Origin of the sequence: Rhodococcus sp. 27YEA6 (assembly GCF_044908235.1) — a bacterium.
GTDB lineage: Bacteria > Actinomycetota > Actinomycetes > Mycobacteriales > Mycobacteriaceae > Rhodococcus_F > Rhodococcus_F qingshengii.
Genome location: NZ_JBIYCY010000001.1, coordinates 511,267 through 568,937, shown reverse-complemented (window position 1 = coordinate 568,937; position 57,671 = coordinate 511,267). Strand labels below are relative to the sequence as shown.

Below are 57,671 nucleotides of genomic sequence, written 5' to 3'. Positions count from 1 at the left end.
GCGATGGATGGCCTGAGCAACTGCCACCGTTCCGTCGGCCGCGATGACCGCCTGCGGGCTCTCGATCTGCAACTCGAACCGAAGCGAACCGAGCTCGAGTCCGTGCGCCTTCTCCAGCTCTTCGCAGAGCAACACCGTCGCCGTGACCTGCTCCACCGCGCGCAGTTTGGGAACGGTGAAGACAAATCCGTCCGGCACTCTGCCGGCCGCGTCGAGCACAAGCTCGAGCGTCCTGATCGAGCGCCGACGCTCACCGGCCGGCAACCCCTTGAACCTGATTCCACTCCAGTTCGGCCCGGCAGGATCAGCGCTGAGCGCGGCAAGCGTCTGTCCGGCCGACGTCGCTGCATCGTCTTCTTCTTCGTCGCTGCGGCGTCCGTACCCGTCCTCGAAATCGATCCGAAAGTCTTGGACCGGCTTGCGGCCGAGTTGAACTCGCACATCAGCGAGCGCATTCTCCGTGTCGAGATCGGCGAACACATGAGCATGGGAATCGAGAAGCGCGATCGCCTGCTCACCCCAGAGTCGAGGGGTGTCGACGGTTGCATCCGCGGCACTGACGTAAATCGTGTGCACGGGTTGGATCTCGTCACGGTTTCCCGGGTACTGCGCCGCGAGCCGCTCGTCCACCGGATCCAGAAGTCCGTCCAGACGATCGTGGACGGCGGCGGAGAGTCGGGATTCTGTCATCGGACGATCTTCTCAGAACGTCCGCGAGCCCGCAGGTTCTCACGCCGCCGATCCAATCCGAGTCAGCGGCCCCCGACGAACGGAACGTTGACGAAGCTCGGCCGGTCTGCAGCCAACTCGATGTGCTGCGGTTTGAGTTGGCTGTCGGCGAGCATCGGGCCGAGCGCCAGGTATCGCGGCACGCTGGCAGCGTAGACGTCGACGCGGAGCCGGTGCCCCGGTTGCAGCACTGCGTCCGTCGGGAGCATGTTGATGTCGACGGTGGTGACCTCACCGGGAACCACCGGCTGACGCGTGTCGATCGTCAGATAGTGGTGCGGTTCACTGTAGTCACCGTTGGCCGAGCGAGTGCTCTTCGAATCGTCGACTGCCCGCAGCGACGCAGTCAGAGCGCCGTTCGTGATCGGTGTCGATGTTCCGTCCGGTGCTACGTCGTTGACCGTCGCTGCCCAGAATCCGTCCGTCGCGTCCAGGACGGTCTCGAGGTGGACGTTGATCGGGCCCGAGAGTGAGGTCGGCTCCGTCACTGCCTCACCGGTGAACGTCAGGCCCTCCGCTTCCTGGAATCGGGAATCCTTGGAACACGTCGCACCGAGCACCACGGAGATCCCGGCAGTTCCCTGAGTTCCGTCACCGGAGCAGAAGCCTCGCAGTCCTGGTGCGACTGTCAATCGCGCTGCGGCACTGGGCGGGTCATTCGTCAGCGAACCGTCATACGATGCGTGGGCGGCAGTACCGCTGGGCGCAGAGTTCAGATACATACGTTCGTAGCTCGCACCGGCTCGCGGGAACTGATCGTCCGTGATCCATCCGCCGCCTTGCTGGAACATCGTCACCGGACCGTAACGATCGATTCCGTTGTCGATGCCCTTGAGCCACTTGTCGAACCACGCACGTTCGAGCACGTCGAGGCGCGGCGGCGCACCGTCCTTGCCGAATCCTCCACCGGGAGTGACGTGATAGCCGTTCCCCATGATCAACTGCTTCTGCCCGGGCGGCAGATCGATTCCGTTGTAGATCCGCGGCTCACTGTTGGCGAAGATGTCGTGCCAACCGCCGTAGACCATCGTCGGAACGGCGATGTTGCCGACGTCAGCGGCTCGGTCCTGATAGAACTGCCCGTCTTGCGCGACTTGCAGAGTCGACGGCGACACGTCCTCGATTCTCTGAGCCGTCATCGCTTGCACCAGTTCGGGAATCAGCGTTCCCGGATCCTCGAGGCGGCTCGCCAACCACAGGGGATCGAAGTTTCCTTGCAGGATGTCCTGAACGTTCGGGATGAGTTTGAGCCCGTTGACCGCGGTCAACCACAACGGCATGAACCCGACTCCGAGGCCGCCACCGGTTCCGACGATGTCGCGCAGCAGATCGTTGCCAGGTTCGACCGGGAAGATCGCCTTCAGTGCAGGTGGATTGTTGCTCGCCGCCTGCACCGAGTTGATCGCGGAGTACGAGATGCCCGCCATCCCTACTTTCCCGTCGGACCACCCCTGCTTGCTCATCCAGTCGATGACCTCGACCGAATCCTGTTGCTCGCGCTTACCGAGCACGTCCCAATTACCTTGGGAGAAGCCGGTTCCACGTGCGTCGACCACTACCTGCGTGTATCCGTTCTGGACCAGATCACGGTTGACGCCGAGAACCCTGGCGCCTCCGCCGGCGATGACGCCCGTCAACTCCGACACGCCGTCGAACGGCGCCGCGAGGTCGAGCGAGTTCGCAACGTCCATCAGCGTCTCACCGACCTGCGGGATCGACAGAGCTGAATCCACCAGTGTGTCCAGCAGTTTCGTGTACGGCGTGATGTTGAGGACCGATGGCGTCTTCGATTCCACGGCCCGCCCGGATGCATCCGCCGGTCGGTACACATTCGCTTGCAGAACTGTGCCGTCACTCATCGTGATGGGCACGTCCCACTCGATCGAGACCCCCGGATACTGCGGCGTCGCCTCCATTGCCGCGAGCCAGGCCTGCCCGTCCGACCCTCCCGTCGGATCCGCAGAAGCGACGGCGCTCGGCACCGCCAATCCCACGACGCACAGCCCCACCGCAATCGTTGTCGACCTTCGACGTAGAAGTCGTGTCCTCACGAAAACTCCAATTTTCTGTTGTGATGACCCAGCCCTGCCCCCACGACAGTGACCGGTGTCACGAACTTACCGGATAGTAACTTCCGTCCCATATGTCGTCAATAGGTCTGAATGCCGACCGGACGGCTAGCTTTGAAGATGTGTCACGATCACCGCTTCCCGTCCGCGACGGCCTGAACCCGAGTCGCATCCGTCAGCCAGACGACGGCATGTGGACGACGACGCTCGACTACCTGCTCGAACGGTTCCCCCAGGACGCCGTCCGATTGCGGGAGAAGGTCGCAGCCGGGGAGGTCGTCGACGAGAAGGGTGTCGGAATCTCCGAGACGAGCGCTTTTGCTCCCCGGCGGTTCGTCTACCTGTACCGCGACCCTCCCGTCGAAACGCGGGTGCCGTTCGAGATCGACATCCTCTATCGGGACGAGAACATCTTGGTCGTGGACAAACCGCATTTCCTGGCGAGCACCCCGCGCGGGCGATACATCGCCGAATCGGCGTTGGTCCGCTTGCGTCGGGACCTCGAACTACCGGAGCTGAGTCCAGCTCATCGCCTCGACCGCGTCACGGCGGGACTGCTGCTGTTCACCGTGCATCAGGCGGCCCGGCGCGACTACCAGACCATGTTCGCCGAGCGCCGCGTCGCCAAGGAGTACGAGGCCATCGCGCGTCACGACGCTCAGGTGAGCACCCCCGTGGTCGTGCGTAGTCGCATCGTGAAAGAACGCGGCGTGCTCAAGGCCGCGGAGATCGAGGGCGAACCCAACAGCGAGTCGCGGATCGAACTGATCGAAACGCGAGACGGCTTCGCGCGGTACCGGTTGACTCCCCATACCGGCAAGACCCATCAACTTCGGCTGCACATGAACTCGCTCGGGCTCCCGATCCACGGCGACAACTTCTATCCCGACTTCTACGACGTTGCCGCAGAAGATTATTCGAACCCGCTGCGCCTGCTGTCGAAGGTTCTCGAGTTCGAGGATCCGAAGACCGGCCGGCTGCAACGGTTCGAAAGTCGGCGGACCCTGTCCTGGCCGGACGAATCAGGCCGTGGCGACTCGCCGTAGGGACCCCGGACCCTTCCACTGCGCCTCCGATACCGGGAGGATGGAAGCGCAGACCGCACCGCAAGAGGAGACCAGATGAGCAAGACCGCCGTCGTACCCGAAGCCGTACGGGAGATCGAGCGCAAGTACGAGGCGCCGGCCGAGCAGGAAGTTCCCGCCTTGGGCGGACTTCCCGGTGTTGTCGGCGAACCGGTCCACGACTCGATACAGCTCTCTGCCACCTACTTCGACACCGCGGACTACCGGTTGCTGGCCGAGAAGATCACGCTGCGCAAGCGTGAGGGTGGCGACGACGCGGGGTGGCACATGAAACTTCCCGCAGGCCAGGACACTCGAACCGAAATCCAACTTCCCCCGGACGAGAGCACCGATGTGCCCTCGCCGCTGTCGAGTCTGATCCGGGCGATCATTCGCGGTCACGATCTGGTGCCGGTCGCCCTGATCATCACCGATCGGGAGCGCACCAGGCTCAACGGCGAAAACGGTGTGCTGCTTGCCGAAGTGGTCTCCGACACCGTCATCGCCTGCAAGGCAGACGGTTCCGGAGAGTCGACGTGGCAGGAAGTCGAGGTCGAACAAGGCGCAGGCGGGCAAGAGCTGGCCGATGCAATCGAGTCGGTTCTACTGGACGCCGGGCTGGAGCGCTCTGCGAGTCCGTCCAAACTCAAACGAGCACTGGGCACGTCGGTCACACCGTACGCCGGTCACGAGGTCACCTCGGGCAAGGCGTCGAATCCGCGGATTCTGTTGCGTAATTACCTCATCGAACAATTGCGCGCACTGGTCGCCGCGGATCTCGGCACGCGTCGGGCCGACGACGAAGCCGTTCACGACTTCCGGGTTGCGGCACGTCGCATCCGCAGCGCTCTGCAGTCGTACGCCGGCCACTCCCCCAAGACCGACGATCTCATCACGGATCTGCGGTGGATCGGTGGAAAGTTCGGTGACGCCCGCGACGTCGAGGTCCAGTGGGAGCGTCTTGTGGAACGCCTCGGCGAAATCGACGAGATGCCCGAGCGAGAAGCTGTGCGAGCTCGAATCGACGAGTTCTTCTCTGCACGTGGTGAAACCGCCCAGGAAATAGCCCTCGAGGCGCTCGATTCCGAGCGATACACCACGCTGCTCGATCGCCTCGACGAGTACGTCGGCGACCTCGAATTCGACACCGCCACCCACCGCGTCGGAAAGAAGGCATCGGCACGAGAGTTGGCCCATACCCTGCGGCACCTGGCACACAAGGTCGGTAAGCGGGTCGATCACGTCTTCGATGCCGATAGCCGCACCGAGCGTGACGAGCGAATGCACCGCGCCCGCAAGGGAGCCAAGCGGATGAAGTACGCGATCGAGGTCATGGAACCCGTGTCGAAGAGCCGAGCGAAGCGTGCACTGAAGCATTTCAGCCACTTCCAGGATGTTCTCGGCGAGCACCAGGATTCCGTTGTCGCCCAACATCATCTACTTGCAATGGCAGCCGAGCAGGAGCATACCTCGCTCACCAGTTTCGGATTGGGCATGGCCTACCGACGAGAACTGGAAATAGCCGACGGGCAATCGACCCTGCTACGCAAGACGTGGAAGGAAGCCGTGAAGTCAGCATCGTCACTCTGGTGACGTCGCTGTAACCAGTCGACCGATCTCGATCATTTCAGAGGGAGTAGACATGAACACACTTGCAGGACACCAGGATGTCGTCGCCGGTATCGACGGATCCGAGGCCTCGACGGCGGCGGCCCGGTGGGCGGCCTCCGTCGCGAACGCGGTGAACTCACGACTGATTCTGGCGCACGCCCTGCCGCAAGAGGGCCCGATCTACAGTCCCGCTGCAGTGATGTTGCAGTCACAGTTCCTCAGCCAGATCCGCGAAGACGGCGAAGCGATCGTCGATGCCGCCGCCGCGGTGATTTCGGCCGAATTCCCCGAACTGACCATCGAATCCGAGATCGCGCCAGGGCCGGCGTCGACGCATATCCTCGAATCCTCGGGTACCGCACGCCTGATCGTGATGGGGTCGACCGGATCGGGTGCACTGCGCTCACGGCTGCTCGGATCGACCGCACTGAAGGTGGCCAATCATGCAACCTGTCCGGTCACCGTGTGGCGTGGTTCGGCGGAGAATCCCGGTCCGGATCAGCGTCCCGTCATCGTCGGAGTGGACGGAAGCGCGTTGAGCAAGAAGGCCGTCGAGTACGCGTTTCGTTATGCCGATCAGTTCGACGCGCCGCTCATCGCGGTCCACACCTGGCAGGGCTCGTCCACCTTCCGCGAAGGCGGAGCGGGAATCCTGATCGACTGGGAGGCTGTCGAGCAGGAGGAATCGGCGCTACTGGCGGAAAATCTAGCCGGTATGGCCGACCAGTACCCGGACGTGCCGGTCACCCGCATCAGTGAACCCGGTGCCGCTGCTCCCGTCATGCTCAAATATGCCGACGACGCACAGTTGATAGTTGTCGGAAGTCACGGCCGCAGTGCGATGGCCGGCGCCGTGATGGGCTCCACCAGCCAGAATCTGCTGCACCATGCGCCAGGGCCGGTCATGATCTGTCGCGCCTGAATTGCTGTGCGCCTTTATTAACCCCCCGCGGTTAATAAAGGCGCACAGCAGGGGTCAGGCGAGACCCGTGCCCACCAACTGACCTACTCCGTACGTCACGGCCATCGCCAGCGCGCCACCGATCACCACGCGTAGCACCGCTCTGGTCTTGCGAGCTCCGCCGAGCGTCGCGCTGATCGTCCCGGTCAGCGCAAGTGCGATCAGCACCGCGAAAAATGCGATAGGGACGCGGATGCCTGTCGGCGGCACCAGAATTGCGACCAACGGGATCGCCGCGCCGATCGTGAACGAGATTGCCGACGAAATCGCTGCATGCCAAGGATTGGTGAGATCGTCTGGATCGATGCCCAATTCGACTTCTACGTGCGCCGCGAAGGCGTCGTGCTCGGTTAATTCTTCGGCGACGCGGCGGGCCGTCTCCGGACTCAATCCCTTGTTCTCGTAGATCTCGGTCAGTTCCTGAAGTTCAGCCTCCGGGGTCTCGAGGAGTTCCTTCTTCTCCTTCTGCAGGAGTGCGCGTTCGGTGTCTCGCTGAGCGCTGACCGAGACGTACTCACCCAGCGCCATGGACACAGCGCCGGCAACCAGACCAGCAAAACCCGCTGTGAAGATTGCTGAGCGCTCGGTTGTGGCTGCCGCAACACCGACCACGAGGCCTGCGGTCGAGACGATTCCGTCGTTTGCACCCAGAACACCTGCACGCAGCCAGTTCAGGCGATTGTTCAAACTCGGTGCATGAGGTTCCGATTCCCCACCGGGCGCCCCGTCGGTCAACTGCACACTGTCTCCGGACATGGCAACAGATTAGGACGATCAGTCCGGTTGCGATAGCAATCTGAGCCTGTCCTTCGCGCACTGATATATTCCGATTGGCACCCCAACCAAGCATTTGTTAGGTTTGGAATCGGCAGACACCTGGAGGCATTGTGAGCGCAGTACGCACCGCTTTTGTCAGCGGCGGAACCGGTGGAATCGGGTCGGCGATCGCCCTGACCCTCGCCGAACGCGGACACGACGTCGCCTTCACCTACCGAAACAACAAGGGCGCTGCCGAGCAACTGAGCGAGCAGATTCGAGCGCATGGTGTGCGCGCCCACTCGTACTCGCTCGACTTGACCGACGAGTTGTCGATCAGCGCCGCCGTCAACGATGCGGTCAGTGATCTGGGCGCATTGACGACCCTCGTCCACGCTGCGGGACCGCACGTCCCGATGACGCACCTCTCACGTGTGACGCCGGCGTTCTTCACCGAACAACTCAACCAGGAGGCCGCGGCGTTCTTCACCCTCGTCCACACCGCCCTGCCTGCGCTGCGTGCATCCTCGGGTTCGGTGGTGGCGGTGACAACCGCGGCAACGGATCGCTTTCCCGTGCGCGACGGACTCTCCGCTGGCACCAAAGGGGCTGTCGAACAACTTGTTCGCGGATTCGCCGCAGAGGAAGGACGCTACGGCGTCCGGTTCAACGCTGTAGGACCAGGCATGTTGACGGACGGAATGGCGGAGCGCCTGATCAGCTCCGCCGAACTCGACCAAGGCGCGCTCGACGTGACGATGAGCCGAATCCCGTTGAAGCGCTTCGGATCAGCTGCCGACATCGCCGAAGCAGTATGTTTCCTCGCAAGCGACGCGGCCGGATTCATCAGCGGTCAGAAGCTCAACGTCGACGGTGGCTACACCGTCTGAGCGCTATCCGCCCAACTTGCGAAAGACCAGTCGCACGGCAAGTTCCAGGTGCGCCATCACCTCGTCCGTCGTCATCCGGCCCGCAACCCACGAGACGAGACTCGACATCCAGACGTCGTCGATCACCTTCACCGCGTCCAACTGCTGCTGCGAGACTTCCTCGACACCGATCGCCTTCGCGAACATCTCGGTCACGACCCCACCGAGCGCGTTGAGTTCCGGGGTCGCCGACGCGTCCGCGAACATGTACGCCCGAACCAACGCTTCGTAACGGAGGTGATCGGTCTCGAGGACCTCCGTATTCTTGCGCAGCACAAACAGAATCCGGTCCGACGGAGTCTCGCCCGGGATTACAAAGTCTTGGAATCTGTCACGCAAACCCTCGAACATCCACAACAATGCGACGACAAGCATGTGGTTCTTGGACGGGAAATACCGGTAAACAGTGCCGATCGCGACGCCGGCGCGATCGGCCACCGATCGCATCTGCACCGCGTCGTAGCCGCCTTCGGAGGCGGATTCCATTGCGGCGTCGACAATCCGGCGAAAACGCGCTCGCTGCGACGGCGTCGTACGACGTCCGGTCACCGAGCTACGTTCGACCACCGACTGGTCTGCCTTGTCGCCACCTGCCATGTCCACAACCCTTATTAGACGTCGTTTTGCCGACTCCCAATGTAGCCGCCCAACGCAATTGTCGGGTGCATGACTGCCCGCTTCCGAACTGCCCGCCAGTGGAACTGGCCCAGATCAGGAAGCGCGCCGCGGCCGATCGGATCGGCCGCGTCTACGTGGATCTTCCGACCAGTCGCGAGAGGGTGCGCGTCGGCCCGGAGCTGGAGCCCGGCGTCTGTCGGGTTGTGGTGCCCGTCGTTCCGGTCGGCGTTGCCCAGTTGGAGCAGGCTGGGCGCGGCGAGCTGGCGGCCTCCGTCGATCGGTCTGTGGCTTCTTGGCAATGCCGAACCGAGGCTTGCCGAAGACCAGAGGAATCCAGCCGCGACCGCTGCTCTCGGCCGAGGCGACAGCCTCGGGCTCACGGAAGGCTGCGTGCGCGATGAGCCCGAACATCAGCAGGGTGGTGATCATCGACGTTCCGCCCGCCGAGATGAGCGGTAGTTGCAGACCGGTCACCGGAATCAGGCCGACGACGTAGGCGATGTTGATGAACGCCTGCACGACGATCAACGTCGTTGCCGTCGCTGTCATGACTTTGAGGAACGGATCAGTGGACCGTTTCGCGATCCGCAGCCCGACGATCAGAACCGCGGCAAAGAGAGCGACGACGATCAGCGCGCCGACCAGACCCAACTCTTCACCGATCACGGCGAAAATGAAGTCGTTGTGCGCCTGCGGGAGATAGCTCCATTTGGCGTCGGACTGCCCCAGACCGCGACCGAAGATGCCGCCGTTAGCCAATGCGTACTTGGCCTGAGTGCTCTGGAAGTTCAAGCCTTGCGGGTCGAGATCAGGATTGAGGAAAGCCTTGATGCGATCCGAGCGGTAACCAGCAGTAAGCCCGAGCACGAGAAATGCGACTGCGGAACCGAGCGTGAGGCTGATGAACGTCTTCATCCGGAACAGCCCGAACCACAGCACCGACATGAAGATGATGCCGATGGTGATGGTGGTTCCGAGGTCCTTCTCCAACACCACCAGAACCAGAACCAGCAGCGTCGTACCGCCGATCACCGGCAGCGCGCGGTTGACGTCCATCCGCGCCTTCATGAACGACGCAACCGTCGCTGCGGACCAGATCGCCAGAGCAAGTTTGGCCAGCTCCGACGGCTGGAAGGAAATGCCCGCGATCACAAACCAGCTGCGAGCACCCATTTGTTCCGAGCCGATACCTGGAATCAGCACCAGGACAAGCAGAACAAGACACAGGATCAGCAGCCACGGGGACGCTCTACGCATCGTTTCGGTCGGCAACCGCACGACCCCCACGAACATCACCAAACCGATCGCTGCGAACATGCACTGCGGCCAGAAGCGGGCGTAGGACGTCCCGGACAGAACATAGGATTCGACGCCCGAAGACGACAGCACCATCAGCAGTCCGAACGCGACGATCAGCACGACCAGACCGACGATCATATGGAAATCGAACAGTGGCCGATTCGTCCACATCGCCGTTCGAGCGCGGAAGGGTGTCGATGTGCGGTCACGTTTGTCCGACGCTCCACGGGGTGAGTTAACTGGCTCTCCACTCCCGCGACCGTTGGGCTTGTCTTCACTGCGACCGGTCACCACACAAGTATCGTCCCACGACTCCTAACCCATGGGTAACACAAGTCCCATGAGTCACACGGGCTCGGCCTCCCGAGGTCCATGTAGACCCACGAAATACCAGGTCACGTCCTTCGCCGGCGTCGGTCTGCCACCGCTCCCGCCAACGAGAGCGTCAACATGACCACGCAGACGGCAAGCGCGATCCCGAACGCACGTCCGTATCCGTCGGGCGACGATCCGAGCACACCGAGATACAACCCCGATACCGCGGCCAGCGAGATGGTCGCTGACAGGCGCTGAGACAGTTGAAGGAAACCCGCCGCAACACCGTTCGCGCCCGGCGGTGCATATTCGAGAGTCAGCACCCGATTGGGCGCGTCGACCAAACCGCTGGCAACTCCCGACAACACCGCCAGGACCACCAGCACCGGGATCAGATGTTCCCGCGGAATCAGATTGACCGCTGCGATGTAGCCGAGGATGACAAGGATCTCGCCGACGATGGCAAAAACCACCGCACTTCGGCCGGACCTGGCAACCAGCCGCCATCCGAAAGCCGACGTCAATGCCATCGCGAGTGAGCTACCGGTCATGATCAACGCCGCACTCAGCGGGGCGAAGCCCAAACCCTCGATCAGATAGAGGCTGAGCACCGCGTTGACGGCGAGGATGGATCCGAACCAGAAGAGTGCAACCGTCGTACCCAACCGGAAGCCCCTCGAGGCGATCAACGACGGAAGCAGTACCGGCGTCCCGCCGCGCTCGGCGTACCGACGTTCCCAGAACCAGAAGGCAACGGCAGCGCCGAACGCACCGATCAGGAAAGCCGCAGCCACAGTGACACTGGTTCGGGTCACGATGGGCCACAACAGGAGCCCGGTCGTAGTCGCCAGCAGACACAGCCCAACCGGATCGATCGATGCGCCCGATCGGGTAGTTCGATCACGGCGCAGAAAGCGAAACGCCAGAATCAGTGTGATCAGAGCAAACGGCACGTTGAGAACGAGAAGCAACCGCCATCCGAAGTCGGCGTCGGAATACTTCAGCAGAACGCCACCGAGGATCGGTCCGGAAACGCCGGCCAGACCACCCGCGGTGCTGTACGCGCCTAACGCCTTCGCCCGAGCCTTTCCGGACACCCGGTCGGTGATGATGCCGAGCACCTGCGAACTGATGGTGCCTGCGCCGATCCCTTGCCCAAGACGAGCCAACACGATCATCGACGGATCCGACGCACATGCCCCGAGGATTCCCATCACAGCGAAAATGCTCAGCCCCGCCAAGAACAAGCGTCGACGCCCGACGACGTCACCGAGTCGGCCCGCCGGCACAAGGGCCAAGCCGAAAGTCAGCGAATAGCTCGCAAGGATCCACTGCACCTCGGAGGTCGACGCGCCCAGCGACGCCCGGATCGACGGAACCCCGATTCCGAGCACCGCCGAATCGAGAAGAGTGGTGAAGCCCGCGGCTACGCAGACGATGATCTCCCAGCGGACGGCCGAATCGAGCTTGGTGGATTCGGCCGCCGCTGTGACCGTGTGGGACAGGACCCGTTACCCCGCAGCTTCAGACGCGGCCCGACGCGTGAGCGGCGGTCGCAACCCCAAGTGCTCTCGCAGCGTCGACGTGGAGTACTCGGTGCGGTACGCCCCACGCTCCTGCAGTTCCGGGATCAACCAGTCCACGATCTCGTCGAGGCCGGTCGGCACCAGGTACGGCGAGATGTTGAAGCCGTCCGAAGCTCCGTTGCGCACCCAATGGACCAACTGATCTGCGACCTGCCCCGGAGTGCCCGCAAAACCCGAACGCTGCGAGGTCTCGATGGCGACCTGACGTAGGGACAGATTCTTTGCCTCGGCGAGAGCCCGCCATTCACGTGCGATCGCAATGGGGTCGTTGCCGTCTCGTGCGGAACCGCGCGTCTCGGACACCGGGCGGGCAACCGGATCTTCCTCCGGTAATGGACCGTCCGGGTCTCGGTCGGAAAGGTCCTTCCCCCACACCAATCCGACGAGGGACAGTGCGGTTTGGCCGGTGAACTGACCTTCGAGGACCCACCGCGCCTTCTCTTCGACCTCGGACTCGTTCTCCGCCAACACGATCTGCGTGCTGGGCAGGATCTTGACGTCGTCCTCCGGTCGCCCGACGCTACGCAACCGAGCCCGAATGTCGTCGGCGAAGTCGAGTGCGCCGTCGAAATGCGTCCCGTGTCGCGAGAAGATGACGTCGGCGTGCGTCGCCGCGAAATCGCGTCCACTCGGGGAATCACCCGCTTGGAAGATGACCGGATGCCCCTGGCGGCTTCGGGGAAGCGTCGGCGTCACGGAGATGTCGAACTGTGAAGTCTGCCTGCGCACGTCGCCGACGGCACCCGGAGTAGACCAGTTCTCGGACGTGCGAGAATCCGAGATCGCGTCGTCGGCCCACGAATCCCACAGTGCCCGCGCGGTTTCGATGAACTGCCCGGCACGCTCGTAGCGCAGGGAGTGGTCGAGGAAACCACCGCGACGGAAGTTCTCTCCCGTCCACGCGTTGTCGGTGGTCACCGCATTCCAGCCGGCCCGTCCGTCGGAAAGTAGGTCGAGGCCGGAGAGTCGACGCGCAAGGTCGGCCGGTTCGTTGTACGTGGTGTTCTGTGTCGCGACCAACCCGATCTTGTCGGTGATACCGGCGAGGGCGGCCAACTGCGCAATGGCGTCGGGGCGGCCGGCGATATCCAGATCGAGAATCTTGCCGTTCTGCTCGCGAAGCCGCAGGCCTTCACCGAGGAAGAAGGCGTCGAACAGACCTCGCTCGGCGGTGAGTACCAACCGCCTAAACGTCTCGAAGTCGATCTGGGATCCGCTCGCGGAATCGGACCAGATGGTGGTGTGGTTGACCCCCTGGAAGAAGACACCGAAGTGAACGTGAGCGTCGGGTCGAGGTACGGCGGAGCGTGATGCAGTCATAGCCGAAATGTCCTTAGCGCGAAGTCAAGTCAGGAGGAGTGGACGAATCGATTTGCGGGCCGCTGCAGGCCGAGGTTGCCCCTCAGAGTCGATCCCGGAACCGGGCGTCGCGTCAACCCGGCCTTGGACAGCGTCGGAAGCACGAATTTGGCCAGCACCGGAAGGTCCTCGTCGATCACGAGAGCATGGAAATGAACACCGTCGAGGTGTCCGGCCAATTCCTTCAGAACCACGGCCGCTTCCCCCGGATCTGCAGCCAGGAGCAGTCGGCCGGTGACGACGGCATTCCCGTACGAGTTCAGCTCGGTCCTCCGCTGCGCCGCAGACAGATTCGGCGTATCGAATGCCACATCGAGCTCGGCGACCACCAATGACGCGCCCTCATCGCGCGCCTTGGCAGCCGACTGTGCAATGGTCTCCACCGAATCACCGGAAACGAGAACAACATCCGGCTGGCGTGGATCGATTTCGCCGTAGCGGCCGAACACCACCAACTGGCCTTGAGGCGGCCGCGGAACGATTGCGGGCCCCTTCACCGAGAACGTGTCGCCCTCGAAATTGACGTAATGCAGACGATCACGCTCGAGGAAACGCCCACTGAGATAGTCACGAACGACGGCGTCGTCCTCCCACGAGTCCCAGAGATCGGTCACAACGGTGACCGAATCCCGCTGCTCTTGCTGACGCGCCGACTCCGTTGTTACCGGAGCCCTCCCCCACGCCCTCGCCGCGGCATCGTCTTCGACCGGAACAGCAAGCCAGCCGCCACGCCCACGCGAGGAGTAGTCCAACGTCGCCAATTGCGAGGACGTATGAAACGGTTCGGCGTACGTGGTCCCGACGACGGGGACCAGCCCGATCGTGCTGGTTGTCGCCGCCACGTACGACGCCCTCGAGACGGCATCGATGCGGCCGACGACGTCACCACTCGGGGGGAGGATGGAATCGTCGAACGTCGCGAACGTGAAGCCGGCATTCTCGGCAGCCGCGACGCGATCGCGCACGGCTTTGCCCGTGAGCAGCTGGTCCGGGCGGTGTGAGCTTCGGCGCCAGGCAGCGGGGTGAGTGCCCTCGCCGTCCAGTTCGATACCCACGGCAAATACAGTCATGTGTCCTCCATCGGTCCTGGCGGTAGCACCCACACTGCGGTTAGGTAGCGGGTTGCTGCGGCATCATCGAGCCAGGTCTCTCAGCCACTCTGGATGGTGGATGCAATCTATGCGGGCCACGCTGGGCAAGTCAAATCGCGCTTGTCGAATCATATTGACCTACAACATATTTCAATACAATCATCCTGATCGAAAGGGTTGCGCAACGCTAGCCGACGTAGACACGAAAGAGCCCCGCCCGACTCGCGTCGGACGGAGCTCTCGGTGTGCGCTGGAACGCTACTTCGCGCCCATCCATGCCTGATCGAACAGCATGATGCCGGTTGCAGTCGGAACCACACCGTGCACGTTCTTCTGCCAAGCCCAGAACGACGTGAGCCCGCCGATCGGCGCCGACGGAACCGTCTCGTTCCACAGCGTCTGAATTTTGCCGATGATCGCAAGAGTCGACGAATTGTCCTTGGCCTGTTGTAGATCTGCGATCAGCTGATCCATCGCCGGGTTCGCATATCCAGCAGTATTCGCCATCGAGGTGCTGTTGGTCGTGGAGAACAATCCGAGATCGAGAATCGACTCGTACATTCCGATGCCCGCGTGCGCGAGGTCGAAATCGTGCTTGACGTAGACGTTCTGCACGATGTCGCCGGCGTTGTTGGCCAAGATCAAGTTCACCTCGAACCCGACGGCCTGCAACAGTGACTGCACGGCGAGGCCGATCGAGTGGTCCTTCGGCTCACTGAGAACGACGTAGTCGAGGCTGCCGTCGTACCCGTCTGCCTTCGCCTGATTCAGAAGTTCCTTCGACTTTTCGGGGTCGTAGGCAATACCCGGTGTGTCTACATGCCATTGAGACGTCGGACCGAACAACTCCGAGCCCGGCAGTCCCTCACCGTTTTCCACTCGCTGATCGATCAACGTGGTGTCGAGCGCGTAGCCGATAGCCTGACGGACGCGAACATCCGAGCCCGGTCGGCCCTCACGGTTGTTGACAATCTCGGCACTACCGGCATTGAGCACGTCGATGTAGCCGGGGTAGCCAGCGGACTTGGCGGAATTGATCGCCGACGTGAGGCCGCGAATGTAGGCGACATCGAGCTGACCGCTGTTCAATGATTCGAGATTGGCCTGCGGACCGTTGAGCGCAACCATCCGCAACTTGTCCAGCTTGGGGGCGCCGCCGTAGTAGGACGGGTTGGCCTTGAAGATTCGCTCGACGCTCGGTGTGAAGACATCTTCGGTGAAGGGTCCGGCTCCGACGGCGGTGAACTTGTCGCCCTGCTGCGAACTCGGGGCGACGATCATCCCGTGCCCGAGAGCGAGCATCGACGGAAAACGCATCCACGGCGTCTTCAGCTTGAATTCCACTGTCGTCGGACCGCTTGCCTGCGCCGATTCCACCGAAGCCAGCCACAGTTCGGCGCCATTGCCCTTGCCCGCGTTGTACCGATCGATGCTCGCGATCACGGCGTTGGCGTCGAGGGTGGTGCCGTCACTGAACTTCACACCGTCGCGAAGTTTCAGCGTCCAGGTGGCTCCGTCGTCAGCTGTCTCGAGCGATTCAGCCAACTTGGGCTCGAACTCGCCGCTCGCAGTGTCGTAACTCATCAGGACGTCGTACACAGCAGCGAAGGCCTCACCGCCGGAACCGCCGCGCGCGGCCGTCTTCGTCGGGTCGAGTGAGGGAACGAGCACCTGTACGCCGTACGTCATGGTCCCGCCGGCCACCGCAGTTCCCGGATCGGGCTGCTCGTTGACCATGCCGGTCACGACGTCCGCCGACGCGGTCGTCGTATCGGTCCCGCTGTCGTCACCGTTGCTCGCGCAGCCCACCAACAGAACCCCGGTGCCGAACAATGCGACGGCGACCCGGCTGACTTTCCCGATGCGCCAAGATCTCGAGTGCGACACGGAGATTCCACCTCACTTTCAGTAGACGCAGCCACGGATCGGCCGCAATCGGCTAATAGTGATGTCCTCTGTGGAGTGACGCCCAGCACGTTCCCGGTGACCGGAAACATTCACGGAGACAAAGGATGCGCATAACTGAGATGATCGGGCCGAGTGGTTGACGGCGACTGACATCCGAATACGAAAAAGCTCCAACCTTATGTTCGAAGAACATGAGATTGAAGCTTGTCGATAAGAATTATGGTGGCCAGGGCCGGGATCGAACCGGCGACCTTCCGCTTTTCAGGCGGACGCTCGTACCAACTGAGCTACCTGGCCGGACGGCACCCGAACCGAATGCCTATCGCATTGCTTTGTTCTCAACCGATTGATTGAGAACAAAGCTTTGCGACCCTGACGGGACTCGAACCCGCGACCTCCGCCGTGACAGGGCGGCGCGCTAACCAACTGCGCCACAGGGCCTTGCTTTTTCCTTGCTGTGAAACCGTACTACATCTTCGAGCCGCTCCCAAACCACTGTCCTGGCCTGGCATTTGTGCATCTCAAAGCGTGTCGTGCGGGTCAAACCATACTGCATCGTTTCGCTTTCGCAAAACGTACCCCCTACGGGATTCGAACCCGCGCTACCGCCTTGAAAGGGCGGCGTCCTAGGCCGCTAGACGAAGGGGGCCCGCCGGATCTCTCCGAACTAGTACCCCAACGGCGTTCCGTTGGGAGCTTGGATAGCTTATGGCACGGCATTCGGAAATCACAAATCGCCTGTTCACGGGCAGAAAAGTGCACTATTCAGTGTCAGGGAACTCGACTTGGGGCCACCCGTCACGATGGAACGTCTCCAACCACTGCGGCGTAGCCATGGCTTCGAGGACTACTTCGAGAGACTCCTCGAACCACTCGCCCAGATCTCCACTGGAGGCAATCAGGTCTGCCATGTACCGCTGGCCGGCAAGGCTCGCTGCCAGTACACGCGTGAATTTGTCCGGGTCGGCGTCTTCTCGGAGCAAACCGTCGTCCTTGGCACGCAATGCCAACTCATAGGCGGTCTTTCCCCAGACCTGCCCACCACCGGACTGCACATCCTTGTAGAACTCGGGCTCGATGATCAGCCGGAATTCCGCCTGCACGATTACCTCGGCACGGAAGACCTCGGCAATGTCGAGCACGAGACCGTGCAAAGCGACGAATGGATCGAGGTCTGTTCTCTTGGCCCAACGATCAGTAATTCCAGTGAAGGTTTCGATAGCCGAGGTCAGAACCGCTCGCGCCAACTCTTCCTTGGACTGGAAATGGAAATACATGGCGCCTTTGGTGGCGCGGGAGCCCTCGAGGATCGTGTTCACCGACGCAGCTGCATAGCCGCGCTTGGCGAATTCGACTGCAGCCGCTTCGACCAGGGCGGCGCGGGTACGCCGCGCACGCTCTTGTTGACGTGCCATTTACGGTGTTGTGCCTCTCGCAGAGTTGGTACGCAGAGCCGCCGTGATCGGCGCCTGTCATCCCCCGAAACTTCACAATATCCCCTCCAACACACCCTACGTAAGGACTAGAGCCATACCCGCCAAAAGTACTAGACGCAATCGGCTGTTCAGGGGACAAGAACCGACTTTATGCCCAAAAGACACCAAGTGGTATGGTTTTGGCCGCTCGGGTGCGCCGCAGGGGGTGCGCATCCGAGCTTTTTCGTGCCCGAGATTCTGATAATTCGACCTCGCAGACGGAACTGCTTCGCCGACCGATGGACAGCAGTCCCAAGGTTTTAAACAACTAGTGCAATTGTTTATTCCCCCTTTTCCGTCGAAACCGTACTGGCAGCATCGAAACAACACAGTTAGACTGTCTAAATGAACGTTGGAGAGGGTCGCAGCAAGGCTCGAGACGAGATCGACGTACTTTGGGACGATCTGGGTGCCTTCGTCCGACGTCTACGCACCAAACGCAACGACCACAAGCTCACGCCGAGCCAGATCCAGGCCCTCGGCCACCTCGACCGACAAGGTCCGTCGACCGCCAAAGAGTTGGCAAAATTCGAGCGCGTCACACCGCAATCAATCGCAAAGACCGTGGCGGCGCTCGAAGAACAGGGCATGGTGACGCGAAGGGCGGATCCATCGGACGGCCGCGCGGTCTTGGTCACGATGACCGAACTCGGCACATCGACCCTTCACGAAGACCGAACGAAACGAACAGAGTGGCTGGCTGAGGTCATCGACGCCGAGTGCACCGAAGCCGAGCGTGACTTGCTTCTGATCGCCGGCCGAATCCTGCGCAGACTAGGCCAGGGCGAGTCCCCAGCATCGACATCGATATCAGAGGAGTCACTGATGAACTCGTGACCACCGTCGTCGAAACGCCGACCCCCCAAACTCCCGTTCCACTGAAACTGAGTCTTGCTCTCGGCTCCGGAACCGTTCTTCAAGCGCTGAACTCGTCGATGATTGCCGTGGCAATCGTCCCGATCGCCACATACTTCGGTTCCAGTTCAGGCACAGCGTGGGTCATCTCGGCCCTCTACATCGCGACTGCGGTCACGGCGCCGGCGGCTGGTCGACTCGGATCGATCCTCGGCGCCAAACGCGTCTACCTCGCCGGATTGGGCCTGATCGCTGCCGGATCGATCCTCGGCTCGCTCGCCCCGTCGCTGGGCTGGCTGATCGCCGCACGAATCCTGCTCGGAATCGGCACGGCGACACAGTATCCGAACGCAATGACCGTCATCCGCGAATACGCTGACCGCCACCGGACTCAAACCCGTTCAGCTATAGCAACACTCACCATTTGCGCTCAATCGGTCGTCGCGCTGGGGCCCACTCTCGGCGGGTTGTTGGTCGGCACACTCGGTTGGCAATCGATCATGTGGGTGAACCTCCCACTTGTCGTCGTCACTGCCGTATGGGTCTTCTTCGCCGCCCCGAGCGACTCCGCCCTGCCCGACCGGGCCGGCGCCGCTGCGTTGTTCAAATCTCTCGACCCACTCGGCATCACCCTGTTTCTCGCTCTGACGACATCGACGATGCTCTTTCTCCTCTCTCTCGCCGAGCACGCGAAGTGGTACCTCGTCCCGTCGACGGCCCTCTTCGCGTTCCTGTTCGTCTGGTGGGAACGTCGAACGGCCTCGGCGTTCATCGACGTCCGTGCCGTCGCTCGAAACCGCGCACTGAGCATGACTCTCGGCCGGACGCTTCTGACGTACACGGCGTTCTACTGCATCTTCTTCGGGCTCCCCCAGTGGCTGCAGGTAGCCCGCGGAATGTCACCGATCAGCGCCGGACTCTTCATGCTGCCTGTCGCTGCGGTCGGGATCTTCGCGACCATGTCCGCGTCCAGGGTGTACGGGAAATTCGGCGCACGGATCACCCTCCTGATCGGCACCGCCGCGTTGGCTGTCGGCGGGATTCTGATTGCCTTTGTCGAATCGAGTTCGACTCCCCTAGTGGCACTCCTGCTGATAGCGGCGATCCTGGGCATCCCCAACGGCTTCAACAACATGGGAAACCAGAACCTGATCAACTCGGTGACCACCTCCGCCGACGTCGGAACTGCGATCGGTCTGTACCGAACAATCCAGTACATCGGCGCCAACCTTGCGGCCGTCGTCATCGAGCTGACCATGCGCGGAACCATCGACGACGCGGGTCTGCATCGCACGGGCGGGACCATCGCCGTCATCGGAATCGCCCTTCTGGTGGGGGTGGTGTTTTCACGGACTCTGCGGTCCCGTTAGACTCTGCGCCGCGCCCCTATAGCTCAGTTGGTAGAGCTACGGACTTTTAATCCGCAGGTCGTAGGTTCGAGTCCTACTGGGGGCACAAACACAGACCCGGCGCCTCATTCAGAGGCGCCGGGTCTTGTGCATTCGTGCCACATCGATTCGTGCCACATGAATGCAACAGCAGGTCATCGAAGCAGGAACTCGAGGGTCACGCGCTCGAATGCCTCCTTGGCTTCGATCATCACCCAGTGCCCGCAGTTCGGAAATACATGCAGTTCGGCGTTCGGAATCAGTCGCATCGGAATCATCGGCATGTCCGGTGGACACTGCCGATCATCGAGCCCCCATGTCAGCAAGGTCGGGCATTGCACCTTGTGCATCATCGACCAGTACGGCGGCACATCCGAGTTGGACATCATCTGCTGCTGAGCGGCAAAGGCTTTGGATCCGTACATCGCGGTCAATGCCTGGTGCGAGGCCGGATCGTTGGCCGTTTGCCATCGTTCCTCGATCCGCTCCTCGGTGATCACGGATCTGTCGTAAACCATGCACTCGAGCCAGCGAACCAACTTCTCACGGCTGGGAGCGTCGGCGAATTCCTGGAGGAGACGCGTACCTTCGCTCGGGTTCTGACTGAAGATGTTCGGGCCCACGCCTCCGATGGTGACCAATCTGCGGACGCGGTCAGGGAACCTCATCGCGACGTTGACCCCGACAACTCCGCCCATCGAATTGCCGATCATCGCAGCGGATTCGATTCCCAGCGCATCCATGAATCGAACCACCGCCGAGGTTGCCGTGAGAACTGGATGACCGTCGACGGCATCGCTCACGCCGAACCCCGGGAACTCCAGGAGGTAGCAGTGGAAGTGCTTTGCGAACACCTCGAGGTTCCCCCGGTAATTCCGCCATCCACTCACGCCGATCCCGGAGCCGTGCAACAGGATCAACGGCGGACCATCGCCCGCCTCGTGATAGCGCAAAGTCCCCCTGTCGGTAGCGACTTCGCGTTTGGTCCCTTCGTAAGTCACGTCCATACCGCAAGATTAGAACGTGTTACAGATTTGCGACGGCTGATTGCGGAACTTCGCAATCACTGTCAGAAGCATCCCCCGCTGCCTCGACGCCCACTGCGATTCGTGGACTTCTGCTCGCTCGGTTTCGACTTCCCCGTCCCGGCCTTCACACACCGGTTGGGGCGCCGCACCTGCTCGAAGTGCCCGGCGCTCACCACATGACCGGCCACGCTGACCTTGACCGGCGCGTCCGCGCGGGCGGTTCCGACTTGCGCCGATCCCAACGTCACGGCGCAAGCAGCCACAACGACCAGCGCTACCTTCTTCGAGATCTTCATATGCACGGCCACTTCGACACGGGTCCACTCCAGATGCTGAACAGGTGCGCGCACCGAAGGAACACGCTCGGCGTCGACGATATTCAGTCAGGGTGGCCGGCCGCGATCCTTTTGCTCACCAGCATCTGAACAGTCGACGACAAAAGTTTTGGCGGCACGTCAACATCCCGAGGGCGTCAACGAGCCGACGCCCAACGTACGCACCGTTACTGAGAAATCCGTAAATCCGGGCAACCACACAGCGACGGGCGTGGACGTTCGCGTTTGGACTCGCTACGCCACAATCAAACGCCGAACCGCCTCGACTGCCGCCTCCCGACGTCGAGGGATGGAACGAGACGACTTGAGCGCGAGCATCCGGGCGATATCCGTGATCAGCAGGATCAACTCCGTGGGATTCCACGCGGGGTCGATGTGTCCCTCGAGCTGCCCCTTGCGGATTTCCGCAACTTTAGGCCGGAAGGTCTTGCTTCGTATGTCGTCCTCGCTCATGACGTCCGGCGCTTCGAGATCCGCCCATTGCTGCAATCGGGCGTTCTCGGGATGGGCAACGTAGTTGTCGAAGAGGCGACCTACATAGCCCGGCAAGTCGTCACCTCGAAGTGCTGTCTCCGCTGTTGTTTCGGACGTCCACTGTTCGGTCACGGCAGCGAACAACTCTTCCTTGCTTGCGAAGTACGCATAGAGACGGTCTTTGCTGGCACGCGCTTGCGCGGCGATCCGATTGATCCGCGCGCCGGCCAGCCCGTACGTGGCAAATTCGTCCTTTGCGGCCGCCAGAATGCGGTCCCTCGTAGCTTCCCCTGCTGAGCGCATGTTGACAGCCTAGAACGAATCGACCGTTGCCGAACCATCCGGTTCGGCGTAGCGTGCAGAGTTGACGAACAATTTGGTTCGCGAACAAGTCGTGCCACTTACCGTCGACTCGAGGAGAGACATGAATCTCGACGAAGCCCGAACTGCTTTCGCCCGGCTCCGTGCTGCGGAAAGTGGTGTATCACCAGCAGAACTCGACGAAGTGTGGGCCGCGCTGGAAACCGTCGCCGCCGAAGAAATCCTCGGCGAGTGGAAGGGTGACGACTTCGCCACCGGTCACCGGCTTCACGAAAAGCTGTTCGCGAGCCGTTGGTACGGCAAGACCTTCAACTCGGTCGAGGACGCCAAGCCGTTGATCTGCCGAGACGAAGACGGCAACCTCTATTCCGACGTCAAGGGCGGCAATGGCGAAGCAAGCCTGTGGAACATCGAGTTTCGTGGCGAAGTCACGGCAACGATGGTCTACGACGGTGCGCCGATCTTCGACCACTTCAAGAAGGTCGACGACTCGACACTGATGGGCATCATGAACGGAAAGTCGGCGCTGGTTCTCGACGGTGGGCAGCACTACTACTTCCTGCTCGAGCGAGCGTGATTCGCGCCGAACAGAATTCGAGATCCTCCATGCAGATGACAGCGGCGCTCTCACACGGCCCGCACTCCCCCTTCACACTCGACACCGTTGAAATCGACGAACCCCGCGCAGACGAGATCCTGGTTCGCATCGTCGCTACCGGCCTGTGCCACACAGATCTGTTCACGAAGTCGGTGCTACCGGAAAGGCTCGGCCCCTGCGTGTTCGGGCACGAAGGGGCGGGGGTGGTCGAGGCCGTCGGCTCGTCGATCGACAGCATTGCGCCCGGTGATCACGTGTTGCTGAGCTACCGCAGTTGCGGTGTGTGCAGGCAGTGTCTCAGCGGCCATCGGGCGTACTGCGAAAGCTCACACGGGCTCAACAGCTCTGGCGCACGCACCGACGGCTCGACGCCGGTCCGGCGAAGCGGAACTCCGATACGGTCCGCATTCTTCGGCCAGTCCAGCTTCGCGGAATACGTCATCGCCACTGCCGACAACACCGTCGTCGTCGATCCTGCAGTGGACCTGACCGTCGCGGCTCCCCTCGGCTGCGGATTTCAAACCGGCGCGGGTGCCGTGCTGAATCTACTTCGCCCCGAGCCCGACTCGACGTTTGTCGTCTTCGGAGCCGGCAGCGTCGGACTCGCAGCGCTACTGGCAGCGAGGGCTGCCGGCGTTTCCACCCTGGTCGCCGTGGACCCCGTTGCGCAGCGGCGCGCACTCGCCGAGGAATTCGGCGCCGTCACTGTCGATCCGACCACCGAGGACGCGGTCGAAGCAGTACGCGCCGCCACCGACGGAGGTTCGACACATTCCCTCGACACCACCGGAATCGGCTCCGTGATCAATCAAGCCGTCACATCACTTCGAGCACGGGGAACACTGGCGGTAGTCGGACTCGGAGCGTCCACGGTCGAGATGAACATGGCCGACATCATGCTGAGCGGAAAGACAATTCGAGGATGCATCGAAGGAGAGTCGGAAGTCTCGACGTTCATCCCCGAACTCGTCGAACTCTTCACTGGTGGCCGGTTTCCGATCGACCGCTTGGTGACGCGCTACGCCTTCTCCGACATCAACAAAGCCGTCGAAGATCAAGCGTCGGGGCGCGTCATCAAACCCGTTCTCGTGTGGTGAGGGGCGAAATGTCTCATTCGTCGACCCGACGGAATTCGCCCTAGACTGCGCTCCTGCACTAGACGTCGGAGCAAGGTGGGGACGATGACAGAACACACCAGTACAGGCGCGGGCCACGGCCGGGCCGTAATGCCGATCATCCGGATGCGCGCACGCAGCCGCGACGAGGACCATCGAGCATCGACGCCACTCGAACTGTTCTTCGACCTGTGTTTCGTGGTTGCAGCCGCACAGGCCGGAGTTCAACTGGTGCATGCTGTCGCCGAGGGCCACTACGCCGACGGCATCGCCGGCTATATGTTCGTCTTCTTCGCGCTGTGGTGGGCGTGGGTGAACTTCACCTGGTTCGCGTCTGCCTACGACACGGACGACGTCCCTACCGGGTCGCGACCTTCGTACAGATTTGTGGCGTGCTCGTCTTCGCCGCCGGAATCCCCGACGCATTCGACGGAACCGACCGTACGACGGCCATCGTCGGCTACCTCATCATGCGAATTGCGCTCACCTGCCAATGGCTTCGAGCCGCCAGCGGTGAATCCGGTGCAGCGCGAACGACTGCTCTGCAATATGCCGCCGGGCTCGTGATCGTCCAGGCCGGCTGGATCGTGCTGCTTCTGATGCCGGCGTCGGCGTGGATTCCGGGCTTCTTCGTTCTCATGATCGCCGAACTCGCGGTGCCGGCGATCGCCGAACGCAACCACCAGACGCCGTGGCACCCGCATCACATCGCCGAACGCTACGGCCTCTTCACCATCATCATGCTCGGCGAAACCATCGCTGCCGCGACCATCGCGGTCCAATCCGGCATCCGGGATTTCGACGCCGCCGATCTACTGATTCCGATTGCCGTCGGCGGAGTTCTGATCGTGTTCTCCGCGTTGTGGATCTACTTCGCCGTCCCGATCCACGAGTACCTCGCAGACCAAGGCAATCGCGCCGTCCTGTTGTGGGGATACGGGCACTACTTCGTATTCGGATCCGCTGCGGCCATCGGCGCCGGCATCGAAGTAGCCGTCGAGGAAGCAGTTGGCGAAGCGCACATTTCGACGTTCGCAGCATCTGCCGCGGTCACGATTCCGGCCGCGATGTTCCTGATCTTCGTGTGGCTCATGCATTCACGCCACTTCAAGCGCGACAGGATCGAGCAGGCCGTTCTACCGGTGAGTGCAATCCTGGTTCTCGCCTGCACATTTGCCGGACACTGGGCTGTCCCGCTCGCCGGACTGGTGGCGGCGGGAACCGTCGGAGTCGGTGTCGGCCTGAGTACTCGGTCGAAGAGCTGACTCAGATTTCCGGAGCCGGAGCCTCGCCCTTGCTCTGCGGCTCGTGCTGCTTGAGCTCACCGCGCATCTTGTCGAGATCCTTTCCACGCTTTTTGTACATGTAGCCGAGCGCGACAAGTCCAAGGAACAACGCAACGCCCAGGACGGCACCGACAACGGATGCTCCGCGGAATCCGGGGCCGTCGACGTCGAGGATCCGCTCGCCCGCATGCGCAGCGTTGTTGTTGCCGAGAACAACTGTCAGAGAGAGCAGATTCGGCAGCGCGAAGATCACACCCAACGCGAGAGCCGTGATCTGCATGATTCGAGCATGCTTGCGCTTGCGCACCTGCCAGACCGCCCGGAAGAAGATGAGCGGGACCAGGGTGCACACGAGACCGAACAGCAGCCCCCACGCGATTCCGGCGCTGAAACTGCCGTTCGCCAACGACGCAATGCGCTGCGCCCACCAACGCGGAAGGAAGGCGGCAAGGATGAAGTAAGCGATGACCAGGACCACCGCCATCACTGCGATCCCGATGGCCTTCTTCGCCCACGGCGGCATGCCCGGTTTTGCGGTGGCCGGTGAAGTTTCCGGTGTCGTCATGACAATTCCTCGTCTAGTCGGCGTCTGTACTGACGAATCTATCCGTTACGGGCGTTCCTCATCCGCATCGAGAACGATCCGGGCAAGCCGCTTCGGCGCAACGAGGGTGAACGAGGTGTAGATCCACTCCTCCAGTTGCGACCATTTCTCCTCGGAAACGTCGGTGCCGATGTCGAGTGCAACCCACCCGTGTCGACCGAGTCCGTAGCCCGCAGCACTTGCGCCTGGTTCGGTGGCCACCACCGCTTCGGCTTCCTCCTTGCTCAGCTTGACGGTCAAGGAGGTGGCTTCGAGGTTGCAGAACACGAAATTCTTGCCGCGGACCCGGAACGTCGGGTGGCCGTCCCACGCTTCGATGTCGACGCGCTCCGCTTCCGGCAGCGACAGCGAGATCTCTTCGAGTCGACGCATGTTGTCGGGCATGGAGACGATTCTGCACGCCCGATACCGAGCTTGACACCCGCGACACAGCTAGGCTCGGCGACGACCGCGTCACCGAACTCCGAACACAGGGAGACTGGCATGCGCACGTTAGTTCATCTCGTTCTGCTCATTTGTGGAATCGCCGTTGCCGTCGGCTCGTTCATGTACGTACTGGCCGGGGTCAAACCCGACAACGTTCGCCTCGAGGACCTGCGGGACGGCTTTCCGGCCGGGTGGGCAATCGAGCAACTCGGCGATCAGTCCGTGACCTTCTACCGGTCGATGGCGATACTTCTGCTCGCCGCCGCCGTATTGATTCTGATCGCCGCATTATTCGGTTCTCGCATCGCAGCATGGATCGGAATTATCGTGGGATTGGGGACTCTTGGCACGTTCTACTACCGCGTGAACGATCAGTTCGACAATGTCATCAGGGAAAACTACTCCACGATCCTGACAAATCAGACAGGATTCATTCTGACGGCCGGCGGACTGATTCTCGCTCTCCTAGCGTGCCTGGTCCCCCGCGAGAAGACCCGAGCCTGACCGCTCGGCAACCGGAGGGTTACCGTCGACGCCGACATTCACTAGTGTCTGCAACAGCCGGGTACTGACGAGTAGTACCCCAGAAGAGGTAGGGCATCAATGGCATCGCTTGACGACCTTCTATCCCAGATCCCCATCGACCAGATCGCGCAGCAACTCGGCGTCGACCAGGCAACTGCCGAATCGGCGGTCAAGACTGCACTTCCGACCCTCGTCGGTGGCCTCGGCGCCAACGCGCAGGATCCCGCCGGTGCAGCCTCGCTGGAAAGCGCGTTGCAGTCTCACGCCGACACCAGCCTTCTCGACGACGGCGTCGACATCAGCAAAGTCGACACCGCTGACGGTCAGAAGATCGTCTCGAACATCTTCGGCGGCAACACCGATCAGGTCGCCAGCGCACTCGGCGGTGTCGGTGGCGGCGGTGGAAACGATCTGGTGAAGCAGTTGCTGCCGATCCTCGCTCCCATCGTCCTGGCTTACCTCGCCAAGCAGTTCACCGGTGGCGGAGCCGGCGCGCAGACCCAGACCTCCGGTGGCGGCGGACTCGGGGATCTCCTCGGCGGAATTCTCGGCGGCGGCGGCAATTCCGGCGGCGGCATCGGCGGAGCACTCGGCGGAATCTTGGGCGGATCCGGGGGCGGCGGCCTCGGAGACCTGCTCGGCGGCCTCCTCGGCGGCGGCAAGAAGTAATACGCTCGACAGATTCGCACTGCGGCGATCCCGTTCGGGATCGCCGCAGTGCTCGGTTCAGTCAACCGTCGAAGATCGAAACATCCTCAGTGACAAGGCAAACGCAACCAACAGCAGCGCGCCCACAAAAGTACTGACCCCGACCCAACCGCCACCCGCGTATGCAAGACCCGCGAGGGCGCCCGCCACGGACGAACCCGCGTAGTAGGCAAACAGATACAACGCCGACGCCTCGGCCCGGTGATCGGTAGCGATCAGCCCCACCCAACCGCTGGCCACCGAATGTGCGGCGAAGAATCCTCCGGTGAAGAGCAGCATCCCCACGAGCGTCAACGCCAGATTGTCCGGAACGGTCAGTGCCAGGCCGATACCGATGACGACAACCGACCCGAGCAGCACGCTGCGCCTACCCAGTCGGTCAGAGGCCCCGCCGGCTACCGCCGAGGTGAAAGTTCCGGCAAGGTAGAAAAGGAACACCAGGCCCACAAGCGCTTCGGGAAGGCCGAAAGGTGCTGCCGTGAGCCGAAACCCGAGGAAGTTGTAAATCGACACGAAGCCGCCCATCAGGATGAATCCCAAAGCGAAGAGTGTTCGCAGCGACGGGTTCGCAAGGTGGCGTCGTAGATTCGACGCGATCGTGCGCGCCGATATCGGTTGCGGGCGAAAGAACTTCGACGCGGGAAGCCGCCGGATCATGTTGAGCGCGAACAATGCCGACAGCGCGGACGCAGTCAACAGCGCCCAACGCCACGTACTGAAATCGACGACGGCCGACGGAACGAGCCGTCCGATCAGCCCACCGATCGTCGTGCCGGCGACGTACCTTCCCATCGCTGCACCGAGGTCCTTCCGATCGACCTCCTCGGCCAGATAGGCCATCGCCACCGCCGGGACACCGGCCAGAGCCAATCCTTGTGCTGCGCGTCCGACCAGCAGAACCTCGATCGTCGGACTCAGCGGTAGAAGTAAACCGATCACACAGGACGCCGACGCCGACGCGATCATCACCCGTGTGCGACCGAACCGCTCGGAGAGCGCACTGGCTGGAATGATTGCCAACGCCAACATGCCCGTCGTCGCCGAGACGGACAGCGCAGACACCGCAGGCGAGACGTGGAAGTCTTCGGCGAACGCAGGCAGCAACGCCTGTGCCGCGTACATCGAGATGAACGTCGACAGCCCGGCCGCGAACAACGCAACGGTCACGGTTCGATATCCCGATGTTCCGCGGCGAAGCGGCATCACTTCGGATTCGATCACATTCTCGACAGTCACCACGTACCTCCAGGCATCACTTACCTCCGGTAAGAATCCTCCCGCCCCGACTCGGCAAAAGAAAATGCATAAACTTGGTGTTCTATATGCTCCAGAGGTATATAGATTGGGTTCGTGATGCTGACCGAAGACCTCGAATGGTTTGTCGTGCTCGCCGAAACCCAACAGGTGACCGCTACCGCGGATCTGACTCACCTGTCGCAACCGACCCTTTCGCGCAAACTCGCTCGCCTCGAACGACAGATCGGCGTGACACTCTTCGACCGTCAGGGACGCCGACTCGAACTGAACCGGTACGGCGAGATCCTCTATCGACATGCTCGCATCGCACTGCGCGCCCTCGACGCCGCGCAGACCGAAATCCAGTCGCTGGCGAGCCCCGAGAGCGGCACGGTCCGGCTCGACTTCCTCCACTCGTTCGGCACCTGGTTGGTGCCGCACATGCTGCGCGGATACCGCGTCGAGCATCCCGGAGTGCGATTCGAACTGCATCAGGACAGCGCGCAGTTCCTGGTCGACAGAATCGCCGCCGGCACGTCCGACCTGGCCGTCGTCTCGCCTCAGCCGCGCGATCCGCAGGTGGCGTGGATGCAGATCGCCCAGCAGTCACTGGCATTGGCTGTTCCGGCTGATCATCGCTTTGCGAAGTTGCATTCGGTCGAGCTTGCGGACGCGGCCGACGAACCGTTCATCGGTATGCATCCGAACTTCGGGATGCGAAGAATTCTCGATGAACTGTGCGCGGCCGCAGGATTCACTCCGAATTTCGTCTTCGAGAGCAGCGAGCTGGCAACGGTCGGCGGACTGGTCTCCGCGTCCTTCGGTGTCTCGGTCATGCCGGTTCAGGATCCACCGATCTGGGCCGAAGGAGTCGTCTACGTACCGATCGAAGGAGCACAGCGAAAAATAGGGCTGATCTGGTCGAAGAGCCGCGAGCTGTCCGATCCCGCCCGGACGTTCCGCGACTACGTCGAAAGAACGACTTGGTAGTGAAAGTGCCCCCGGATAACTACGGATCGGTAACATCCCTCGAGGGGAGCAATTTTCATGCCATTCTTTTCAAACCTACGGTGCCGTAGGCTGGGGCGAAGTCGCGCATTCACTCAACATGGAGGCAAGAAATGACGAGGATTCTGACGCAGCTGGAGCTGCTACAAGAGCTGCAGCCGGTTGCCGAGGAGAACGTCAACCGCCACATCTCCATGGCCAAGGAATGGCATCCACACGACTACGTTCCGTGGGACGAGGGCCGTAATTTCGCAGCCATGGGCGGCGAAGACTGGAGTCTCGAACAGTCACAACTCGGCGAGGTAGCTCGCGCCGCGATGATCACCAACCTGCTCACCGAGGACAACCTGCCGTCGTACCACCGTGAGATCGCCGAGAACTTTTCGCAGGACGGTGCCTGGGGAACGTGGGTCGGCCGGTGGACCGCCGAGGAGAACCGCCACGGCATCGTGATGCGTGACTACCTCGTCGTCACGCGCGCAGTCGACCCCGTCGAGCTCGAGCGCTTCCGCATGGAACACATGACAAACGGTTACAGCGCACCCATCGACGAGGGCGACGCCGGCCTGCTGCACTCGGTCGCCTACGTGACCTTCCAGGAACTCGCGACGCGCGTCAGCCACCGCAACACCGGCAAGGCCTGCGACGAGCCGATTGCCGACAAGATGCTTCAGCGCATCGCGGCCGACGAGAACCTGCACATGATCTTCTACCGCAACATCTGCGCCGCCGCGCTCGATCTTGCTCCCGATCAGGCGCTCAAGGCTGTGGCGAACATCGTCCAGAACTTCCAGATGCCCGGTGCCGGCATGCCGAACTTCCGCCGTAACGGCGCCCTCATGGCCAAGCACGGCATCTACGACCTTCGCCAGCACCTCGACGAGGTCGTCTGGCCTGTCCTGCGCAAGTGGAACATCTTCGAGCGCAACGATTTCAGCGCCGAAGGCGAGAACACGCGCGAAGAGTTGGCGGCCTTCCTCGAGACACTCGCCGCCAACGCGACGAAGTTCGAGGAACAGCGCGATCGCATGCTCGCACGCGAAGCCGCCAAGCGCGAACAGCAGGCTTCTTAGTTTCACCAGCTATTCTGTGCCCGGTACCGGATTCGGTACCGGGCACTTCCAATTGTCACAAGTATTTGTTCAGAGGTAGACATGTCATCCCTTCGTATCGGTTCACTCGAGCTGCACAGCCCCGTGGTCCTCGCACCCATGGCGGGCGTCACCAACGTCGCCTTCCGCACGCTGTGCCGTGAACTCGAACTCGAACGTGCAGGCAGCACGTCCGGGCTCTACGTCTGCGAGATGGTCACCGCCCGCGCGCTCGTCGAACGCCAACCCGCCACGATGCACATGACCACGTTCGGTCCGACCGAGACGCCCAGGTCGCTGCAGCTGTACACCGTCGACCCGGATACGACTTACGCCGCGGCCAAGATGATCGTCGACGAGAACATGGCCGATCACATCGACATGAACTTCGGCTGCCCGGTACCCAAGGTGACCCGCAAGGGCGGTGGATCGGCGCTACCGTACAAGCGTCGACTGTTCGGTCAGATCGTCGCGGCAGCCGTGCGCGCCACCGAAGGCACCGACATTCCGGTCACCGTCAAGATGCGCGTCGGCATCGACCCCGAACATCACACGCACCTCGACGCCGGCCGGATCGCCGCAGCTGAAGGCGCCGCTGCCGTCGCACTTCACGCACGTACCGCGTCGCAGCGCTACTCCGGCACTGCTGACTGGAACGAGATCACGCGCCTCAAGGAACACGTCACCGACGTGCCGATCCTCGGCAACGGCGACATCTTCGACGCCTCGGATGCTGCCCGCATGATGAACGAGACCGGCTGCGACGGCGTCGTCGTCGGACGCGGCTGCCTCGGACGGCCATGGCTGTTCGCGGAACTCAGCGCAGCTCTCAACGGACAACAGATCGCCACGCCGCCGACGCTCGGCGAAGTCACCAAGATCATCGCCCGTCACGCCCAACTGCTCGCCGCACATCACGGTGAAATGAAGGGTCTGCGCGAACTTCGCAAGCACGTCTCCTGGTACATGCGTGGGTTCCCGGTCGGATCGGATCTGCGGGTCTCGATGGCTCTGGTCAGCACGTTGTCCGAACTGGACGATCTGCTCGGACAGCTCGACCACGACGTCCCGTTCCCCAAGGACGCCGAAGGCCCGCGCGGACGCCAAGGCTCACCCGGTCAGGTAGCACTCCCGGAAGGTTGGCTCGACGATCCCGAAGACGACCTTGTGCCGGTGGGAGCTGACATGATGCACTCTGGTGGCTAGCGAAAACACGCCGTCGGATTACTCACATCACTTTCTGAGTGAAGCACTCAGGATTCACCAGTAATATGGCTCCAGCTTCGTCGACAACCGGTTGACGCCGGCATCTGAATGACGAGTTACTGACAGTCGACGACGGGACAGGTTGCATCGGTGGGTGATGATCACGATTCGGGCCCACCTCCGCCCGAGAGCCGCGCCCCCTGGGAACGTCCGCTCGCAGACAAGCGCTTCCGCAACGCCCGACCGGACCAACCGGCAACGCCCCAGCGCCCTGCCACACCCCAGCGACCAACACCGCAACCACCCAGTCCCCCGGAGCGTCGCAGCAGTGGACGTACCGGGCGACGGGACTCGCCTCCGACCGACGACTCTGTTTCGGTCGCCGAGTTGGTCCGTCGGGTAGGCGACAAGAAGCCGCCACCAGCCCCGGCTACGCCGCCCAAGCCGGCGCCGAACAAATCCGTACCACCCAAGACTCAATCTTCAGCAGCGTCGTCGCCGCCCCCCGCCCGGCCGATTCCCGCCCGTCCGACCGTTCCGCCCGCCGCTGCGGACTGGATCACCGAAGAACATCCCGTCACCTCCGCAGTGCCGCGGGTAGTCGGTGACACCGGCGCCACTCGTCTGGCGCAAAGCAAGATTCGCCGCCGCCATCGCGCAAAAGTGATCGGCCGATCGGCAGTAGCGTTCCTGGCCGTCATGTCTCTCGCGTTGACCGGCGTCGTGTGGGGCTATCTGCGCTCGGTCGAAGGCGGATTCGATCAGATTGCGGCACTCGACACCGAGTCCGACGACATCATCGACGCCGGTGGTCAACTCGGCGACGAGACGTACCTGATCATCGGCACCGATACCCGCGCCGGTGCGAGCGGTGAGATCGGCGCCGGAACCGTCGAAGACGCCGAAGGCGCCCGAGCCGACACGGTCATGCTGGTGAACATTCCCGCCGACCGAAGCCGCGTCGTCGCCGTCTCCTTCCCGCGTGACCTCGACGTCGAACGTCCGATCTGTCAGGGATGGGACAACGACGCCGGCAAGTACACCAGCGAAACCTTCCCGGCAGCGAGCGGCGACAAACTCAATGCGACGTACGCACTCGGTGGCCCCAAATGCCTGGTCAAGGTCATCCAGAAGATGTCCGGCCTGAAAATCGGGCACTTCGTCGGAATGGACTTCGCCGGTTTCGAGCGCATGGTCGACACCGTCGGCGGTGTGAACGTCTGCTCCCCCGGACCGATCGAAGACGGCATCCTCGGAACCGTCCTCGCCTCCGGCGGCACGCAGATGCTCGACGGCCGTACCGCCCTCAACTACGTGCGTGCTCGCCACGTCGAAGCCGAGGGCAACGGCGACTACGGGCGCATCACCCGTCAGCAGAAGTTCCTGTCGGCGCTGCTCCGCTCGGCCCTGTCCAACCAGGTCCTCCTGAATCCGAGCAAGCTCAACGGATTCATCAACGCCTTCACCAGCGACACGTTCGTCGAAAACATCGACACCAAGTCACTGGTCACCCTCGGTCGCTCGCTCCAGAACGTCGACGCAGGCGCGGTCACGTTCTTGACGGTCCCCACGGACGGCACCAACGACTGGGGCAACGAGATTCCTCGCACGGACGAGATCAAGTCCCTCTTCCAGGCGATCATCGACGACGATCCGCTTCCGGGTGAAGAGCGCGAGGACACCACACCGTCGTCGACCAGTTCCACGACAACCGCTCCTACGTCCAGCACGCCGCCGGCCGCCACTTCCGTCGAGGCAATGAGCGCCTACAACATCTCGGTCGACGTCTCCAACGCCTCGGGAATCGCCGGGCAGGCCGCGACAATCGCCGACAGCCTCGCGGCCTACGGTTTCCAGATCTCCACAGTCGGTAACTTCAGCGCAGCCACCGGCCTGGCGAATGCCCAAGCGTCGACCACCGTCGTGCGCTACGCCGCAGGTTACGAGGCTGAAGCGGTGACCGTCGCGTCCTCGATTCCCGGCGCGGTTCTGGTTCTCGCTCCGAGCATGGGAGACATGATCGAGGTCGTCGTCGGAAGCAATTTCGCCGGCACCGTCGTCGCCCCCGCGGACCCGGGAACCATCCTGGCGGCAAATCCGACGTCGGTCGACACCAGCACCTCGACGGCTCTGCCCGCCGACATCGCCAGCGTCAACGCCGGCGACACCACCTGCGACTGACACGCGTTCATTCACCTTGCGTTCACCTGGTGCTTGTGACTTGGTCTTTCACGGCACGTAGGCTCTGACCTCATGCGCGTGGCTTACAACGAACAGATGACCGAGCTTGCAGACACGCTCGGCGAGATGGCAGGACTGGCAGGTGCCGCTATGGAGCGCGCCACCCAGTCCCTGCTCCAGGCAGACCTGTCCCTGGCAGAACAAGTAATCGGCGAACACGACAAGATCACCGAACTCAGCACCATCTGCGAGGAGCGCGCGTTTGCGTTGCTCGCCTTGCAGGCTCCCGTTGCCGGAGATCTGCGCTCGGTGGTCAGCGGAATCCAGATCGTCGCCGACATCGACCGCATGGGCGCACTCGCCCTGCACGTCGCCAAGATCGCGCGCCGCCGACATCCCAACCACGTGCTTCCTGAAGAGGTCAACGGCTACTTCGCCGAGATGGGACGCATCGCTGTCTCCATCGGTGCGGCCGCCAAGGTCGTCCTCGAGACCCGCGACCCCGAGCGCGCTGCCCGTCTGCGCGAAGAAGACGAAGCGATGGACGACCTCCACCGCCACCTCTTCACCGTCCTCATGGACCGTGAGTGGAAGCACGGCGTTGCCGCCGCAGTCGACGTCACGCTGCTCGGCCGCTTCTACGAGCGATTCGCCGACCACGCCGTCGAGGTCGGCCGACGTGTCATCTTCCTGGTGACCGGCAAGCTGCCCGAAGAGCCCGAAACCACCGAGAAGGTCGACAACCTCACCTCGTACCCGGATCTCTGAACCCAACCGTCCACGTGAGTAAAAGGCGGCCGCGCACTTGCGCGGCCGCCTTTCCTATTCAGTTCTCGTGCAACCAGGTTTCCAACGTGGGTCCTGCAGTTGTGGATCCCGGCGCGGGCAGCAACGCCCCACCCTTCATCGCCTTACCCGCTCCCGGCATCGAGATCGGGATCAGCCACTTACGTCGGCCACGGTATTTCAAGATCTCGCGCGTCATGGCCGGGATCTCGAGGACCTCGGGCCCGGCCAGGTCCGGAGCCCTCCCGGTCGGACCGTTCTGAGCGCAGGTCACGAGCGCCTCGGCAACGGTCTTCGCTGCCACCGGTTGTGACCGCATCCGAGGAACCATCGCGATCGGCCCCAGTCCGAACAGCGCGATCGTCTTCTCGCCGAACTCGAACCACTGAGTGGATCGCAGGATCGTGAAAGGAATACTCGACGCTTCCACCGCGCGTTCCTGCGCAGCCTTCCCCTGGTAGTAACCGAAGGACTTCAATCGCGGATCGTCGCAGTTCACGATCGAGAGCAGCACGTGATGCTTAACGCCTGCTCTGGCTTCGGCCGCGGCGATGTTCTTCGCTGCCGTCTCGAAGAACTCGATTGCCTTCTTGGCACTGTTGGTGACGTGATCACTCACGTCGACGACCACGTCGGCACCGACAAATGCTTCGTCCAACCCCGCACCCGTGGAGATGTCTACTCCCGTCGATCGAGCCGCGGCGACGACGTCATGGCCCCCGATTTTCGCCTGCTCGACGACCAGCTTTCCCATCTGGCCGGTTCCGCCCAGAACAACAATTCGCATGATGCCTCCGTCAAACCCGTGCGCCCGGCTCTCTTCGGCCTGGTCACATACTGGACGACGCAGCCTCCCGAAGTGTGACGGTCGGGCGAATCAGTCGCTGTACTTCTGCGAAACCCGCCCACGCCACCGCGACCAGATCGGATCCAACGCTGCGCTCGCCTCGTGTGCGTGATCGGCCACGGCCCGTGCCAGCATCCCTGCTCCCGCCAGCGGCGTCACGTGCCCTTCGACGTCGTCGGAAGTCTTGATCCCCAACAGCATGGTCGTACCGAGCACGCGATGGCCACCGAGAATTCCCGGCAGCGAACGGCCCGGCACGCTACGCAGGTCGAGAGTTTCCACGAGCAGCGCGTCACCGTCGACGGTAATGCGCTGATCCGAGCGAAGGGCACCGCCGGTTTCGCCGGTCCGGCCGAACACGATCATCTCGTCGAGCAGCGCAACCGCATCGGATTCCAGTGAAATATCCACGCGCCTGGTCACATCCGCGCCGCCCGCGACGACAAACGGTGCCGCGCGCCAGATCAGCGCCGCACCGGCGCCGACGCTCGCCGAAGCCGACCACGACGCCCGGCCGCCACGCGCGTTGTACGCGACGGTCCCCGACGGCTCGATCACCTCGAGGCACGTACCCGGAGCGACTACGAATTCGATACGCAGGTCGTCGCCGGCCAGCAGCGTTGCACTGTGGCCTACCAAGGCAATTCGCACGGTGAGCCCGCGAGCGTCGACGAACCGCGGGGCCAGGAAGTCGCCCGAGATCAGCTCTCGCGCAACAGCGGTGTCACCCACTCTCTCGACGACGACCCGCGTAGCTCCAGTGCGCATCAGTGAGCGTGAGAGTGGCTGTGCCCGTGACCGTGACCGTGACCGTGGTCTTCTTCATCGGCATGGAAGTGCGGCGCCATCGGCCCCGGATCCTGCGGGGTGTGACTACCCGCGCGATGAGATGCGATGACCTGGCGGAGCCACGCACTGAGCTGGTCGATCGTTGAGTGATCCTTCTGGCTGAGCGCGAGAACTGGAAGTCCGTCACGCGCGGCCGTGGCATCGGCAACCATCTGGACCGCGTCGACGTCGACGTACGGGGCCAGGTCGATCTTGTTGACCACCAACAGATCTGCCCGCTCGATTCCGGGACCGCCCTTGCGGGCGACGTCTCCGCCGCCCGCGACGTCGATGCAGAAGATCTGGGCGTCGACCAGTGCCGGACTGAACGTGGCGGTCAGGTTGTCACCGCCGCTTTCCACGATCACCATGTCGAGGGGATGGAACTGACGCTCGAGGTCTTCGACCGCAATGAGGTTCGGCGTGACGTCGTCACGAATAGCCGTGTGCGGGCACGCACCGGTCTCGACTGCGACGATGCGCTCGATCGGCAGAACGTTGGCCGCGCGCAACAGTCGCGCGTCCTCGTCGGTGTAGATGTCGTTGGTGACCACCGCGATCTCGTACTCCGCCGCGAGTTCGCGGCAGATGGTGGCGATGAGGGTGCTTTTGCCGGTGCCGACGGGGCCGGCAACGCCGAGCCTCAAACCTCTTGCAGCAGTGGTGGTGTTGTTCAGGTTGTCAAGCACGGAAAATCCTCCTGGATCGAGCGTGGTGTTCGAGTGACCATTGTTCGACCAACGGCCCTGTTGTTGCGGGTATATCTGCGACGCCCTCGACGGCTACGGCAGCCGCGGCGACGGTTTCGATGGTCGGGGCTGCTCGGAGCAACCATTCGACCGGTTCTGCCGGATCCACCGGCAGTAGCTTCAATGCCGCCGACGCCACCGTTTGGGCGTCGTCGTACAAACAAGATCTGGCTGCCTGTAGGTCGTCCATCCCGGAGACCGCCGTGAAGACGCCCAACGCGAGCGGACGCATCGGATGCCCAGGCAGCGCCATGAGCATCTGCACCGCGGGGTGCTGCGGCCACAATCGCGACGCCAGTCTCGCCAGCCCACGGCCGAGCTGAATCGACGCCTCACGCAGCGGTGCGCTGGGAGTCCGAGCGAGCAGTTCCCTCGAGATGTCCTCGAGTTCGCCTGCACTACCCTCACTTACGGCCCAGCGGCGCGTGACCACCGTTGAAGCGGCCTCGACAAGTCCGACTGTTTCGAGTCGACCGCGAATGAAGTCAGGGACCTGACTCTGCAGGAGTCCGCCCGCCAGTGCCGGTTCCAACCCCGACGAGTGCGCGTGACCGCCGGTAGGCAGACGCCCGTCTGCCAAGAGCATCGATGCTATCTCGGCAGACGCCGTCTCGATCGACATGGTTTCAGAACAGCATGTAGCGCTGAGCCATCGGCACTACGTCAACGGGGTTGGGCGCGATCAGGTCGCCGTTGACCTTGATGGCAAACGTCTCCGGATCGACGTCGATGGACGGCAGCGCCGTGTTGTTCGGCATGTCCGCCTTGGTGAGGTGTCTCGTCGGACGAACACCGGTAAGGGTGCGGGTGAGACCGAGACGATCGGCCAGACCGTCCTCGATGGCCATCGGAGAGACGAACGTCGTGGACAGGTGCGGGGCCGATCCCGGAGTCGCCGCGATGGCCGGGCGAACGAACACCGGCTGCGGGGTCGGGATAGCAGCATTCGGATCACCAAGCGGCGCAGCAACTATCGCCCCGCCCTTGATCACGGCAGAAGGACGGACTCCGAAGAACGCGGGATCCCACAGCACCAGGTCCGCCATCTTCCCGGCCTCGACCGAGCCGATCTCGTGATCGATACCGTGCGCCACCGCGGGGCAGATCGTGTACTTGGCGACGTAACGCCGCGCACGCTCGTTGTCGGCCGGCATGCTGGTGCCCAGCTTGCCGTACTGGGCCTTCATGACGTGAGCCACCTGCCATGTCCGCAGGGTCACCTCACCGATACGGCCCATCGCTTGGGCGTCGGACGAGGTGATCGAGATGGCTCCGATGTCGTGCAGAAAGTCTTCTGCGGCAATCGTTGTCGGCCGGATCCGGGACTCGGCAAAGGCAAGATCCTCCGGAACCCGGGGATTGAGCGCATGACACACGATGAGCATGTCGAGGTGCTCGGCAACCGTGTTGACGGTATGCGGCAACGTCGGATTGGTCGATGCCGGAAGAACGTTCGGCTCACCTGCCGTCACGATGATGTCCGGTGCGTGCCCGCCGCCGGCGCCTTCCGCATGGAACACGTGGATCCCACGTCCGGCGATCGCATCCAAAGTGTGCTGTACGTAACCGGTTTCGTTGAGACTGTCCGCGTGCAGCGCTACCTGGAGGCCGAACTCGTCGGCTGCTCGCAGAGCGGCGTCGATCGCGGCCGGAGTGGAACCCCAGTCCTCGTGAACCTTGAATCCGCCTGCGCCCGCGAGAGCTTCCTGGCGCATGGCCTCATGGCTGACGGTGCTGCCCTTGCCGAGAAGAAGGACGTTGAGCGGGATGTGGTCGAGGGCGCGGTGCATCATCGTCAGCGACCAGGCGCCGGGCGTGACGGTGGTTGCCTTGCTTCCTTCGGTGGGGCCCGTTCCGCCGCCCGCCACGGTCGTCGTACCAGTGGCGAGTGCTTCCATCATCTCGACTTCACTGAGGAAGTGCACGTGAGTGTCGATCGCACCCGCGGTGAGGATCTTTCCCTCACCGGCGATCACGTCGGTGCTCGGCCCGATGAGCAACTTGGGATGCACGCCATCCATGATGTCGGGGTTACCGGACTTGCCGATCGCAACGATGCGTCCGTCGCGAATTCCCACGTCTGCCCGGACGATTCCCCAGTGATCGAGAATCACCGTGTTGGTGATGACGACGTCGAGAGCACCCTGGTCGCGAGTGGTCAGGCCCTGGCCCATCGACTCGCGGATGCTCTTACCGCCGCCGAAGACCATCTCGTCGCCGGTCGCGGTGTAGTCGTGCTCGATCTCGATCCACAGATCTGTGTCGGCCAAACGGATCTGGTCGCCTGCGGTCGGGCCGTACAGGGAGGCGTAGCCGCGTCGATCGATCCTGCTCATTCGGCTGTCCTCTCAACTGTCGTCGCGGCGTCGTCCGGTGAATCCGCCTCGACTGGAACATCACTCACACGCACGTTCACCGAGGACGCTCGCAAAGGTTCTTCGACCTCGACGCCGGGCGTGCCGAACGGCATGACGGTCTTGGGCTCGCGCGCATGTGTCGGTAGGTCTTCGTCCGGCACGATCTGCAGGCCCGGAACCCTTTTGAGTCCGCCGAGCGCGATCAGTGTCACCGTTCTGCTGACCCCGGGTTCGAACCGAACCGACGTTCCCGAGGGGATGTCGAGCCGGAAGCCGTCTGCCGCTTCGCGATCGAAGGTCAACGCCGGGTTGGCCGCGGGAAGGTGGAGATGTGAACCGATCTGAATGGGGCGATCGCCGTCGTTGACGACGACCATCGTGATTTTTTCCGCGTCGATGCCGAACTCGAGCGGTTCGGTGGACACACGTACTTCGCCGGGAATCATCGAATGGGCTCCGTCACGGTGACCAGCTTGCGACCGTCCGGGAAAGTGGCCTCCACCTGGACGTTTGCAATCATCTCGGGTACCCCTTCCATCACGTCGTCGCGGGTGAGCACTTGCCGACCGGCGTTCATCAGTTCCGCAACCGTCATTCCGTCACGCGCGCGCTCGAGAATCCAGCACGAGATCAGTGCCATCGCTTCGGGGTAGTTCAGCAGTACCCCGCGCTCGCGGCGGTCACGGGCGACCATGCCCGCGACGCTCAGGAGCAGCTTTTCGGTATCTGAAGGGGTGAGGTGCACTGACAAGCCCTTCCGGTTGTGAAACGACATCGATCGACAGCGTGCTGTCGGGCCGAGATTAGCATTGTCCGAAGCGTCGTCAGTATCCACGAGATTCACGTCGTCGGCTACTTCTGCGCCAACTCGGCGCACTTGCGCTGCTCATCGAATTATTCGGGCGCCCAACGACGCTCAGCTCTGCGCACCGGAGTGGGAACTATCACCACAACCAAAAAGTTTCACCCCCGTCTCCTGTTGGAAACGGGGGTGAAACATGATCGTGCAGGGTTGATCCCGGGACCTATCCGAAGCGGCCGGAGATGTAGTCCTCGGTGGCCTTCTGCGTCGGGTTCGAGAAGATCTTCTCGGTGTCGTCGATCTCGACGAGCTGACCGGGCTTGCCGGTTGCCTCGAGGTTGAAGAATGCCGTCTGGTCACTCACACGCGCAGCCTGCTGCATGTTGTGCGTGACGATGACGATCGTGAAGTCCTTCTTCAGCTCGGTGATCAGGTCTTCGATCGCGAGAGTCGAGATCGGGTCGAGCGCGGAGCACGGCTCGTCCATGAGCAGGACGTCGGGCGAGACCGCGATGGCACGCGCGATGCACAGACGCTGCTGCTGACCGCCTGAGAGGCCGCCACCGGGCTTGTCGAGGCGATCCTTGACCTCGTTCCACAGGTTGGCACCGCGCAGCGAACGCTCGGCCACCTCGTCGAGCTTCTTCTTGCTGCGCTCGCCCTGCAACTTCAAGCCCGCGACGACGTTGTCCTTGATGGACATGGTCGGGAAGGGGTTGGGTCGCTGGAACACCATGCCGATGGTCTTGCGAACACCGACCGGATCGACGTTCGAGCCGTAGATGTCCTCGCCGTCGAGCAGCACCGAACCCTCGACGCGCGCACCGGGAATCACTTCGTGCATGCGGTTGAGTGAACGGAGAACGGTGGACTTGCCGCAACCGGACGGGCCGATGAAGGCGGTGACGCTCCGGGGCGGGACGGACAGGCCCACATCGGCGACGGCGTGGAACTTGCCGTAGTAGATGTTGACGTCCTTGAGATCCAGACGCTTGGCCATTACCGGCTCCCTACTGAGTTGTTGACGCTGTTGAGTACGAACATGTTCCGAGGCCGCATCACTTACTTCTGACCTGTGAGAAGTGACCGATCAGCTTCGCGACGATGTTGAGGATCGCGATCAGCAGGATCAGGGTCAGTGCTGCGCCCCAGATGCGGTTGGTGCCGGCGTCGGTGGGGTTGTTCATCTCGGCGACCATGACGGAAGGCAGTGTGCCCATTTCGCCGTTGAACAGGTCGAAGTTGATGAACGGTGCGTAGCCGACGAGGATCAGCAGCGGTGCGGTCTCACCGAGCACGCGGGCCAGGGCCAGCATGACGCCGGTGATGATGCCGGGAAGTGCCGTCGGCAGAACGATTTTCGAGATGGTTTTCCACTTCGGCACACCGAGCGCGTACGACGCCTCTCGCAGATCCATCGGGACGATGCGCAGCATTTCCTCGGTGGAGCGGATGACGACCGGGACCATCAGAAGGACCAGAGCCAGTGACACCGCAAACGCGGACTTGGGGAAGCCGAAGGTCGCGATCCACAGGGCGTAGATGAACAGCGCTGCCACGATCGACGGAACACCGCTGAGGATGTCGACCATGAACGTGGTCAGCTTGCCCAGCTTCGACTTCCGGTCGGCGTACTCCACCAGGTAGATCGCGACGAAGATACCGAGCGGGATGGAGAAGACCGCGCACACGATGCCTTGCAGCAGAGTGCCGATCAATGCGTGATAGATACCGCCGCCGTCGGCCGACGCCGTCAATCCGCTCAGCGAGTTGGTGAACCAGGTAGGCGACGTCAGAGCGGGCAGGCCCTTGGCGATGACCGTGAAGAGCACCCAGACCAACGGGATGAGCGCGATGACGACTGCCAGGCTCACCAGGATGGTCGCGATGACGTCCTTGGCACGACGACGAGCGCCGACGCCTTGGAAAGTGGGGGCCTTGACCGGCCGGTCCAGAGTGGAGGTCATGGGTCAGTCCTTCTTTCCGGCGATCACTGCGCGGGCAGCCGCGTTGACGACGAAGGTCAGTACGAACAGCACCAGTCCGGCCGCGATGTACGCGCCTGCCTGGATGTCGTTGTTGAACTCCGCGTAGCCGAGGGCGATCTTGGAGGCGATGGTCGAGCCGCCGTCGAACAGCGACCAGCCGAAGGCCTGAGAGGTGGTGCGCAGGATCAGGTAGAGCGCCATCGTCTCACCGAGTGCGCGTCCGAGACCGAGCATCGAGCCGCTGATGTAGCCGGACTTACCGAACGGGATGACCGTGGTGCGCACAACTTCCCAGCGCGTGGCGCCGAGGGCGAGTGCGGCTTCGATCTGTGATCGCGGGGTCTGGATGAACACCTCGCGGGTCACTGCGGTGATGACCGGAAGGATCATCACGGCGAGGACGATGCCTGCGGTGAAGATGGTGCCGCCACCGGTGATCGATCCGCTGCCGTCGGCGAAGAGCGGGAACCAGCCGAGAGTGTCGTTGAGCCACACCGCGACCGGGGTGATCGCCGGAGCGAAGACGAGAAGTCCCCACAGGCCGTAGACGATGGACGGCACAGCTGCCAGAAGGTCGATCGTGTACGACAGTGGCCGCGTGAGCCACTTGGGTGAGTACGAAGTCAGGAAGATCGCGATGCCCAGTGCGATCGGCATCGCGAGCACCAGTGCGAACAGCGAGACCAACACCGTGACCTGGAAAAGGTCGAGGACACCGAACGCCATCGCGTTGATGTTCTGCGTGACCCATTCACGGCTGGTCAGGAAGTTGACCTGGTTCCGGCTCAAAGCAGGAACAGCACGCCAGATCAGGAACGCGCCGATCGCCGCGATGACAACCGTGATGAAGATTGCCGAACCGGATGCGAGCGAGCTGAAGATGCGGTCACCCGGACGGGTCACCGTCTTGCTGTTGCCGCTACCCGGACCGTCACCCTTCGGAGGATGCTCGGTTTCTGGAGCCTTGGTGGAAGTAATCGTGTCCTCCGTGGTGCCGTTCGGACCGCCCACCCCGGCCCCGCTGGTTGCGGGGCCGGGAGAACGAGATGTCGAGGTGATGGGCGCGTCACTCATGCGCGCTCACTTCCTTCACGTCTGAATGTAGATCCATGAGCTTGTCCGCACGAGTCTCTAGGTCAGCTGATTGCCGTGATGGACGCGTTGAGGCGATCCTGGACGTTGGACGGCAGCGGGACGTAACCCTGCTCGGCCAGGTTGGCCTGACCCTCGTTGGCCGCGCTCGTCAGGAACGACTTCACTGCTGCGGAGGTGTCCGCGTCGTAGCCCTTGGAGCAGACGATCGAGTACGTGGCGAGAACCAGCGGGTAGGCGCCGGCTTCGTTGGTCTTGAAGATCGACGCGAGGTCGAGCGTCAGGTCGCCGGTTGCGTCGGACTTGAACTTCGCGCCTGCGATCGACTTCGCGGCCGTGTCGTTGGTCAGTGCGACTGCCTCGGAGCCGGTGTTGATTTCGGCAACCGAGAGCTTGTTCTGATCGGCGAACGACTTCTCGACGTAGGTGATCGAACCCGGTGCCGTGGCAACTGCCTGTGCAACGCCCGCCGAACCCTTGGCGCCCTCACCGACGCCACCGGTGAAGTCGGACCCTGCGCCCGACGTCCAAGCACCGTTCGATGCCGCGTCGAGGTACTTCTGGAAGTTGTCGGTGGTACCCGAGGAATCGGAGCGGATCACGGTGGTGATCTTCTCGTCGGGAAGCGAAGCACCGGAGTTGAGCGCGGCGATTGCCGGATCGTTCCACTTGGTGATGCCGCCGTTGAAGATCTTCGCGAGAACCTCTGCGTTGAGAACGAGCTTGTCGACGCCGTCGAGGTTGTATGCAACTGCGATCGGGCCGAAGACGAGGGGAAGGTTCCAGGCTTCGCCGCCGACGCAACGCTCCTTGGCCTTGTCGGCCTGCTCGTCCTTGATGGCCGAGTCGGAGCCGGCGAAGTCGATCTGGCCGGCGATGAACTGTGTACGACCGTCGCCCGAACCGCTGGGGTTGTACGCGACGTTGACCGTCTTGCCCTTTTCCTGGCACACGGAGATGTAAGTGGCGACGAACTGGTCCATGGCGTTCTTCTGTGCCGAGGAACCAGCGGCAGAGAGGTTGCTCTTGCCTTCGCACGTTGCGTTCGATGCGGACGCGTCCACACCCGTCGACGACGAGTTGTTGTCGCTGCCACATGCGGCCAAGGTCATGGCGCCCACGGCCACTACACCGAGCAGGGCACCACTGCGCTTGAGATTCACCAAGATCCTCCGGAAATCGCTACCGCCACGCCCACGATCGGGCGGCGACATGAGACGCAGAATGATTGAAATCTGCATCAGGCAACACGGCGCTGCCCACAGAGAAAAGTAGGCGGGCGCGGTGTCCGGCTGGACCACACATGGTTAACGGAGAATGAACAGACTGGACATTTCTGCGTGTCCGACTGTGACGTCAGAGCGCGCGGGCGTAAGCCATGTCCACGTGGAAGCGATCGAAGCCGAGTCGTTCGTACGTGTGGAGGGCGGCCGTGTTGTCGCCTTCGACGTACAGAAGGACGGTTCCGAGGCCGCGATCACGCAGGTAATGCATGCCCGCGAGAGTCAGCACTCGGCCGAGACCTCGTCCCTGCGCCGCGGGATCGATCCCCACGACGTACACCTCCCCCAGCTCCGGATCGTCACCTTCGGGTGCGTGCAACTTGGTCCAGTGAAAGCCGAGAAGAGTATCGGGATCGGTGTCCGCGAACGCCATGAACAGACCAGCAGGGTCGAACCAACCTTCGGCCGTTCTCTCGTCGATCTCCGCCTGGGTCCAGCCGCCCTGCTCGGGATGCCAGGAGAAGGCCGCATTGTTGACGCGAAGGATCTCGGAATCGTCTTCGGGTCCACGATACGTCCGAATCGTCACACCTTCGGGCACAACGATTTCCGGAAGCTGCGGAGCATCGAGTGGTCGACGCAGCTGCAGGAGTTCACGAACGCTGACCAGATCGAGGGTCTTGGCGAATTCGACTGCGGCGTCGACGTTTCCGTGCGCCCAGACACGCGTGCCCGGCCGGCCCTCGTCGAATACCGCTGCGGCAAGCCTGGTTCCGATGCCGCGACGCCGCGCCTGCGGGTCGACCACCAACTCGGCCATGTCGGGATGCTCGTCCGAACCGGCTTGCAGCTGCGCATAACCGACGACTGCATCGCCGTCGAGTTCGAGGAAGTGTCGCGCGGCGCCGCGCCCGGCAACGGCATGGCGCCCCTGTTCCGACACGGGCGCCTTGCCGTCGAACTCGGTTGCGCGATCGAGAAGCGCGGAAACCTGCTCGGCGAATCCAGCCGGCAGTGAATCTGTCCAACCCACGTCAGACCACCGATCCGTCGGCCGCGTCGTAGTCGACGTCCTCGTCGTCCTCGTCGTCCTCGAACTGAACGGGAGCAGCTGCGCCACCCTTGGCCCTGGTCGGACGCACTGCCTTATATCCGACATTTCGGACTGTACCGATCAAGGACTCGTATTCGGTGCCGAGTTTCGCCCGCAGACGACGCACGTGGACGTCGACCGTCCTGGTGCCGCCGAAGAAGTCGTAGCCCCACACTTCCTGCAGCAGCTGCGCCCGGGTGAATACCCGTCCGGCGTGCTGCGCGAGGTACTTGAGCAGCTCGAATTCCTTGTAAGTCAAATCAAGGGGCCGTCCACGCAGTCGTGCCGTGTACGTCCCCTCGTCGATAACCAGTTCGCCCAGCGTGATCTTTCCCGACGCTTCCGGACTGGCCACACCGCCGCTGCGGGCGACCAACAACCGCAATCGGGCGTCCACCTCAGCCGGACCGGTACCGGGAAGCAGGATGTCGTCCAACCCCCAGTCGGCGTTGACGGCAACGAGTCCGCCTTCGGTGAGGACGGCGACCACAGGTACTGCGGATCCTGTGCTTCCGAGCAATCGACACAACCCGCGTGCGGCAGCCAGATCGGTGCGCGCATCCACCAATGCCACGTCCGCGGAACTTGCCTCGAGTAGCGAGGAAACCTCTGTGGGGGCAGGCCGAACCGAGTGCGCCAGCAACGCCAACGCCGGTAGTACAGCTTCCGGGTTGGGGTCGGAGGTGAGGAGGAGCAGTTCCACACGGCCTCCTATCTAGTAGCCCGCGCAACCCGTGAGGGCAACGCTCGAGTAGTTCGACGCTTTTGGTCGGTCCCTACATTAGCGTGCCTGGTACCGGGGCCGTCGCATCGAACCCCGACCGGAGTCCGTCACAATGGTGCGGTGCGCAAACTGATCATCGGCATCGTCTTTCTCCTCGGCCTCGGACTGGTGGCCGATTTCGGCGCGGCCGCGTACGCCGAGTACCGGGTTTCCCGCGAGCTCCGAACCGGCGCATCACTCGAGTCGGATCCGGAGGTCACCTTCAACGGGTTCCCCTTCCTCACCCAGGCACTCGGCGGGAAATACAAGGACGTCTACGTCAGAGCTACCGGCGTCCAGAGCGACGTGGTGGGCGAAGTGACCGTCGAGGCCGATCTGCGCGGGGTCACCGTTCCCTTCTCCGACATCGTGAACGGCAATGTCACCCAACTCCCCGTCGACAAACTCGACGGCCGGATGGGAATCAACGCCACCGACCTCGGAAAGCTGCTCAATATCCCTGACCTGCAGGTATCTTCGCCGCCTGCCAACAAGTCGGATGGCACCGGGGGCAGCGGCGGAACCGGAGCGAGCACCGCGGGCGCCGTCGTGCTGACGGGAACGGTTGCCGTCGGTCCGGTCGAGACTGCAGTGAGCGTGCAGGCCAACCTGGTTCTGGAAGGTGGGCAGGTCAAGATCGTCGCCAGCAATCTGTACTTCGGTCCGGAGGGCAAAGCCGATTTCTCGATCCCCGCAGCACTCGAACCCGTCGTCCTCGGACTGTTCAGCTACACGATCGATCCGCAGGCACTCCCCTACGGAATTCAGCCGAGCCTGGTCTACGCGGAAGGCGGAAGAATCGTGATCGAAGGCAGCGCCGAAAACACGACGATCGATCTCGCAGAGCTGCAGAACCGATGACCGGGATCACAATTCTGCTGGTCGCGCTGGTCGCCGTCGTCGCGGTCGGGCTCTTTCTCAAGTCGCGCAACGGAAAGGTCCGAGTCACCACGCCGGCCGCGACCGGCGCGGCGGACAGTCGCCTCGAACTGCTCCGCGCCGCTGGAGTCTCTTCGCCGAACGGCGGACCCGTCGTACTGCATTTCTCTGCCGACTGGTGCGGACCGTGCGCGGCAGTACGCCGCGTCGTCGGTCAGGTCGTGATCTCGATGGCCGACGCTCCCCGTCCGCCGGTGGAGATCGAGCTCGACATCGACAAGGAACCGGCTCTGGCACGCGAGATGAGTGTCCTCTCGCTGCCCACCACCTTCATCCTCGACGGTGGCCTGGAGGAACAGTTCCGGGTGTCCGGAGTGCCATCCGCAGCCGATCTGAAAGCTGCACTCGTACCACTATCCGGACCCCACGAGCCAAAATCCGAGAATTCGGGGTAAACTCGCCGACGTGCAAACCCGCCACGAGCTGATGCTCACCCGACGCCGCGCAGTAGACCTGTGCCGCCTCGGGGGCTGTTGCTGTACCTGTTGCTGATCACCTCATCCGTCAGATCTCTCTGACCTTCGAGCTTTCGCTCACGTGATCAATCCACCGAGTGGGACTTTGACGTCCCGTTTTCTCGGTCCAGGCACAGCATCATGCAATCCAGCGCAGGAGCACTCCCGATGTCCACAACCACACCCCAGCTCGAGCAGGTCGACGTCCGCGGACCTCGATTCGCCGCGTGGGTCACCACCGGCGTTCTCGTACTCACGCTCATCCTCTCGACCTTCTCACTGCCCGCCGCCACCGTCGTTCTCGCACTGCAGGCCATAGTCTTCGCGGTCGGAGCGGTATTCGGCCCCAAGCGCAGCCCGTACGGCCAGATCTTCGGCAAGCTCGTCGCCCCGCGACTCTCGCCGGTCAGCGAACGCGAACCCGTAGCGCCGCTGCGCTTCGCGCAGTTCGTCGGCTTCGTCTTCGCACTCGCCGGCACGGTCGGTTTCCTGGCCGGGTCGACGATCGTCGGCACCGTTGCCACCGGCTTCGCCTTGTTCACGGCCCTGCTCAACGCCGCGTTCGGCATCTGCCTCGGCTGCCAGATCTATCCACTCGTCGCAAGGCTGCGAAATACCGGCCGCGCTACCACCGCGTGAAAACGCTTGCCCCACAACCCTGCTGAACCCCTGCTAGAAAACGACCGATGCAAGACCACATCGAAAGGAACACCATGGCTCGCTCCGACGTCCTAGTCTCCGCTGACTGGGCTGAGCAGAACCTCAACACCCCCAAGACCGTTTTTGTCGAGGTGGACGAGGACACCAGCGCATACGACGGCGGCCACATCGAGGGTGCAGTCAAGCTCGACTGGCGCAAGGACCTCCAGGACGGCGTCCGACGCGACTTCCTGAACCAGGAGCAGTTCTCGGATCTGCTCTCCGCCAAAGGCATTGCGAACGACGACACCGTCGTTCTCTACGGTGGCAACAACAACTGGTTCGCCGCTTACGCTTACTGGTACTTCAAGCTGTACGGCCACCAGGACATCAAGCTGATCGACGGCGGCCGCAAGAAGTGGGAACTCGACGGACGCCCGCTCTCCAAGGACGCAGTCAACCGCGAAGCCACGCAGTACAAGGCAGAGACCCCCGACTTCTCGATCCGCGCTTTCCGCGACGAGGTCATCGACGCCATCGGCAGCAAGAACCTCGTCGACGTTCGTAGCCCTGACGAGTTCTCCGGCAAGATCCTCGCTCCCGCCCACCTTCCGCAGGAGCAGGCGCAGCAGCGTGGCCACGTCCCCGGAGCCATCAACATCCCGTGGAGCACCACCGCCAACGAGGACGGCACCTTCAAGTCGGACGACGACCTCGCCAAGCTGTACGCGGAAAAGGGCTTCGACGACACCAAGGAAACGATCGCCTACTGCCGCATCGGCGAGCGTTCGAGCCACACCTGGTTCGTCCTGCAGGAGATCCTCGGCAAGAACAACGTCAAGAACTACGACGGCAGCTGGGTCGAATACGGCTCACTCGTCGGCGCACCGATCGAATTGGGAGCCTGATCATGTGTGGAGCACCTACCCAGGGCCAGACCCTGCCTGCCGGCGTCGACGTCGAGAAGGAAACGGTCATCACCGGCCGCGTTCTCGCAGCTGACGGCCAGCCCATCGGCGGCGCATTCGTGCGTCTGCTCGACGGCTCCGGAGAGTTCACGGCCGAGGTCGTGGCATCGGGAACCGGCGATTTCCGCTTCTTCGCCGCTCCGGGCGAGTGGACCGTGCGTGCACTGTCCAGCTCGGGCAACGGCACCTCCACCGTCGCTCCCGAGGGCTCGGGCGTGCACAACGTGGACGTGACCGTCAGCAAGTAATTCCTGCTTTGTCAGGCGGCCCCGCACCCCTCCGGTGCGGGGCCTTCTGCATTCCGGCTCCCGATTTTTCCGGTCGGTCGCCGCGGTCTAAGATGTACCCGTGGTCATTTTCTTCGAGGTACTCCTCGCACTCGCATCCGTCATGATCGCTTGGTTCTCCGTGTACGTCGTGTACCGCTTGGTCACCGACGAGTCGTGAGTCAGGCTCCGGATTCAGGGTCCGACGCGACCGCTGACGATTCCGCCGCTGCAGGTGCCGTGAGGCGCGGCAGCGGGGACGAAGCTGTCGCCATCGCCGTCGAGCGCTCCAAGTCGACGGCGTCGCTCAACATTCCGACCCTGCCGGACCTTCCGTTGCCGGAGGACACCGCAAACCTGCGCCTCGGCCCGGATATCAATCCCGAACTCCTCGCGCTTCTCCCCCTCGTCGGTGTCTGGCGCGGCGAAGGTGAAGGACACGACGAGAACGGCGACTACGCCTTCGGTCAGCAGATCGTCATCTCGCACGACGGCGGCCCGTACCTCAATTGGGAGTCCCGGTCCTGGCGCCTCGACGCCGAGGGCAAGTACGTGAGCCCCGATCTGCGCGAGAGCGGTTACTGGCGCATGGGCGGCGACGGCATCCCGGGCAGCGTCAACCAGGAAGTGGTCGAACTCCTGCTCAGCCACAGCTCCGGCGTCGTCGAAATGTACTACGGCCGTGCGCTCACCCAGGCGTCGTGGGAACTTGCCACCGACGTGGTGATCCGCAGCCAGTCCGGTGCACTGTACGGCGGCGCGAAGCGTCTGTACGGCATCGTCGAAGGCGGCGACCTCGCGTACGTCGAAGAGCGGATCATGTCTGACGGTGGCCTGGAACCGCGTCTCTCGGCCCGCCTGACGCGCTACATCGGCTAGCTCTGCTGTGCGCCTTTATTAACCCCCGGCGGTTAATAAAGGCGCACAGCAGATTTATCCACAGGCACCGACAAATTCCACAGGCGGGCTTCGGAGCGGCATCTTCGACCGATTCTTGTCGGTCCGCGATCTGACGGTATTCGCATGAGCTGCGACTACATCGATCCTGATCTCCGAAGACTCTTCGACTTCCAGCACGGACTCGCGACCAACAAACAACTACGCCCTTTCGGCTATTCACCGCGCCGCATCCAACATCTGGTCGGATCGGGTCAATGGACTTCCGTCCTCCACGGCGTTCAATCCAGCACCAACGGGCCGCTCAACCGAGCAATGATTCTCGAGGCCGCACTGCTGTTCGGCGGCGGAGAGACTTACCTGAGCCACCGGACTGCAGCTGAAGAGTGGGGACTCACGCACATCGAGTCCGAACTGCCGATCCACATCACGGTCCGATACGGCAGATCCTCCCGCTGTCAGAGTCCGACGGTCAGACCCGAACGCTCCCCGGCGCGCCCCGTTCCGTTGGGGTGGTCCACTGCCCATCCCGGAGTGATCGTTCATCGTTCACGCGCTCAGGCCCACATCGGCGTTGCCACTCAGCCTGCTCGTACTTCGCTGGCCGACACCGCAATTGACCTGGCGGTTGCAGAGCCGTCGGCTCGCGACGCCGCTCGTTCTCTGATTCGCTCCGCCACGGCGTGCAAAGTGTCACGGATGGAATTGCGCACCCGAATGGAATGCCGCCGGCCGAGGCGATATGTCAAAGCGCTGTCCTCGACATTGGACCTGTTGGATCGCGGTGTCCAGTCGGTACTCGAACATCGCTACGCAATCGAGGTCGAGCGCGCACACGGTTTGCCGGAAGCACGACGGCAATCGCCGGTCCTCGTCGATGGGAGAACTCTCTACGAGGACGTCGACTACCGCAATTGCGGTGTCGCACTGATCGTTCGACTCGACGGATTTGCCTTCCACTCTTCTCGGGCGACTGCGCTGCGGGATCGTCGGCGAGGAAACGCATCCGAACTGTCAGGCAACGCCACACTGGTCTTCGGTTGGGAGGAGGTGGAGGGGGCCTCGTGCCGAACTGCAGCCGAGGTCAGAGCGATCCTCGAGCGCGGTGGATGGTGGGGGCCTAATCCTTGTCCACGCTGTGCGCCTTTATTAACCGCCGGGGGTTGATAAAGGCGCACGGCACGAAGCGACCCCCGAGCCACACCCACGCTTTCGCGCGGATCCCGGTCGGACTGATCGGGGGCTCGGGGGTCGGGTGGCTGCCTGGGATTCGCCGGCCGCTCACGCGGTAAGTGAATTCCATCAGCGATTGCGGCTAGCTGGCAGCCACCTCACGCGTCCGTCTGTACTTCAATTTCAGACCACCTCCTTCCTTGTGTACAGGAGAAAGTACGCCCACTTCACGATGACGGCAACGTATTTTCCACAGAAACTTTTCCGACGCATATCACCTGGTCAGCTGGTGTGCCGTCCGGAAGTTGGTGGGTGACGACAACAACGGTTCGCGAAGAATCGACCAGCGTTGCGTCGCGACTGAGCAACTCGCGGAGCAACTGATCGCCCGCCTCCGCGTCCATGTGCTCGGTCGGCTCGTCGAGCAGCAGTACCTCCGCGGGCGAGACGATCGCGCGCGCCAACAGCAACCGACGACGCTCACCGCCCGAAACCGCTCGCATGCCGCCGACCAGGTAGGTGTCGAGCCCTTCCGGCAGTTCCGACAGCCAGTCGCCGAGACCAACTGCGGCAAGTGCCTTCTCCGCGTCCTCGGCGGTGAGGTCACCCCGCGCAACGCGCAGGTTCTCGAGGACCGACGTCTCGAAGAGGTGTGCGTCTTCGGCGAAGTACCCGACGTGCCTGCGCAGTTCGGCCGGATCGACTTCCGAAACATCCACTCCGCCAACGCGCACTGTTCCCGCGATAGGCGGCAGCAGTCCCGCCATCGTCATCAGCGCGGTGGTCTTTCCGGATCCGCTCTCGCCGACGACGGCAACACGAGCACCGCGAGGAAGATCCACCGACAGCGGTTCGGTCACCTTTCCCCCGGGCCAACCCGCCCGCAACGCGTGCACACTCAGGACCCCGTCCTCCGGCCACGCACGATTTCCTTCAACGTGTTCGGCGTCGGCTCGATCGAGTACCGCCATGATGCGTGCCGACGCCAGCCGCGCCTTGGTCAATGCCACCGCCGCGCTGGGCAGTATCGCGGTTCCCTCGAAAGCCGACAGCGGAAGCAGTACAAGGATTCCCATGGACATCGGTGACATGTCGGTGGTTCCGTACAGCGTAATTCCGATCAACAGGGCACCGAGGACGCTCACGCCGATTGCCAGGGGCGTCGCCGCGGCGGCAAAGGCACTCGGTACCGCCGCGCGATCGGTTGCATCGACCACCTCGTTCTCGGCGGACACAGCCTCGCTCACCGCCTGATCCAAGCGACCCGATACCCGGAGCTCGGCGGAATGGTCGAGGGCGGTCACCGCGGACTCACTGAATCGCGCTGCGGCAGCAGAACTGTCGGCCTCGGCGAGACGAGCAGCACGAGCCGAAAGCCAGGGTGCCGCGATCCCGGACACCGCCAGCGCAACAGCCAGGATGAGCGCGGCCGGAACCGAGATGAACAACAGGATTCCCACCGCAGCAAACGCGAGGACAATCGAGACCGCAATCGGGATCAGTGCTTTGACGACGACGTCGCCCAGTGCATCCACGTCGGCGCCCGTACGTGAGAGCAGGTCACCGCGTCGTAGTCCGGCTGCTGCCGCGGGATCTCCTGCGGCCAACTGCTGGTAGATCCTCGATCGCGCCGCGGTGGTTCCGCGCAACGCGACGTCGTGCGTCGTCAATCGTTCGAGATAGCGGAAGACACCACGTGAGATTCCCAATGCGCGTACGGCAACTACCGCAACACTGAGATCGAGAACGGGGGGCATCTCCCAAGCACGCGTGATCAACCATGCGGACAGCGCGGCCAAGGCGAGTGCGCTACCGAGTGTTGCCACACCCGCCGCTACCGCCGTCAGTACGCGTCGTGGCCGAAGTTCCAGTAGCCGCAGAGCACGCAGAAGCGGATCGTGAGCGTCACTTCTCATGAGCGCGCACCTCGACGATCCGGTCAGCTGCGGCAAGCACACTCGGACGGTGGCCGATCACGACAACGGTGTCGCCACGCTCCGCCCGTGCTCTCAGAGAAGCCAACACTGTCCCTTCCGAATCCGAGTCGAGGTGAGCGGTGGGTTCGTCCAGGACAAGAACTGCGCGGTCCGAGGCAAGCACGCGTGTCAGTGCCAGCCGTTGCCGCTGCCCCAAAGACAGACCTGTACCGCCGACGCCGATCACGGTCTCGACGCCCGCAGGCAGCTCGGCCAGTACCGCGTCGAATCCCGTCGCAGCAGCGGCGTGGGTCAGTGCTTGCGCATCGACGACCCCGGTGAGATCGAGATTTTCACGAACGGTGCCGGGTAGGAGGACCGGATGCTGGGGAAGCCAGGCCAACTGACTCCACCACGCGTGCTCGTCCAGGTCTCGGACATCGACGCCGGCGACCGTCACACGCCCACTGCTCGGTTCGATCAACCCGAGCAGCGCGTGCACTGCCGTCGACTTGCCGCAGCCGTTGGGACCGGTGAGCACGGTGATCGCCCCTGGCGATGCCACGGCGGAAAGTCGAGACGGTGCGACTCCCCCACGAGAGGCCACACCGAGTCCGTCGAAGACGATGTCGGCGCCTCGAGCGACCACCGTCGTGCTACCACCCTCCGGCGCGGCAGAATCCGCCTCGATAACCTCGAATGCCTTGTCGGCTGCCGCCATTCCGTCCTCGGCGGCGTGGAACTGGGTTCCCACCATCCGAAGTGGCAGGTACACCTCGGGGGCGAGGATCAACGCGACTATCCCCGGCTCGAGTGACATGTCGCCGTACACCAGTCGCAAGCCGATACTCACGGCCACCAACGCGACGCAGAGCGTTGCGAGCAGTTCCAGCACCATCGAGGACAGGAACGCGACGCGGAGAGCTGACATCGTCGTTCGCCGATGAGCGTCACCGAGTTCACGGACGCGCTCGGCAGGACCTTGCTGACGACCGAGCGCCCGCAGCGTCGGCAAACCGGCAAGGAGATCGAGCAGTTGCGAAGACAACGTGGTCATCGCTGCCAGCGTCTTCTCCGACTTACCCTTTGTCAGCAGGCCGATCAGAATCATGAAGATGGGGATCAGCGGCAGCGTCACGAAGATGATGACCGCAGACGTCATGTCCTGCACCGCAATGACTATCAGGGTGATGGGTGTCAGCGTCACCGACAAGACCAGGGCCGGAAGGTATCCCGTCAGGTACGGACCAAGGCCGTCGACACCTCGGGTGACCACGGTCGCGATCTCGTCACGCCGCGGATCCAGATCGCGAGGACTCATCGCCGTCGCCGACGTCAGCACGCCGTTCTTGATCTCGGCAACGACGCGAGTCGACGCCCGGTGCGCATACCTGGTCTGCAGCCAGGTCCCCAGAACTCGGACCGCCACAGCTGCGGCGAGAACAACCAATTCGGTTGTCCACGAGGAAACATCCACAGTTCGAGTGGTGATCACTCCGGCCAGCACCCGGCCGATCATGAGCGCCGCGACGATGACCATCACGACGTTCACCATCGACAGAGCAACAGTCAGGATCAGGTAGCCGCGCGCAGAAGCGGAATGTCGCCACAGCCGCGGGTCGATCGGCCCCCGGCGACGCTCCCGAGTGGTGGGAGCGTCGCCTACTTCGATTGTCACGTGAATTCGACCGTCAGTTCTTTCGTGTTTCGAATGTGTCGTGATTCAGGGTTCGTGACTACCACGTCTTCTCCTTGAATCGGAGACCGATCGACGCCGGAATCTGCTTGGAGGAGATGCGCTGTCGGAACACCCAGTACGTCCAGCCCTGGTAGATGATCACCACCGGTGTCATGAATGCCGCGGCCCACGTCATCACCTTGAGCGTGTACGGACTCGACGACGCGTTCTCGATGGTCAGGCTGTACGCCGGATCAAGCGTCGACGGCATGACGTTCGGGAACAGCGAGGCGAACAGCAGCACGACAGTGGCGATGACGGCCACACAGGTGAGAACGAAAGCCCAGCCTTCGCGCTCGGCCCGCGTCAGGAAGACGACGCCGATCAGTGCCGCAGCAGCGGCGGCTACCAGAATCCACGTCCATCCCTTGCCGTAGGCGAGTTGCGTCCAGAGGACGAATCCGCCGGCGACCGGAATAGCCGGAATTGCCAGTCGTGCGGCAATTTTCACGGCGTCTTCACGAACCTCGTCGGCACTCTTGAGTGCCAGGAACACTGCGCCGTGGAGAGCGAACACCAGCGCGGTGGTCAGACCGCCGAGCAGCGCGTACGGATTGAGCAGATCGAAGAATCCCGACTCGACCTGCTTGTCGGCGTTGATCGCCACGCCCCGAACGATGTTCGCGAAAGCCACGCCCCAGAGAACTGCCGGGACCCAGGAGCCGAAGATGATGCCCCAGTCGCAACGCTGACGCCACTTGTCGTCGTCGATCTTGCTCCGCCATTCGATGGCGCAGATCCGAACGATCAAGGCCACCAGGATGATCAGCAGCGGTAGATAGAACCCGGAGAACAACGTCGCGTACCACTCCGGAAATGCCGCGAACATCGCGCCACCGGCCGTGATCAGCCACACTTCGTTGCCGTCCCACACCGGGCCGATCGTGTTGAGCGCTACCCGTCGACGCGTATCGGCCGGGAGGTCACTGCCTCTGCCGACGATCGGCATGAGCATCCCGACACCGAAGTCGAACCCTTCGAGGACGAAGTAACCGATGAACAGTACTGCGACGAGCACGAACCATACTTCTTGAAGTCCCATGATCGCCTCCTAGTACGCGAACGACAGTTGTTTGGGCTTGTCCGGATCTTCCGGCTCGTCATGATCTGCATCGCCTGGTGGATGCATGTCGTGCTCCAACGGGCCTTCCTTCGCGTACCGCACGATCAGCTTGAACCAGACCACACCCAGCGCTCCGTACAGGAGGGTGAAGGTGATCAGCGAAGCCCAGACGGTAGCCGACGCGTGGTCCGAAACACCTTGGTCGACAGTGAGTCTGATCATGTCGACGCCGGTCGGGTTGGGATGCACCACCCAGGGCTGACGGCCCATCTCGGTGAAGATCCAGCCGGCGCTGTTCGCCATGAACGGAGTGGGGATCGCGACCAGGCTGAGGATTCCGAACCACTTCTGGTCCGGGACCCGCCCCTTACGAGTGACCCACAGTCCCGCGAGAGCCAGTGCTGCCGAACCGGCGGCGAGGCCGATCATGGCGCGGAAAGACCAGTACGTGACAAAGAGATTCGGTCGGTAGTTACCCGGTCCGAAGTCCTGCTCCGCCTGCTCCTGCAGTTGGTTCACGCCTTGCAGTTCGACGCCGGTGAACTTGCCCTCGGCCAACCATGGAAGAACGAACGGCACCTTCAGAACGTGCGTCACGCTGTCACAGTTGTTGTGAGTACCGATAGTGAGGATCGAGAAGTCCGGATCCATCTCGGTGTCGCACAGCGATTCCGCCGACGCCATCTTCATGGGTTGCTGCTGGAACATGAGCTTGCCTTGGACGTCACCGGTGTAGATGATTCCGATTCCGGCCACGATCATGACGAGCAACGCGAATCGTGTTGCCGGACGGTACATCGTGCGCGCGTCGGACTCGAGGCGTTCGGCTTCGGCGGCCTCAGCCTGCTTGGCGCGGCGCATGTTCCGCACCATCCACCAACCACTGATGCCGGCAACAAACGTCGCCGCCGTCAGGAAGGCGCCGGCAACCGCG

56 protein-coding genes, 4 tRNA genes, 1 pseudogene and 1 riboswitch (2 of these 62 only partly in view) are annotated in these 57,671 nt (G+C 62.8%); of the genes and pseudogenes, 25 read left to right on the top strand and 36 right to left on the bottom strand.

All coding sequences use genetic code 11. The annotated features are described in order from the left end of the window. Positions 1-690, bottom strand: the 5' portion of a protein-coding gene (locus tag ABH939_RS02855; protein ID WP_030535270.1) for a DUF6986 family protein. Its footprint begins 555 nt before the window's first position; only the first 690 of its 1,245 coding nucleotides appear in the window; the start codon lies at positions 688-690; its stop codon lies off the left edge, out of view. Between the two features lie 62 nt (positions 691-752). After that, a complete protein-coding gene (locus tag ABH939_RS02850; RefSeq protein WP_404649297.1) occupies positions 753-2,780 on the bottom strand; it encodes a CocE/NonD family hydrolase in 2,028 nt (675 codons plus the stop codon). 140 nt (positions 2,781-2,920) lie between these two features. Here ABH939_RS02850 and ABH939_RS02845 point away from each other — a divergent pair, with 140 nt between their 5' ends. The 3 genes from ABH939_RS02845 (at position 2,921) to ABH939_RS02835 (ending at position 6,395) form a co-directional block, all read left to right on the top strand. Continuing rightward, a complete protein-coding gene (locus ABH939_RS02845) occupies positions 2,921-3,844 on the top strand; it encodes a pseudouridine synthase (protein ID WP_404649296.1) in 924 nt (307 codons plus the stop codon). Positions 3,845-3,919: 75 nt separating this feature from the next. Next, positions 3,920-5,455 (top strand): CYTH and CHAD domain-containing protein, encoded by a 1,536-nt coding sequence (locus ABH939_RS02840; RefSeq protein WP_404649295.1) that lies wholly within the window; start codon positions 3,920-3,922, stop codon positions 5,453-5,455. A 49-nt stretch (positions 5,456-5,504) separates the two neighbouring features. After that, on the top strand, positions 5,505-6,395 hold the full coding sequence (locus ABH939_RS02835; RefSeq protein ID WP_063315860.1) for a universal stress protein: 891 nt from the start codon (positions 5,505-5,507) through the stop codon (positions 6,393-6,395). Between the two features lie 54 nt (positions 6,396-6,449). Here ABH939_RS02835 and ABH939_RS02830 read toward each other — a convergent pair whose 3' ends face one another. Then, positions 6,450-7,190 (bottom strand): VIT family protein, encoded by a 741-nt coding sequence (locus tag ABH939_RS02830; protein ID WP_007733901.1) that lies wholly within the window; start codon positions 7,188-7,190, stop codon positions 6,450-6,452. A 131-nt stretch (positions 7,191-7,321) separates the two neighbouring features. Here ABH939_RS02830 and ABH939_RS02825 point away from each other — a divergent pair, with 131 nt between their 5' ends. Continuing rightward, positions 7,322-8,080 (top strand): SDR family NAD(P)-dependent oxidoreductase, encoded by a 759-nt coding sequence (locus tag ABH939_RS02825; RefSeq protein WP_042451355.1) that lies wholly within the window; start codon positions 7,322-7,324, stop codon positions 8,078-8,080. A gap of 3 nt (positions 8,081-8,083) precedes the next feature. Here ABH939_RS02825 and ABH939_RS02820 read toward each other — a convergent pair whose 3' ends face one another. From ABH939_RS02820 to ABH939_RS02775, 10 genes are all read right to left on the bottom strand, one after another. Continuing rightward, on the bottom strand, positions 8,084-8,716 hold the full coding sequence (locus ABH939_RS02820) for a TetR family transcriptional regulator (protein WP_007733896.1): 633 nt from the start codon (positions 8,714-8,716) through the stop codon (positions 8,084-8,086). A gap of 114 nt (positions 8,717-8,830) precedes the next feature. Further along, entirely contained in the window at positions 8,831-10,174 is a 1,344-nt protein-coding gene (ftsW, locus tag ABH939_RS02815) for a putative lipid II flippase FtsW (protein WP_230793100.1), read from the bottom strand. Between the two features lie 257 nt (positions 10,175-10,431). Then, positions 10,432-11,793 carry an MFS transporter gene (locus tag ABH939_RS02810; RefSeq protein WP_404649472.1) on the bottom strand — a complete coding sequence of 454 codons (1,362 nt, stop codon included), beginning with the start codon at positions 11,791-11,793 and terminating at the stop codon, positions 10,432-10,434. A 69-nt stretch (positions 11,794-11,862) separates the two neighbouring features. Next, on the bottom strand, positions 11,863-13,257 hold the full coding sequence (locus tag ABH939_RS02805) for an NtaA/DmoA family FMN-dependent monooxygenase (protein ID WP_064443807.1): 1,395 nt from the start codon (positions 13,255-13,257) through the stop codon (positions 11,863-11,865). Between the two features lie 29 nt (positions 13,258-13,286). Continuing rightward, positions 13,287-14,366, bottom strand: coding sequence for an LLM class flavin-dependent oxidoreductase (locus ABH939_RS02800; protein WP_404649293.1), 1,080 nt, complete (start codon positions 14,364-14,366; stop codon positions 13,287-13,289). Positions 14,367-14,370: 4 nt separating this feature from the next. After that, positions 14,371-14,466, bottom strand: a riboswitch (SAM riboswitch). Positions 14,467-14,645: 179 nt separating this feature from the next. After that, positions 14,646-16,274, bottom strand: coding sequence for an ABC transporter substrate-binding protein (locus tag ABH939_RS02795; RefSeq protein ID WP_404649291.1), 1,629 nt, complete (start codon positions 16,272-16,274; stop codon positions 14,646-14,648). Positions 16,275-16,515: 241 nt separating this feature from the next. Beyond that, positions 16,516-16,592 (bottom strand) — tRNA-Phe (locus tag ABH939_RS02790). Positions 16,593-16,662: 70 nt separating this feature from the next. Beyond that, positions 16,663-16,736, bottom strand: a tRNA-Asp gene (locus ABH939_RS02785). Positions 16,737-16,871: 135 nt separating this feature from the next. Next, positions 16,872-16,944 (bottom strand) — tRNA-Glu (locus tag ABH939_RS02780). A gap of 112 nt (positions 16,945-17,056) precedes the next feature. Beyond that, the gene (locus ABH939_RS02775) at positions 17,057-17,710 is read right to left on the bottom strand and encodes a TetR/AcrR family transcriptional regulator (protein WP_003940323.1); all 654 of its coding nucleotides are present in this window, start codon (positions 17,708-17,710) and stop codon (positions 17,057-17,059) included. Between the two features lie 405 nt (positions 17,711-18,115). On the opposite strand from ABH939_RS02775, the gene ABH939_RS02770 reads away from it, so the two are divergent. The 3 genes from ABH939_RS02770 to ABH939_RS02760 all read left to right on the top strand — a co-directional run bounded on the left by ABH939_RS02770 (position 18,116) and on the right by ABH939_RS02760 (position 20,080). Further along, the gene (locus tag ABH939_RS02770; protein ID WP_007733882.1) at positions 18,116-18,607 is read left to right on the top strand and encodes a MarR family winged helix-turn-helix transcriptional regulator; all 492 of its coding nucleotides are present in this window, start codon (positions 18,116-18,118) and stop codon (positions 18,605-18,607) included. Continuing rightward, positions 18,604-19,995, top strand: a complete 1,392-nt coding sequence (locus tag ABH939_RS02765) for an MFS transporter (protein WP_042922262.1) — start codon at positions 18,604-18,606, stop codon at positions 19,993-19,995. The genes ABH939_RS02770 and ABH939_RS02765 overlap by 4 nt, the downstream gene beginning before the upstream one ends. Before the next feature lie 12 nt (positions 19,996-20,007). After that, positions 20,008-20,080 (top strand) — tRNA-Lys (locus ABH939_RS02760). Positions 20,081-20,168: 88 nt separating this feature from the next. On the opposite strand, the gene ABH939_RS02755 is transcribed toward ABH939_RS02760, so the two are convergent. The 3 genes from ABH939_RS02755 to ABH939_RS02745 form a co-directional block, all read right to left on the bottom strand. Continuing rightward, positions 20,169-21,020, bottom strand: a complete 852-nt coding sequence (locus tag ABH939_RS02755; protein ID WP_030535259.1) for an alpha/beta fold hydrolase — start codon at positions 21,018-21,020, stop codon at positions 20,169-20,171. 62 nt (positions 21,021-21,082) lie between these two features. Further along, positions 21,083-21,391: a hypothetical protein gene (locus ABH939_RS02750; RefSeq protein WP_143173070.1), complete on the bottom strand. Its 309-nt coding sequence runs from the start codon at positions 21,389-21,391 to the stop codon at positions 21,083-21,085. Positions 21,392-21,610: 219 nt separating this feature from the next. Further along, a complete protein-coding gene (locus ABH939_RS02745; RefSeq protein ID WP_214926285.1) occupies positions 21,611-22,153 on the bottom strand; it encodes a TetR/AcrR family transcriptional regulator in 543 nt (180 codons plus the stop codon). Positions 22,154-22,274: 121 nt separating this feature from the next. On the opposite strand from ABH939_RS02745, the gene ABH939_RS02740 reads away from it, so the two are divergent. From ABH939_RS02740 to ABH939_RS02730, 3 genes and pseudogenes are all read left to right on the top strand, one after another. Beyond that, positions 22,275-22,748, top strand: coding sequence for a DUF4334 domain-containing protein (locus tag ABH939_RS02740; RefSeq protein ID WP_047271067.1), 474 nt, complete (start codon positions 22,275-22,277; stop codon positions 22,746-22,748). Between the two features lie 29 nt (positions 22,749-22,777). Further along, a complete protein-coding gene (locus tag ABH939_RS02735; protein ID WP_054188965.1) occupies positions 22,778-23,866 on the top strand; it encodes an NAD(P)-dependent alcohol dehydrogenase in 1,089 nt (362 codons plus the stop codon). An 84-nt stretch (positions 23,867-23,950) separates the two neighbouring features. After that, positions 23,951-25,149 (top strand): annotated as a pseudogene (locus ABH939_RS02730) (low temperature requirement protein A). Position 25,150: 1 nt separating this feature from the next. Here the strand turns inward: ABH939_RS02730 and ABH939_RS02725 are convergent. After that, positions 25,151-25,735 (bottom strand): hypothetical protein, encoded by a 585-nt coding sequence (locus ABH939_RS02725; RefSeq protein ID WP_003940111.1) that lies wholly within the window; start codon positions 25,733-25,735, stop codon positions 25,151-25,153. 45 nt (positions 25,736-25,780) lie between these two features. Beyond that, positions 25,781-26,158, bottom strand: a complete 378-nt coding sequence (locus ABH939_RS02720) for an MmcQ/YjbR family DNA-binding protein (RefSeq protein ID WP_020908916.1) — start codon at positions 26,156-26,158, stop codon at positions 25,781-25,783. A 99-nt stretch (positions 26,159-26,257) separates the two neighbouring features. Between ABH939_RS02720 and ABH939_RS02715 the strand changes: the two genes are divergently transcribed. Next, the gene (locus tag ABH939_RS02715) at positions 26,258-26,704 is read left to right on the top strand and encodes a hypothetical protein (protein WP_003939955.1); all 447 of its coding nucleotides are present in this window, start codon (positions 26,258-26,260) and stop codon (positions 26,702-26,704) included. A 99-nt stretch (positions 26,705-26,803) separates the two neighbouring features. Continuing rightward, a complete protein-coding gene (locus ABH939_RS02710) occupies positions 26,804-27,394 on the top strand; it encodes a DUF937 domain-containing protein (protein WP_118603199.1) in 591 nt (196 codons plus the stop codon). A 57-nt stretch (positions 27,395-27,451) separates the two neighbouring features. Here the strand turns inward: ABH939_RS02710 and ABH939_RS02705 are convergent, their stop codons facing one another. Continuing rightward, positions 27,452-28,636, bottom strand: a complete 1,185-nt coding sequence (locus ABH939_RS02705) for an MFS transporter (protein ID WP_168798803.1) — start codon at positions 28,634-28,636, stop codon at positions 27,452-27,454. A gap of 147 nt (positions 28,637-28,783) precedes the next feature. Between ABH939_RS02705 and ABH939_RS02700 the strand changes: the two genes are divergently transcribed. From ABH939_RS02700 to phoU, 5 genes are all read left to right on the top strand, one after another. Continuing rightward, complete coding sequence (locus tag ABH939_RS02700) at positions 28,784-29,659, top strand: LysR family transcriptional regulator (protein WP_081377546.1); 876 nt, start codon at positions 28,784-28,786, stop codon at positions 29,657-29,659. Between the two features lie 131 nt (positions 29,660-29,790). After that, positions 29,791-30,750 (top strand): acyl-ACP desaturase, encoded by a 960-nt coding sequence (locus ABH939_RS02695; protein WP_003940492.1) that lies wholly within the window; start codon positions 29,791-29,793, stop codon positions 30,748-30,750. Between the two features lie 81 nt (positions 30,751-30,831). Then, positions 30,832-31,974, top strand: a complete 1,143-nt coding sequence (gene dusB / locus ABH939_RS02690; protein WP_003939756.1) for a tRNA dihydrouridine synthase DusB — start codon at positions 30,832-30,834, stop codon at positions 31,972-31,974. 150 nt (positions 31,975-32,124) lie between these two features. Further along, a complete protein-coding gene (locus ABH939_RS02685) occupies positions 32,125-34,155 on the top strand; it encodes an LCP family protein (protein ID WP_042451384.1) in 2,031 nt (676 codons plus the stop codon). Positions 34,156-34,227: 72 nt separating this feature from the next. Further along, entirely contained in the window at positions 34,228-34,923 is a 696-nt protein-coding gene (phoU, locus tag ABH939_RS02680) for a phosphate signaling complex protein PhoU (protein WP_003940130.1), read from the top strand. Positions 34,924-34,981: 58 nt separating this feature from the next. On the opposite strand, the gene ABH939_RS02675 is transcribed toward phoU, so the two are convergent. From ABH939_RS02675 to ABH939_RS02615, 13 genes are all read right to left on the bottom strand, one after another. Further along, positions 34,982-35,728: an SDR family oxidoreductase gene (locus ABH939_RS02675; protein WP_003940029.1), complete on the bottom strand. Its 747-nt coding sequence runs from the start codon at positions 35,726-35,728 to the stop codon at positions 34,982-34,984. A gap of 90 nt (positions 35,729-35,818) precedes the next feature. After that, complete coding sequence (locus ABH939_RS02670) at positions 35,819-36,556, bottom strand: urease accessory protein UreD (RefSeq protein WP_047271073.1); 738 nt, start codon at positions 36,554-36,556, stop codon at positions 35,819-35,821. Continuing rightward, entirely contained in the window at positions 36,556-37,305 is a 750-nt protein-coding gene (gene ureG, locus ABH939_RS02665; protein WP_047271075.1) for an urease accessory protein UreG, read from the bottom strand. The genes ABH939_RS02670 and ureG overlap by 1 nt, the downstream gene beginning before the upstream one ends. Further along, the gene (locus ABH939_RS02660; RefSeq protein ID WP_007733855.1) at positions 37,298-37,987 is read right to left on the bottom strand and encodes an urease accessory protein UreF; all 690 of its coding nucleotides are present in this window, start codon (positions 37,985-37,987) and stop codon (positions 37,298-37,300) included. The genes ureG and ABH939_RS02660 overlap by 8 nt, the downstream gene beginning before the upstream one ends. A gap of 4 nt (positions 37,988-37,991) precedes the next feature. Next, complete coding sequence (locus tag ABH939_RS02655) at positions 37,992-39,701, bottom strand: urease subunit alpha (RefSeq protein ID WP_007733854.1); 1,710 nt, start codon at positions 39,699-39,701, stop codon at positions 37,992-37,994. Then, on the bottom strand, positions 39,698-40,168 hold the full coding sequence (gene ureB, locus ABH939_RS02650) for an urease subunit beta (protein ID WP_042451393.1): 471 nt from the start codon (positions 40,166-40,168) through the stop codon (positions 39,698-39,700). The genes ABH939_RS02655 and ureB overlap by 4 nt, the downstream gene beginning before the upstream one ends. Then, positions 40,165-40,467 carry an urease subunit gamma gene (gene ureA / locus ABH939_RS02645; protein WP_003939800.1) on the bottom strand — a complete coding sequence of 101 codons (303 nt, stop codon included), beginning with the start codon at positions 40,465-40,467 and terminating at the stop codon, positions 40,165-40,167. Before ureA ends, ureB begins: the two co-directional genes overlap by 4 nt. 280 nt (positions 40,468-40,747) lie before the next feature. Continuing rightward, positions 40,748-41,524 (bottom strand): phosphate ABC transporter ATP-binding protein PstB, encoded by a 777-nt coding sequence (gene pstB, locus ABH939_RS02640; RefSeq protein WP_003939968.1) that lies wholly within the window; start codon positions 41,522-41,524, stop codon positions 40,748-40,750. A 58-nt stretch (positions 41,525-41,582) separates the two neighbouring features. Then, a complete protein-coding gene (gene pstA, locus ABH939_RS02635) occupies positions 41,583-42,491 on the bottom strand; it encodes a phosphate ABC transporter permease PstA (RefSeq protein WP_003940100.1) in 909 nt (302 codons plus the stop codon). A 3-nt stretch (positions 42,492-42,494) separates the two neighbouring features. Further along, positions 42,495-43,586, bottom strand: coding sequence for a phosphate ABC transporter permease subunit PstC (gene pstC / locus ABH939_RS02630; RefSeq protein ID WP_007733846.1), 1,092 nt, complete (start codon positions 43,584-43,586; stop codon positions 42,495-42,497). Between the two features lie 62 nt (positions 43,587-43,648). Beyond that, a complete protein-coding gene (gene pstS, locus ABH939_RS02625; protein ID WP_003940482.1) occupies positions 43,649-44,767 on the bottom strand; it encodes a phosphate ABC transporter substrate-binding protein PstS in 1,119 nt (372 codons plus the stop codon). Positions 44,768-44,960: 193 nt separating this feature from the next. Further along, positions 44,961-45,860 carry a mycothiol synthase gene (gene mshD, locus ABH939_RS02620; RefSeq protein WP_404649290.1) on the bottom strand — a complete coding sequence of 300 codons (900 nt, stop codon included), beginning with the start codon at positions 45,858-45,860 and terminating at the stop codon, positions 44,961-44,963. 1 nt (position 45,861) lies between these two features. Further along, positions 45,862-46,623: a winged-helix domain-containing protein gene (locus tag ABH939_RS02615; RefSeq protein ID WP_404649289.1), complete on the bottom strand. Its 762-nt coding sequence runs from the start codon at positions 46,621-46,623 to the stop codon at positions 45,862-45,864. A 141-nt stretch (positions 46,624-46,764) separates the two neighbouring features. Between ABH939_RS02615 and ABH939_RS02610 the strand changes: the two genes are divergently transcribed. The 8 genes from ABH939_RS02610 to ABH939_RS02575 all read left to right on the top strand — a co-directional run bounded on the left by ABH939_RS02610 (position 46,765) and on the right by ABH939_RS02575 (position 52,014). After that, complete coding sequence (locus ABH939_RS02610; protein ID WP_003939847.1) at positions 46,765-47,544, top strand: LmeA family phospholipid-binding protein; 780 nt, start codon at positions 46,765-46,767, stop codon at positions 47,542-47,544. Next, positions 47,541-48,017, top strand: coding sequence for a co-chaperone YbbN (locus tag ABH939_RS02605; RefSeq protein ID WP_003939684.1), 477 nt, complete (start codon positions 47,541-47,543; stop codon positions 48,015-48,017). The genes ABH939_RS02610 and ABH939_RS02605 overlap by 4 nt, the downstream gene beginning before the upstream one ends. A gap of 10 nt (positions 48,018-48,027) precedes the next feature. Further along, positions 48,028-48,114, top strand: coding sequence for a putative leader peptide (locus tag ABH939_RS02600; protein WP_350318872.1), 87 nt, complete (start codon positions 48,028-48,030; stop codon positions 48,112-48,114). A gap of 131 nt (positions 48,115-48,245) precedes the next feature. Then, a complete protein-coding gene (locus ABH939_RS02595; protein WP_404649287.1) occupies positions 48,246-48,716 on the top strand; it encodes a DUF4395 domain-containing protein in 471 nt (156 codons plus the stop codon). 74 nt (positions 48,717-48,790) lie between these two features. Beyond that, a complete protein-coding gene (locus ABH939_RS02590) occupies positions 48,791-49,624 on the top strand; it encodes a sulfurtransferase (RefSeq protein WP_003939859.1) in 834 nt (277 codons plus the stop codon). A 2-nt stretch (positions 49,625-49,626) separates the two neighbouring features. Then, positions 49,627-49,932, top strand: a complete 306-nt coding sequence (locus ABH939_RS02585) for a DUF1416 domain-containing protein (protein ID WP_003939797.1) — start codon at positions 49,627-49,629, stop codon at positions 49,930-49,932. 258 nt (positions 49,933-50,190) lie between these two features. After that, the gene (locus ABH939_RS02580; RefSeq protein WP_039973378.1) at positions 50,191-50,829 is read left to right on the top strand and encodes an FABP family protein; all 639 of its coding nucleotides are present in this window, start codon (positions 50,191-50,193) and stop codon (positions 50,827-50,829) included. A gap of 144 nt (positions 50,830-50,973) precedes the next feature. Further along, the gene (locus tag ABH939_RS02575) at positions 50,974-52,014 is read left to right on the top strand and encodes a hypothetical protein (RefSeq protein ID WP_404649286.1); all 1,041 of its coding nucleotides are present in this window, start codon (positions 50,974-50,976) and stop codon (positions 52,012-52,014) included. A gap of 233 nt (positions 52,015-52,247) precedes the next feature. Here ABH939_RS02575 and cydC read toward each other — a convergent pair whose 3' ends face one another. The 4 genes in view from cydC to ABH939_RS02555 are tightly spaced (at most 58 nt apart) and all read right to left on the bottom strand, a layout consistent with a single transcriptional unit that may run on beyond the window. Then, positions 52,248-53,936 carry a thiol reductant ABC exporter subunit CydC gene (cydC, locus tag ABH939_RS02570; RefSeq protein WP_404649285.1) on the bottom strand — a complete coding sequence of 563 codons (1,689 nt, stop codon included), beginning with the start codon at positions 53,934-53,936 and terminating at the stop codon, positions 52,248-52,250. Beyond that, positions 53,926-55,614, bottom strand: a complete 1,689-nt coding sequence (gene cydD / locus ABH939_RS02565) for a thiol reductant ABC exporter subunit CydD (RefSeq protein ID WP_118606518.1) — start codon at positions 55,612-55,614, stop codon at positions 53,926-53,928. Before cydD ends, cydC begins: the two co-directional genes overlap by 11 nt. A gap of 58 nt (positions 55,615-55,672) precedes the next feature. Continuing rightward, entirely contained in the window at positions 55,673-56,716 is a 1,044-nt protein-coding gene (gene cydB, locus ABH939_RS02560) for a cytochrome d ubiquinol oxidase subunit II (protein ID WP_003939727.1), read from the bottom strand. A gap of 9 nt (positions 56,717-56,725) precedes the next feature. After that, positions 56,726-57,671: the 3' portion of a cytochrome ubiquinol oxidase subunit I gene (locus ABH939_RS02555; RefSeq protein WP_003939875.1), read on the bottom strand. The gene runs 554 nt beyond the window's last position; 946 of the gene's 1,500 nt are visible here — the last part of the coding sequence; its start codon lies beyond the right edge, outside the window — the gene reads right to left on this strand; it ends in the stop codon at positions 56,726-56,728.

Bases quoted from the DNA above. Each gene is read 5' to 3' on its own strand.
- ABH939_RS02840 (WP_404649295.1), top strand. From the start codon at position 3,920: ATGAGCAAGACCGCCGTCGTACCCGAAGCCGTACGGGAGATCGAGCGC.
- ABH939_RS02835 (WP_063315860.1), top strand. From the start codon at position 5,505: ATGAACACACTTGCAGGACACCAGGATGTCGTCGCCGGTATCGACGGA.
- ABH939_RS02830 (WP_007733901.1), bottom strand. From the start codon at position 7,190: ATGTCCGGAGACAGTGTGCAGTTGACCGACGGGGCGCCCGGTGGGGAA.
- ABH939_RS02820 (WP_007733896.1), bottom strand. From the start codon at position 8,716: ATGGCAGGTGGCGACAAGGCAGACCAGTCGGTGGTCGAACGTAGCTCG.
- ftsW (WP_230793100.1), bottom strand. From the start codon at position 10,174: ATGATCGTCGGTCTGGTCGTGCTGATCGTCGCGTTCGGACTGCTGATG.
- ABH939_RS02805 (WP_064443807.1), bottom strand. From the start codon at position 13,257: ATGACTGCATCACGCTCCGCCGTACCTCGACCCGACGCTCACGTTCAC.
- ABH939_RS02800 (WP_404649293.1), bottom strand. From the start codon at position 14,366: ATGACTGTATTTGCCGTGGGTATCGAACTGGACGGCGAGGGCACTCAC.
- ABH939_RS02775 (WP_003940323.1), bottom strand. From the start codon at position 17,710: ATGGCACGTCAACAAGAGCGTGCGCGGCGTACCCGCGCCGCCCTGGTC.
- ABH939_RS02770 (WP_007733882.1), top strand. From the start codon at position 18,116: ATGAACGTTGGAGAGGGTCGCAGCAAGGCTCGAGACGAGATCGACGTA.
- ABH939_RS02755 (WP_030535259.1), bottom strand. From the start codon at position 21,020: ATGGACGTGACTTACGAAGGGACCAAACGCGAAGTCGCTACCGACAGG.
- ABH939_RS02745 (WP_214926285.1), bottom strand. From the start codon at position 22,153: ATGCGCTCAGCAGGGGAAGCTACGAGGGACCGCATTCTGGCGGCCGCA.
- ABH939_RS02740 (WP_047271067.1), top strand. From the start codon at position 22,275: ATGAATCTCGACGAAGCCCGAACTGCTTTCGCCCGGCTCCGTGCTGCG.
- ABH939_RS02735 (WP_054188965.1), top strand. From the start codon at position 22,778: ATGCAGATGACAGCGGCGCTCTCACACGGCCCGCACTCCCCCTTCACA.
- ABH939_RS02725 (WP_003940111.1), bottom strand. From the start codon at position 25,735: ATGACGACACCGGAAACTTCACCGGCCACCGCAAAACCGGGCATGCCG.
- ABH939_RS02720 (WP_020908916.1), bottom strand. From the start codon at position 26,158: ATGCCCGACAACATGCGTCGACTCGAAGAGATCTCGCTGTCGCTGCCG.
- ABH939_RS02715 (WP_003939955.1), top strand. From the start codon at position 26,258: ATGCGCACGTTAGTTCATCTCGTTCTGCTCATTTGTGGAATCGCCGTT.
- ABH939_RS02710 (WP_118603199.1), top strand. From the start codon at position 26,804: ATGGCATCGCTTGACGACCTTCTATCCCAGATCCCCATCGACCAGATC.
- ABH939_RS02705 (WP_168798803.1), bottom strand. From the start codon at position 28,636: ATGCCGCTTCGCCGCGGAACATCGGGATATCGAACCGTGACCGTTGCG.
- ABH939_RS02695 (WP_003940492.1), top strand. From the start codon at position 29,791: ATGACGAGGATTCTGACGCAGCTGGAGCTGCTACAAGAGCTGCAGCCG.
- dusB (WP_003939756.1), top strand. From the start codon at position 30,832: ATGTCATCCCTTCGTATCGGTTCACTCGAGCTGCACAGCCCCGTGGTC.
- phoU (WP_003940130.1), top strand. From the start codon at position 34,228: ATGCGCGTGGCTTACAACGAACAGATGACCGAGCTTGCAGACACGCTC.
- ABH939_RS02675 (WP_003940029.1), bottom strand. From the start codon at position 35,728: ATGCGAATTGTTGTTCTGGGCGGAACCGGCCAGATGGGAAAGCTGGTC.
- ABH939_RS02670 (WP_047271073.1), bottom strand. From the start codon at position 36,556: ATGCGCACTGGAGCTACGCGGGTCGTCGTCGAGAGAGTGGGTGACACC.
- ABH939_RS02660 (WP_007733855.1), bottom strand. From the start codon at position 37,987: ATGTCGATCGAGACGGCGTCTGCCGAGATAGCATCGATGCTCTTGGCA.
- ABH939_RS02655 (WP_007733854.1), bottom strand. From the start codon at position 39,701: ATGAGCAGGATCGATCGACGCGGCTACGCCTCCCTGTACGGCCCGACC.
- ureB (WP_042451393.1), bottom strand. From the start codon at position 40,168: ATGATTCCCGGCGAAGTACGTGTGTCCACCGAACCGCTCGAGTTCGGC.
- pstB (WP_003939968.1), bottom strand. From the start codon at position 41,524: ATGGCCAAGCGTCTGGATCTCAAGGACGTCAACATCTACTACGGCAAG.
- pstA (WP_003940100.1), bottom strand. From the start codon at position 42,491: ATGACCTCCACTCTGGACCGGCCGGTCAAGGCCCCCACTTTCCAAGGC.
- pstC (WP_007733846.1), bottom strand. From the start codon at position 43,586: ATGAGTGACGCGCCCATCACCTCGACATCTCGTTCTCCCGGCCCCGCA.
- ABH939_RS02605 (WP_003939684.1), top strand. From the start codon at position 47,541: ATGACCGGGATCACAATTCTGCTGGTCGCGCTGGTCGCCGTCGTCGCG.
- ABH939_RS02595 (WP_404649287.1), top strand. From the start codon at position 48,246: ATGTCCACAACCACACCCCAGCTCGAGCAGGTCGACGTCCGCGGACCT.
- ABH939_RS02590 (WP_003939859.1), top strand. From the start codon at position 48,791: ATGGCTCGCTCCGACGTCCTAGTCTCCGCTGACTGGGCTGAGCAGAAC.
- ABH939_RS02585 (WP_003939797.1), top strand. From the start codon at position 49,627: ATGTGTGGAGCACCTACCCAGGGCCAGACCCTGCCTGCCGGCGTCGAC.
- ABH939_RS02575 (WP_404649286.1), top strand. From the start codon at position 50,974: ATGAGCTGCGACTACATCGATCCTGATCTCCGAAGACTCTTCGACTTC.
- cydC (WP_404649285.1), bottom strand. From the start codon at position 53,936: ATGAGAAGTGACGCTCACGATCCGCTTCTGCGTGCTCTGCGGCTACTG.
- cydB (WP_003939727.1), bottom strand. From the start codon at position 56,716: ATGGGACTTCAAGAAGTATGGTTCGTGCTCGTCGCAGTACTGTTCATC.